Genomic DNA, 57671 nt, shown 5'->3' with positions numbered 1-57671 from the left:
CACGGGTTTGTCTGCATGCGTGGCTAGCCGAGCGTGGCGGCGCCGGAAATTTCGAGGGCGATGCGATTTTGGCGCGACTGAGACAGGTCATTGAGCGCTTTGGAGAAAGTCGCTTTACCCGCTGGGAATCTGCCGCCGCCAAGATCGATGAGCACGGCCCACGCACGATTGATCGGTTGGGCTTTCGCAAGACGATGGAACACGGCATGGGCGATGCCCTGCATACCACCAACACCTACTACGTGCTGCCTGAAGCCTGGAGGGCCGAGATCTTTAAGGGCATGAACATCAGTGCTGTGAACAAGGAGCTGCTGCAACGGGGCGTGCTTGAGCCGGGAAGCGACGGAAAGGCGTACAGCTTGATTCGCCTGCCCGGGTTAGGGCCTCAACGCTGCTACGTGGTTAAGACCGTTCCAGGAACGGATGAAAGCGAGGCCAAGGCCGCGTGACGGCATGCCTACTGTTAGAGGTAGCGTCGGCTCATTTCCGGCCTCGCCAGCCGCTCGACAACCATGCCTATCAACCGCAGTACCCAGAGACAAGACAGATGAACACTATCCAAGAACTGAAAGACCGCCGCGACACACTCACCCTCGAAATGGAGAGCATTCAGCGCGACATGGCGCCCTTCGAAGAAGCGCTGGAAAGCCCAGAGGTTATTCAGCAAGGCCGTCAACGGGCCGTGCAGGATGAAATCAACGATCACAAAAGACGCATCGACTCGCGAAACCTCGAGATCAGCACACTGAACCAGAAGATTGATCGCCTTGAGACATTGGCGAATCGCGAGAGCTTGGTCGCGGGCTATCTCAGCGATATGGCGGACCGGAGAGCCGACGAGATAGAACTCAACGAAAAGCGCAGCAGCATCGAGACCCGGTTGCAGCAGGTACGCCAGTGCGACCAGGAAGACATGGCAAAAGCTAGACAAGCTGAAACGGACGCAGCCACCGCTTATGCGCAGGCTGTTGCCTGGGGCGATGTGGAAGGTGAGAAAGCCGCTAATGCGGAAGCCCAGAAGGCTGCAAAAAATCTCACGACTGCGGTTGAGCATCACCGCCGCCAACAACTGCTCATCACCGCACTGGAGCAGGAGTTGGTGACGATTGATCTGCATATCACAGAGGCACAAAAGGAACGCACCGAGATCGAGAACAAAGCGGCTCACCTGGCGAACACTGTGCTGGAAGAACAGTGGAATGAGGCCGCCAAAACACTGCTGGAGACCGGCGGCAAGCTGTGGGCCGCACGCAACCTGATTAGTCGTGACCCGGTAGCACTGATGAAGCTGGATATCCCTGAACTGGGCGAGCGCTTTGGAAGCTGGACCTGGCAAGAACTCGCAGATCGCTCGCGCCAACACAGCCTGATTGACCTACTGGCAGCCTAATCCAAACCTTTCCCGAAGCAGCCTGAGAAAGGCAAGCTGTTTCGGGCCTACCATCGGTACAACCATGAACAACCCACCACAGAATAGCGTACAGATGCCTGACTACCTGAAGGCCCGAAAGCTGCATTTGAACGGAATAATTGTTGGTATGGCTGGAGTAAAAAAGCTCAACGCGAAGGAAAAAAAATACACTAAAGTTGAGACGCTCACGATTGATGCTATCAAGGCAGAGCTTGATTTCATTGACCTTCAGCTCAAAAGAAAGGGGGAATGATGAGGAAGCTTAAGCAACTGCCGCTTCGCTAAACCCTCCCATTACAAACAAGGCTTCAGACCTTTTGGTCTATTGCGCCCTGGGACTATTGCCGCTTTCGGCCAAGAGCTGCCTGTCGGCACCGCAGGAGTATGACCACAGGGGTGCAGAAATGGCACTGGCCCGCCCTTTCCTCGCTAGTGAAAATCCCCTGATTTGGATGAAAAAAACGCGGCGCAATAACTAACAGAACGTTTGCAGATTTTGAGGGCCTAAAGGTAATCAACAAGGTGATAACAAATGGCCATCGACAAAAATCCTGAAGTCTCGTACATTCTCAAAGACTGTGATCAGGAAGCGCATGGGATGCATTATTTTATAAACTTCAAAAACTACACTAAAGCCTCTATCAATCTGTATTCAAATCTTACGCTATTGATAGGCAAAAATGGCAGTGGCAAATCAAACCTTATTGAAGGTGTAGAATTATTGGCATCTCTTGCAGAGGGCAAGCCTCTGCATGAAATGGCTGATAATAAAAATAACTTCTCTGGTTCGAGTTTTATTCGCGGAGGCATACATAATTGCGTCAAATTCGGGGAGAACACATTCTCCCTCGGCTTTGACGGCAGAATCGGTTTTCTAGGGACAAGTGAAAGATTTGACTATCGAATCACTGTTTCTGTCGATCCATTCCCACGGGTTGTTGCTGAATACTTAATCGTCGGAAAGAGAAAAATTTTCGCAGCGGAAGCAGAAAGCTCAGATGGCATGCTAAGTGTGTTATTCGACAATTTTGCTAAAGGCGGAATTAAACCTAAAAAAAATCTTTACGGCGACAAGTCTGTAATATCTCGATATACAGACCTTACCGAGAGTAACGGCGCAGGAGACCCTGATAAAAAATTAAAGGCCATTAAGCTAGTCGCAGTTATAAGTAGCTACATGCAGTCCTCTTTCATTTTCGACCCCAATCCAAAATTAATGCGTGACTACGTAAGATCGGGTCAAAACACCTTACTGAAAGACGCCTCAAACTTGTCGGCAGTTCTTCAGGGGTTGCAAATAAGAAAAGATTACCCGCTAACTTCCGCACTAAGCAAAACAAAACCCATAAAAAAAGAAGACGAAATCCACCCTATTGACCGCATTCTAGATGTGGTGAGACAAATACCAGAAGAGCCATTTTTGAAGTTCGACTTTATTCCAACTCTTCAGATGGATGTTCTATTTGGAATTATCGTAAACGATCGATTGATTGATGCACGCTTAATGTCCGATGGTACGCTTCGGATTATCGCAGTAATTACGGCACTTGAGTCAATTGATAGCGGATCCAGGGTGGTTATTGAAGAGTTTGACAACGGATTGCATCCAAGTCGCGCCGAAGTGTTAATCAAAGCGATTATGGAGATAGTGCACCGACGCAAACTAAACGTACTCCTTTCCACACACAACCCTGCTAGTTTAAACTCATTAGATGGGGAATGGTTGAAGGATGTGCACGTATGTCACTGGAGCCCTGCTGACCAGTCATCTGTATTAACTAAACTGCTTGACATCCCCAAGGTAGACTATTTATTGGAATCAAAGGCAAGCTTAGGCGACCTAATTACTAAATCTGTCTTTGAAAAGCATCTACAGCCCCAGTTTGAGGAAGTAAAAAAAGCTAAAGCAATGGAATGGCTAAATAGCCTGAAGGGATAAATGATGGCTAAGATAATAATTCTAGACACTAGTTATCTGCTCGAACTTTTTGCAGTACCAATGGATTCAACTGAAGAGAAAAGCTTAGAGGCCATGAGAATTTTCGAGCAAGCGATCACTGCTGGCTACGATATATTCTGTCCGTTAAGCGTTCTTTATGAGGTGGCCAACCATATAGTAGACATAAAAAACCATGTACTACAACGTGAAGTAGCTCAAAAATTTAGAGCAATGGTTGAAGGTGCTTTTTTAGAGAACAACCCTTTCTCAATAATCCCTAATGGTTCTTCAAGGCCAATTCATGAAGAGCTAAGTTCGCTACCTGACTTATGTAGACAATACCAAGACAATATCAGAATGGGGCTTGGCTTAACTGATTGCACAATAATTGATGTAGCCAAAACCCTTAAAGAAAACTACGCATCACGTAAGAAGCAATGGCCAACGCACATTTGGACAAGCCATGTAGCTTTACGAGCGATGTCACCTGATGAATTTCAGCATCAATATTTCTGAACTTATTAGCAGACAAATATAGATTGCCCGTTTTTGAAGACCCGTGTTTCTTTAGGTATTCCGAAATAGGGAAGCTACGGATCAAAAGTAGCCCGCTACAGGTGGCTGCTTTTGGCCCATGGCTTCCGTCGAAAGTTCTGCTAGAAGCTCTCCTTTCTGAGATTGGCGTCTATATCTTCGCGCTTTCCATGGCGCTCGTAGCTTTTAGCAATTCCCTCCAACATTGTTGCTACAACCGGATGAGAGTATTGAACTCGCCTCGCCTGATCACGGAAGTACGTTGCCAATGTCCGCTCTTGTTCGCCCCCATCCCAGGGTGATCGGCTGGTCGCTCCCCGCTTATTCCAGGTGCCAATGCAGAATCCGCTCCTCATTTCCTCTAGATCGGGGCTATCGAGCAGCTCTCTTACGGGAGCAAAAGGCCAAGTACCATCTTCATCTGCGGGGGCATGAGCAAGGATTTGTCCCAGAGTTTGATCACACATGGTTGGTCGATCAGCAAGACCGCACAAGTCACGTGTTTCTTTGATAAACTTGTAAAAAATATCACCATTAATACTTTTATCCGGTTGAATCCCTGGTAGGCGCTCGCAAGAGTGCAGGATGCCCCATGCACGTTCTGCAGCCGCTTTAGACGCTTCAGTCGGCTCTTCTCTATCTCCATGCTCTGGCTTGTACAATAAACAAATTAACTCTTTGAAGAGCTCTGGCTCTGACATGACTCCTTCGTACAAAGCATTGGCCTTTACTTCTCGCCCGTATCGGAGGAGCGGAAACAACCCAAACTCAAGCTGTATTAGTGCCATCCTGTCAATTTCACCAGACTCCTCCAGCCGTCTTAACATTTTCTCTAGGTGCCAAGACTCCAATTGCAAGCCCTCTTCCACCTCTCCATGTAGTAGCTGCTGAAGGGTTGAAAAAAGCTGGGTAGGGTTGGTTTGTTCGAGAGAGTATCGGCAGTATTGAAGCGCGCTTAGTGGTCGTTTAGCCACCAAGAGACGCGCCAATACAAACTCCAGATCCTTGTCGTCACCTCGGTTATACAGTCGCACGCCCTGCCAATAAGCCGCAGAAACTTCCGGGCCACATGCCTCGACCAACTGCCAGATCTCTTGATTTGGTGTCGCCAAAGCCAAGGCCCGTGCCAGCTTTTCAGGTCGTCCTGCGTCCTGTTTACTTATCCCAATAACCGCTTGAAGCAGCCCGTACGAAACTGGTGAAGGGAGTGTCTGAAGGAACCCCGCAATACACAAACACATAGGCATACCAGCAGAGAAGTCCCCGCCCTTTGTGGTAATCCACTCGGGCCAGGAAATATCGTCCCAGACAACCTGGGCCAGTGTGGCACCGACAGTACTGGGCTCAGCGCATACCCTGATTAGGTTCTCAATGCCGACCATGCATTGAGCTTGATAAATTTCGGTCAATGCCGAAATTCTCCTTTGAGTTATGGCATTACCGCGCTCCAAAGAGTCGTCATTACGATCTCGGCTAGGTAGCTCTAGCCAATGGCTGTCGAAAAGCCAGCGATGGCGAGTGACTAAGCCCTGTGGGGCAAGCAGCTCGTAGGATGCCTCTGCGGGCGACAACCGCTCATTCAGCTCGTTAGCTGGTGCATCGCCGTAATTACGATGCCAATGAATAATCTGTCGTAGCGCAATTCGAATTATTTCCCGATCTTCATCTTTCGCAGTTGGCAGGGTGAAGGGCTCAATCAGTACCAGCACCCTGGGTAGCTCCTCTATATCTCTAAGTGTGGTTTTTTGCAGCAAAGAGACGATGCGAGTAGCGTTGCCTTCACTCAGTTGGAGTAGCTTTACCCTGACGAAATCCAACATTTCATGCATTTCATCGTAGGTAACGCCACGGCCGGCCCCAGCATCGTCTTCACGCCACTTTGGTCGGTGGGCAGGGAAGGCCGCCTGTTGGCCGCCTGCTGCAATCTGTCTCAACACACGAAAAGCGGCTTCAGCATCCCTATCAATCAGTAAGTTGAGCACTTTGATACGCTCCGGCAAACTAGCTGCGGTCTGTGGCAGCCAGGAGCGAAAAAGGCCGAACAAACTCCCGCTAGGCTTATTGCCCCAGTTCCCTCTCATGGGAATATGGCTGAGCTGGGCTAGGATGAGGGCCGCTGGGGCCAAACGTCGCGGAGCCCAACTGAGGGTCTCCAATGCCCAAAGCAAGCCGGAGTGCCAGCAGCGTCCCCCAAAACCAGAATCACTGCTTTCGGAAATAAGCCTTGTCACCGGTGCATCCGGCATCCGTAAACTGCTCTGTACGACACGGAGAAATTCATCTGGCGCGGCCTCTGCTAGGGTGGGCAAATAAGACGCCAACGAAAGCCAGCGTTGGCCATCTGCCTTATCGAGCAACTCATGGATCAACCTTGATACGCGCTCTTCTATGTCTAGTGCTTTGAGTCCCACTTGTTCTGAGCCACGCACAGCCAGTTTCATAAGTGAGTCGCAGATCGACTCAAACAACAGTCCCGAATGGGGATGAACCTTGCCATGGACTTGTGCCATCCACCGATCGTCTTCCGGTAATTCCAGCTGAGGATCAGGTGTTGAAAGCATCTCCCGAGCTATGGCAAAAAAACGATCCAGTTGGCCGCTGGTGATTCGGTTTCCACATTGGTCCAGCAGCTCCAATGGCGATTTAGCTTTCCATACCGCGCCGATATTCAGCACTGGGGCATCATCAAGTTGGGCTAGCTGGCGTAAATCGCGCTCGATTTCTTCATAGGGTCGAGCAGCCAGCCGCTCGACTACTTGTCGATCCGCAGCAGTGTCTGCATACCAAGCTCCAAGCAGACAAAGCAGAGGCAGGCTGGCTGATTGTGGGGTAAGCAACCAAGGGGGCTGCTGGATAGCAGGATTTAAGGCTCTTTGCCGGCGAAGTACGGTCCAAGAGCGTCCAGTGCTTAGGGCATAACGTTTGGCATCGGACTCTTCCATACCGATAGCAATGAGGGCTTTCTCGAACTCGTATATGTTCGGTCGCTCCAATACCAGTTCATCACCCTCGGGTTTACCGACCAAATCACCTGTGGCGTGGGGCACAATCACACGTAATTTTTCGCGCAATATCGGATTAAGGGCTGTTTCAGTTCTTACCGCGATGGCAATCCGCAGTTGCGGATTCGCTTCCACATAGCGCCATCCCTGAGGCTCGGTCACGACCATGGCATGGTCTTGCAGGTCACGGTAGGCCATTACCGTCGCCACCGTAAAGGCTACGGCTTCTTCCACGCTGTCAGCACGTACAACCAACGGATAAATCGAGTTCGACGAGGTATTTGTCGTCTGGATTTTTTCTCCCAGAGCTTCAAACACTTGTGTGCGGTCCATGAATAGGGCTTCGGGAGTGATGGGCGGTCTGCATTGCCGTGCCCACGAATCCCAGTAACGGGATAGGCTTACAACACCCCAGCCACTTAAACCCAGCTCTTCGGCAAACTGCAAAGCCACTGCCGGCTTTTGCTCGAGCCACTGCTCCAGGTCGTCTGCATCATAGGCCCGGACACCCGCCCATTCGTCTTTTTTGCACTGTTCCGCTACCCAGTCGAGTTTCTTCGCCCAGCGCCGAGGAGTGACAAAGACAAAGGTGCATGCTGAGCGTTCAGCCTCGCTTATTTGTTCTGTTCGTTTTTGGTAGTCGCCGTTAGCTTTGCCAAGCACATTTTGATCGCATCCGATTTCCCAGCGGGACGCTCCTGACGGCACCCAGGCATTCCCCCTTTCACTGAAAAGAGTACCGTCCCAGCCAGGTACATAAGTGGAGTCACCCGCAGGGAATGAAAGTTGGCGGGTCGTTTCGGGTTCGAAGCAAAGCCGCCTCACCCAGCGCGGCAGATCGGTTTGCGCTTCCTTGGCCTGAGTATTTGCCCAGTTGACGATATGGGAGGCTGTAACCCGCATACTTCACCTCAAAAAATGGAGCTCCTTCATCCCAATCGATTCATGACCGGGGAAAGTCTAATTGACGGCCCATTTATGGAATAAAAACATCGTAAAAAATCACGGCGTCGCCAGGAAAAGCTGCCCTCGGTCACGGGGAGCTGAGAGGGGATATTACGATTCGGATAGCGATTCGCCGTGAGCACCTCTCTGATCTTAAGCATAGAACTCTGATCATGAGGCATGCATTACAGGCTTTCACCGCTGATCGCCTCCGCGGAATAGCATGATCATGGTTAGAGTAGCATGGCTGTTTTTGGCCGGTTAACGGCCTCTCCAAACGAAAGACCCTCGCTCGATGACACCTGCCTTAGCCATCACAAACCGCTCCTCCTAGAACACTCATTGATGTAACACCCTATTTGCCATGTAACACGCATATCGGCAAACCAATGACGCCTGTGTAACACCGTATAAATCATTTAAAATCATATAGTTAAATGAAAATGTAACACGCGTAACGCGCGTAACACGGTTTATTAGGGTATCCCCCCTAGCCCCATTAGTAATGCTCCTCCAGCGAAGAGAGATGGATCATGATCTTGGCTTTGGTTCGATAGTGGGGCTCCTGAAGCATTCTTGAAGGGAGGGGGCATAGAACCCGCGGGATCGTGCTAGCAGCAGTCTTTCCTACGTCGGTTAACAGGTTGACGTGGTTGACGCCTATCACCATGGTTAACGCCGCGCAGGTATTCACTATCAGCAACAGATACAGCCACCTTTACCGATGCTGTAAAGATGGCCCTTTTTTTCAAGATCCTTTCAATTTCAATGATTGAAATTTCAGTAACTTCCAACGCCTCCCACTAACTCGATCCCGCGGGTTTCATGCCCCGTGTGACGCACAAATAGCCAGGGGCCCCAGCAGTTTTCGTCGTTTCAGGGCAGCGCTCCACTCGCCCCATCTCTACCGTCATCCTCGTTCGGTTCATGGACATGTGGGCAAGGGAACCGGTAGTGTCGAATCGGCGCCGTTGAGCGTATCCCTTTTGCTGTGGGAACTGCACGGACGCTAATGAGGGAGTGCTAATACAAACACTGGATCAGTGCTCGCTTTCACCTATAGAAGAAGGAAAGGATCATGAGTCGCGTATCGTACTTCAAGATTTATAAAGACACGGCTGGCGAGTGGCGGTGGAGGTTCACAGCTAAGAACGGAAAGATCATCGCCGTAAGCTCCGAGGGATATAACAACCTCGTTGACTGCGAAGACTCTGTCAGCCTAATCAAATCCGAATCACCGACAGCGCCAGTGATTGGGGACGATGAGTACGACAAGCTCAGAAAATAGTGATTGAGTAATACAGTTCGGGGATGCGTTACCGCAGGTATTTCGGCGTGTATCCCCCTGCTGTATTCCCATCTCCAGAACCTGACGTAAGCCAATCATTGCTGATGATTCTGAGCCAAGTTCAAACGATCCCATCCCTTGGAGAACACTCATGGAAGATGTCTCATTGCTCGCATCATTGCTTAAGCGCATGAATGAAAACCAGCTGGCGCTGGGGGCAGCTATCGAGGAGCTGTCAAACTGGGTTGAGCAAAGAGGATCTACAGAAGTGGCACAGAACATTCGAGGGGCACTGGATACCCTGGATGGAAATGCAGGATTCATCACCCTTGGGCTCGCCTCACTGGCGGCAGAAGGTCGAACCAAAAAGTAACTACTCTGCTGGATGGCAACACATCAGCCAACATTTGGTGTTGCTTTACCCTACGGGGATACCTCGAAAAAGAGGGCAGAAGGAAGCGCCGTGTATGCCCACGTGTATGCCTAACCGAAGAACCACCAAGCACACCCAATGAATGCGGGCCTTTTGCTGACCAGTTCAAACGACGCCGGGGCACCAGATATGAACCGAAAAAGCCTCAGGTCGAGAGATCTAGGGCTTTTTTGTAGGCGAGTTACACGCGCGACTCGATATTGCTACGAGCGGCAGAGCCTCTACATCCCGGTGGGTTGGGCCTTACGCAGGACTCGATGAATTCCTGAAATGCTGCTTATCCAGGCTATAAATTTCATCCCGCAACACCCCCTCCAAAACCCCAAAAAACCCCTGAGTATGCCCCTGCTTCAACGCCTGCGGCCGAGTTACCAAATAAACCTCCATCGCCGGCAGTTCTATCTCCTGAAATACCTCACTCAACCCCGTAGCCAAAATACGCGGCAACACCGCCACCCCCATTCCCCGCCTCACCGATTCAAGCTGCACCGCAAACGAACTCACCCTAATCGGCGCATGGTCCAGCCCGGCAGCTTTCGCGGCGCGCATTTGCGGTAGCAGGTCCAGCGGTGGCAGCAAGGCGATACTGGCGGCAGTGGCGGGAGTTAGCGCGGGAAATCGTTGCAGGTATTCAGCGGTTGCGAACACGCCGTAAGCGAGTTTGCCGAGCCCTCGGTAGATCAGGGAAGGTTCGCCCAGGTGTACGGTGCGTATGGCAATGTCGGCCACGCCTCGTACGATTTTGTGAAAGTCGGTGGTGACCTGCAGTTCTACGGAGCAGCCTGGGTGCTGCGCTGTGAAGCGGCTGGCGGCTTCGAGCACGCTGGCAGAGAAGCCTTCGCCGGCGCTCACCAGCACGGTGCCGCTGAGGGTTGCGGGCGCGCCGTCGACGGGGGCCTGGCGGCGCAGGCCGGATTCGGCTGCCAGGGCGACGTCCACCAGGGCTTGGCCCCGGGAGGTGAGCCGGCAGCCTTCCACGCCGCGTTCCACCAGTGGTTCGCCCAGGGCGGTTTCCAGTTGGGTGAGGCGGCGGGAGACGGTAGAGGCCGCGATACCCAGTAATTGGCCTGCCTGTAAAAAGCTGCCGCGCCGTGAGACTGCCAGCAGCAGTCGAAGATCGTCCCAATTTGCCTGCAATGCCATATCTCCGCGCTTCCCTGGTGTGCAGATGTGCAAAGCCATTATGCCGCAGGCGCTGTTTTTACGGCGCGGGCTGACCGGTATATCTACTGGCCTTCTCAACAAATGGAATGGCCTGTATGAACACGAACCCCAATCGCTTGCGCAGCACCTTTGTGACCGGTGCCACCGGCTTGCTGGGCAATAACCTGGTACGGGAGTTGGTCGCACGGGGTTATGCGGTGAAGGCGCTGGTGCGCTCGGCGGCCAAGGGTGCGCAGCAGTTCGGCGATGTGCCGGGTGTGGAGCAGGTGGTGGGGGACATGGCTGATGTGGATGCCTTCGCGGCGGCGTTGCAAGGCTGCGATACGGTGTTTCACTGCGCGGCGTTTTTTCGGGATAACTACAAGGGCGGCAGCCATTGGGAGGAGCTGGAAAAGATCAATGTCGCCGGTACGCGAGCCCTGCTGCAACAGGCGTATGACGCCGGTGTGCGACGGTTTGTGCATACCTCGTCGATTGCCGTGCTCGACGGTGCCCCCGGTACGCCGATCGACGAGACATGCCTGCGGGCCGAAGCCGATGCGGATGACTACTACCGCAGCAAGATCCTGGCTGAGCGGGAGGTGTTAAGGTTTCTTGAAAGCCACCCGCAGATGCACGCTTGCATGGTGTTGCCCGGTTGGATGTGGGGGCCGGGTGACCGTGGGCCGACGTCGTCGGGGCAGTTGGTGAGGGACGTTATCAACGGCAAGTTGCCGGGGCTGATTCCGGGCACCTTTTCGCTGGTCGATGCCCGCGATGTGGCCTGGGCGCACATTGCTGCCGCCCAAAGCGGGCGACGGGGCGAGCGTTATCTCGCGGCCGGTCGCAACTTGACCATGCGCCAGCTGATGCCCGTGCTGGGGCGTATTGCCGGGGTCAAGGTGCCCTCGCGCCAACTGCCGCTGCCCGCGCTGTATCTGTTGGCAGCGGTGCAAGAGGCCTACGCCTACCTGACCGGCAAGCCTATCTTGCTGAGCATGGCAACGTTACGGCTGTTGATACGCGAGGAGCACCGTACCCGCTTTGACCATCGCAAAAGTGAAGAGGAACTGGGGCTGAGTTTTCGCGGGTTGGAGCAGACGCTAGCGGACACGGTCGCGTGGTACCGGGCTCACGGCGAGGCTTAAAACGCATCCTTAAGTCATATATTCCATAGCCCAACCTCATCGACTGGCGATCAGCACAGGAATGGCGTTGTTCAGTGAGAACGCCACCAGAAATACGGCCAGCCCGACGTCGATCTGCCGGGTGTACTTGAGGAACAGCGCCTTGATCGGACCTTGGCCGAACAGCAGCGCCACCACTGAATACCAGATGACTTCCAGGGTCGAGCACAGCATCACCACCAGCACTTTGTCGATCTCCGAGCGCGGCACCGAGAGAAAGCCGGCATAGATACTGATCATGAAAGCGATGGTTTTCATGTTGCTGATATTGGTGATCACCCCCACGCGGTAGGCCTTGGCGAAGCTGGTCGCGCCCGGTGCGGTGCTTTCGGCCGTGCCGGTGTTCTTGGCCAGCACGCTTTTGATGATGCTGTACGCGATGTACAGCAGGTACGCCGAACCGCATAACGTGGCGACTTTGGAAAACGCCGGGTACTGGTGCAACAAAGCCGCCAGGCCCAGCAACGAAATCGTCGAGAAAAACACACCGACCGTGCAGATGCCCAGGGTCGCGCCTATGCCGGTCGACACCGAGCCCAGCGAGGCGAAGCGGCTGACAATGATGAAGTTGGGGCCCGGGCTTATCACCGCCAGGATGTAGATCAATGCTGCTGTAAACATGGGAACTCCTTGTATGAGGCAGCAGCTCTCCACGCAAACTAGCAGTAATTACACACCCCGCTACTGACTATAAATTCATATGCTTATGACCCGTTGCCGCCAAGCCGGCGATGGTATCGCGCGATACCATCGCCACGGGGTCAGTGCGGCGGCAAGGTTTTGAGGCGTTCTTCCAGGTTTTGCCCAGGGAAGCGCTTTTGCAACTCGGCAAGTTTGGCCGTCGCTGCGGCCTCATCCCCTGCCGCGCGCAGGCGCGCTACTTCCTGCAAGCCAAGCTCAAGAGGTTGCGGCGCAGCGCGCTTGGCCAGCTTGCCTTGGGGCAAGGCATCGCTGCTCATTTCGGCACTGTAGGACTCGGCACGGGGCGGCGCGCTCATCGGCGCAGGCGCGGAGAACGCGGCCGGGGCAGCGAGACGTGTGTTGTGTACCGGGTCCAACTCGGGGGTGCGCGTGATCACGCCCACCAGCAACGCCACACCGGCCAGGCTGGCAAATGCCATTTGCCAGCGCGGTTGCTGGCATGCACGCAGCCAACGCTGCCACAGGTTGGGCGCGGGCTTGGGGGCTTCGCGGCGGGCAGCGTTGAGGATGAAGGCGTCGAGGGACGCGGGCGGTTCGCCCGTGCTGTGTTGACGAAAGTGCTGGAGCATCTCGTCGTCAGGGGTGTGTCGGGAGTCGTTCATGCGAGTATCTCCTCGGCCAGCAGGCGGCGCAGTTTCTGCTGGGCGTAACGCAGGCGGCTTTTTACGGTTTCCAGCGGGGCGCCGGTGAGGGTGGCGATTTGCGGTACTTCGAGTTCGCCGTGCAGGCGTAGCAGGAAGACTTCGCGCTGGTCTTCGGGCAGGTCTTGCAGGGCGGCGTCGAGGCGGGCCTGGTCGCGGCTGAGGGTCAGTTGTTGCTCGGGGCCGGCGCTGTGGTCGGGCTGGGCGTGCAGCTGTTCATCGTAGCTGTCGTGCAAAGGGTTGTGGATGCCGTGCTTGCGCCAGTGGTCGATCAGGCGGTTGCGGGCGATCTGGAACAACCAGGTACGAAAACTCGCCCGGCCTTGTGGCTGGGTGGTGCTGCGGATCAGGCTGAGCCAGGTGTCCTGGTAGATTTCTTCGGCCAGTTCGGCTTTGTTGCACAGGGACACGAGGAAGCGGTACAGGCCCTGGCGATGGCGCGTGTACAAGGCTTCGAAGGCGGCAGCGTCACCGGTTCGGTAGCGGGCCAGCAGCGATTCGTCGCTGGGTGAGTCGTCTGGAACGGCCATGTAATGGGCGAACTCCTTTTGGTCAGCCGAAGCAGGGTTAAGTGTGGGAGCGGGCTTGCTCGCGAAGAAGCCGGGTCAGCAGTATTGGTGTTGACTGACCCACCGCTTTCGCGAGCAAGCCCGCTCCCACAGGGGATCTGCGTTGCTTTGAGTATTGCGTTCGCTTAACCAAAGCCCCCCACATTGGATTGTTGTTGTGGTGGAGATCAGGGTTTGAGGCTTTGGGCCAATTCCACCAGTTGCACGAATTCGTTGCGCAGCCCGAAGGGGTCATCGCCGCGGGCCGAGCGTGCCAATTTGGCGGTGTCTTGCAAACTCATGCTGCCAGTGTAACGGCCATCGCCTTTGAGCTGTTGGGCGAAGGCGGCCACAGCAGCGGCGAAACGCAGGTCGTCGCTGGCCGGGGTGGCCTGATTGGCGATGGGGCGTTCGATCAACTGGCTGTTATCGCCCGCAGCGGGCTTGTAGCGCACCCGCAGCATCGCCAGCTCATCGGATTGGCCTTCGGTCGCAGGCGCGGCGGCGTAACGCAGAGGTTCCAACCAGCCCTTCTCGCCCTTGGGCACGATTTCATACAGCACGGTCACCGTATGCCCTGCGCCAATCTCGCCGGCATCGACCTTGTCGTTGTTGAAATCCTCACGCTTCAAGGCGCGGTTTTCATAGCCCAGCAGGCGGTATTCGCTGACCTGGGCCGGGTTGAATTCCACCTGCAGTTTCACATCCCGCGCCACCACGGCCAGGGTGGAACTGAGTTGCTCTACCAGCACCTTGCGCGCTTCGCGCAGGTTGTCGATGTAGGCGTAGTTGCCGTCGCCCGCGTCGGCCAGTTGTTCCATCAGGTGCTCGTTGTAGTTGTCCACACCAAAGCCGAGGGTGGTCAGTGATACGCCGCTTTTGCGTTGGGCCACGGCCATTTGCTTGAGGCTGTCAAAATCGCTGATACCCACGTTGAAGTCGCCGTCGGTGGCCAGCAGGATGCGGTTGATGCCTTGGTCGATAAAGCCTTCGCGGGCCATTTGGTAGGCCAGTTCGATGCCGGACGCGCCTGCGGTGGAGCCGCCAGCAGTGAGTTGGTCGATGGCGTTGCGGATCTTGGCTTTTTCACTGCCCGAGGTGGGCTTGAGCACCACGCGGGATTCACCGGCGTAGACCACCAGTGACACGCGGTCCTGATCACGCAGTTGATCCACCAGTAACTTCAGCGTGCTTTTGACCAGCGGCAAGCCTTCGCGGCGGTCCATGGAGCCGGACACATCCACCAGGAACACCAGGTTGGCGGGCGCCAGTTCGGCCACGGTTTTATCGGAGGCCTTGATGCCAATGCGCAGCAGTTTTGTGCGCGGGTTCCACGGCGTGGCGGCGACTTCGGTGGTGACGCCAAAGGGCGAGCCGTCGGTGGGCAGTGCGTAATGGTAGGGGAAGTAGTTGACCATTTCCTCCAATCGCACCGCGCCCTCGGGCGGCAGGCGGCCCTGGTTGAGGAAGCGCCGTACGTTGGCGTAGCTGCCCGTGTCGACATCCACGCTGAAGGTGGAGACCGGGGTTTCGGCGACGCGGTGCACGGGGTTGTCGGGCAGGTTGGCGTATTGCTCGCGGGGTTCGCTGCGGTCATTCATCATCGCCATTTCACGCACCGCCATCGGTGCCGGCATGGCCATGCGTTTGGCCATCGCGCCCTCAACTGGCGCGCTGTGCAACTCGGCGGTGGGTTGTGCGGGTTTGGCTACCTCGGGAGAGGAAGACAGCCCACACCCGGCCAGCGCTACCAGCAGGGTAACGGTGAAGCCTTGGGCAGCGGGACGCAGGCAGAGCAGAGGGCGGGACATGGGCTGAACCTCGTGAATGAATAGTCCGTTCACAAGGTCAGACGCGAGGAAGGTTGGGTTCGGGTTAAACCTTGGAAATTCACCCCGATCAATGTGGGAGCTGGCTTGCCTGCGATAGCGGTGTGTCAGGCAGCCTTTCCAGCACTGGCCCACCGCTATCGCAGGCAAGCCAGCTCCCACAGTTGAATGGCGGTGTTCTCTTAGTCTGTGCCGTACTTGGGGTTACGCGGGCCGTACAAGATGCCGGTGCGTTGCCCTGCCGACAGCAACCGTGCACTGGTGATACCGGCAATCGGGTGCGCCGCATCGGTAGAGCTGTTAATCACCTGCTTGACCGCCGCCGTGATCAGCATGCCCACCAGGCCGCCGCCGTTGTTGTTGCCCTCCTCGCTCGACGCACGCGCCGAGCCGGTCCACAAGGTGGTGCCAGTGCGCAGGTCCACCAGTTTGGCCGAGGCCGTCACCGAGGTGTCGCTGGAGATCAGCATGTACTGGGTGCCGTACTCGCTGATGGTGATGTACAGCGCCGCGTCCGCACCAAAGATGTCATGCAGCTTGGCCGGTTGTACGGCCTGGATATCGTTGGCGGTGGTCAGGCCGTTCTGGCGGAAGGTTTCGTCCACCAGGGCAATCGGCAACACGTAGTAGCCGGCTTCGGCCAGCGGGTAGGTGACTTGCGACACCAGGCTGTAGGACGCCTGCACTTCCGGCGATTCATTGATCGGCGGCAGTACCAGGATCGACTTGGGCCGCGCCTGTTTGTACGCCGAATAATCAACCGTCTTGGGCGCGGCGCAACCGACGAGCAACGCCAGGGCCAGCAAGGCGCCGGTGAGTTTTAACAGGCTCATTTAGTGGCGACTCCGGCTTTGGCGTTTTTCAACAGAAAGTCCATGTACGCAGCAGACTCAGGGAATAGCGCCTTCTCGGTGCGAAACTCCTGCACCATCTGGTCATCCTTGCCCATGTTCATGTACAGCATGCCCAGGTGCGCGTGGTAACCCGGCGGCGCCTTGCGGCCACTGGCGTTGATCTTCTGCAGATCGCGCTCCAGTGCTTCCACCTGCGCTTCCTTGGGCTCGCCCTTAAAGTACTCGTAAACCTGCGGCTGGTAGCTCTCCCATTGATACAGGGGCTGGGGCGCCGTCTGGCACCCGGTTACCGTTGCGATTGCTGCCAGCGTCAGCGCCAACTTCACTGCCTTGCTCATCCGTGTACTGCTCCTTGTGGTGTGGCTGATCAGTTACGCGGGTTCCAGGCGCCGGCGTTGATGCCGTCGACCAGGCGGTTGATCGCTTCGCGCATGGCCAGGTCCAGCACCTTGCCGTTGAGGGTGGAGTCATAGCTGGCGGTGCCGCCGAAGCCGATCACTTCACGGTTGGACAGCGCGTACTCACCGGCACCCTGGGTGGAATACACCACTTCGGAGGTGTTGATGTTGACGATATTCAACGCGACTTTGGCGTAGGCCACTTGGGTCTTGCCGCGGCCGAGGATGCCGAACAGCTGGCGGTCGCCGGTTTCTTTGCGGCCGAACTCGGTCACATCGCCGGTCACCACATAGTCAGCGCCCTTGAGCTTCTGCACGGTGCCTTTGATTTTGGCTTCCTGGGAGATCTCGCCCATGTTGTCGCGGTCCAGCACGCTGAAGCGGTTGGTCTGCTGCAAGTGGGTGATAAGGATGGTCTTGGCCTGGCCGCCGAGACGGTCGACACCATCGGAGAAGATGCCGCGCATGTAGCTGGAGCGGTTATCGAACTTACCCACGGCAATCGGCACACGCACGCCGGAATAGGCCACGTGGGCGCTGGCGACTTGCTCCACCGGCATCGCGCGGTTGCTCTCGGTGGCGCAACCGGCCACGGTCAACAGCGCCGCGGCGGTGAGGCCCGACAGCAGGATTTTGGACAGTGTCTTCACAGGGTGCTCCTTGGGTGAGGAAATCAGCGTTGCTGGGTTTTCCAAGGAGAAAGGCAGCCTGAAAACGCACTGGCCTGAATTCTTCCCTGAAAGACGGTGATGCAACGGCTGCGGCATTTTACGGGGTTGAGAGCGGTTCTCAAGTTGTTTCGGCCAGAGATGGGGGGCTTACCCTACTGCCGACCGCAATACTCGAAGCAAAGAAGGTCCAATGTGGGAGCTGGCTTGCCTGCGAAAGCGGTAGTGCAGCAACAGATGCAGCGACTGACACACCGCCCTCGCGGGCAAGCCCAATGCCGATCAATTAAACGAACGCAATGCCCAAAGCAACGAAGGTCCAATGTGGGCTGGCTTGCCTGCGAAAGCGATAGTGCAGCAACAGATGCAGCGACTGACACACCGCCTTCGCGGGCAAGCCCGCTCCCACAGGGGAACTGCGCTTAACCCTGACTGGTATTAGGCCAAGCCTACCCACCAACAACAGCCAGCCTTCGCACAGCCCTACTTGAGCTCCTTCACCAGGTACTGCGCAGAAATCTGCGTAATCCCGGTCAACGCCCGGCGCAAAGCTTCAGGGTCCGTGCGGTAGGTTAACGGTGTATAGCCATAAACGTTCTGACCATTAAACGGCGTGACCGCTTCAAAGGTGCGCCAGATCATCTCATCGCCGCGATCCATCTGAGCTAACACGTTAAGGGTCGGATAAATCACGCTGCTGAAACCCTGGGTCAGGCGAAAGCCCCACTCGGACACGGTCAGCTGAATCTGCGCATCAGCCGGCTCATCATCGCCGACCACCTTGAGCGTCGAAGTCTTGCCCAACTCATCGACAAAGCCCTGCTTGAGCAACACGCCAACATCGAGTTTTTCCGCCTCCATCACCGTCAGAATAGCCACCGGCGTCGGCATCTCGGCCAACTGCCCGAGCTTCATGCCGCCGGCAAACCCGGCACCGCTCAACGCCGCAGTACCCAGCTTGGACGCCCCGCTGGCCATGCCAACACCGGCGCCAACCCCGGCACCCAGGGCCGCGCCCCAGGCCTGTTCGCGGCCGAAGTACACCATGTTCTTTTCCCACTTCACGGGCAGGACTTTGACGGTCTTGATCTGCGCGCGGTTTTCGGGAGTGAGGGGGTGGCTGACGCAGCCGCCGAGGATGAGGGTGGTGAAGAGAATGAGGAGGAGGTTTTTCACATTGGTCCTTTAATGTTTGGGGTGAGGCTTTCAGATTTGCATAGTCGTAGTGCGTTTGTTCGTGAGCAGTATGTCGGCAATGGGTGGCAAGACGTTAGTAGCTGCGTACACGCTCCGAAGCGGCGGCATTTTGATGCCTTGCGCGGGCTTGGTGGTGCGGCTTATAGTCCGGCCGTCACTCAAAAAGCGACCGGGTTTGGCGACCCGAAGAACGAGCCCTCAATAATCCAGAGAGCTTAATGATGAATCGATACATTCCCCTAACCGGCCACGACTGCACCGTCCCAGCCCTGATCATCGACACCCAGGCACCTCTCGACGTCCTTCACGACGCCGCCGTGCACCGCATTCGGGCCGTCACCCAACTGCTGGAAAACCTGGCCTTCCGCGAACAACTCAGCAGCGATGCCGTAGTACTTTCAGACTTCGCCCATTTGCTGGCCATTCCGCTGCGCGATGGGTGTGATTTGCTGGATGTCATCAGTCGCAGGCTTAATGCCGATCCGTCCTGAGTGAAAATCGGGCGGCCTTTGTGTCGCCCGCTTTGCGCTCAATTCCCTTGGCCACTCTCTTTACGATTTTTCAACCAGGACTGTATCCAAACGCCTACCCCAGTAGGTATTGCATAGGCAAAAACACCGGGTAACATATCTACGATTTCAGCCCAACTAAAGTCCCATACACCAATCTTTGAATAATTAACCAGCGCCCCCATGAGCTTTGCGATAACCCCCACCAACAAAAACAATAAAAACAGATAAATCAACAATAACAAAAACGCCTGCCACCTTGATCTAGGCTTAATCACTTTCCCTTCCCATTTCCTTCCCTTTTCTCCCAGAGTCACCTCAACAAACTATAAACAAACAAAGAAAATGTTTCACATAACTTCTTAACACTCATATCTGCAGAGTCTATTTTCACTACAGCCCATTTATCATTTTTATCAAAACCGACGCATCGCCCCTGCATATCATCACCAAAAATCATAACACTTTCGAATTGCGCCGCAGTCTCATCATCAAAAATATCACTTGCCTCTAGGAGGCCGTTATAAAGCATAAATCCGGCTGTTTCAATTTCCCCACTTCCGAACTCCTGCAAAAACTCCAAGTAATCATCAGGAGCATTTTTCTGCCCTACCTTTATTGCATTAAGACTGACATCATCTACAGCAGCCAAGCCATCAAGCAAATGCTCTTCTTTCTTACTCTTCAAAAAAGTTTTAATATCCACCTTCACCCCCTACTTTTTATCTGAAAAAATCTCTCTGGGCACACCTCCAGCACGATGTATTCCACCCTGATGCTGATCCGGAAATCAGAAAAAGGGGACAGATTTTTTTAATAGATTTTTCAACCCTAATTCAAATAAATCTGCTCCCTTTTTTTCCGCTCCCTTTTTTCACTTCTCTAGCAAGATCAAACAAACCGCCTCCTTTTGTTCTCAATTATCTTTTGGAAAATTTATCGAAAAAGCCGAAAGTAAAGTCTCAATAATTTTTCGATCTGCATCATTCTTCGCAAAACGCTTAAGCACTGGGACAAGATGATAAAACAATAACTCGAGCCTGCTAGGATCTTTGGGCAATGCATCGTTAATGCATGCAACCATTAACTTAACTGGCATAATTGACGCGAAGGTTTCATATCCTCTAGCGCTAGAGAACGGAATTTTCTTAAAATAATAATCCGCTAAACGTTTCTGCTCTGGTTTTTTCCAAGATCTATGAGGAAGGAGTAATAAAGCTTCACCCCAATTATCTGAAGTAAGCGGGTACCGGCTCAATATCCAAGCTGCCGCCTGATCAGAAGTCATTTTCGCCAACTCTTTACAGAGTGATATCAATCTTGAATCCATACCAAACTATTTCCTTGGATTAAATGAGTTTTCCGGTAACCCAGAGTTAGCCTTTAGAGTAGCAGGTGGCTGATAATGACCGGAACTATTATCCCATCTTGTTATTTTTCCTCGCTCTGGACCGTCATTATTACCAAAGCGTATAGAGCCGGCATATTTAACTTCCCCCCCACGCTACCCCAGATGGGTTGAAAATTGCTCATTCACATTTGGGCGGCTTACCTTGATAGTCCCATCCGGCAATGTGACAAAATCGTAAGAACCTGAAGGGGTAATTTTCCCCCACCTTGCCCTTGCAACCAATACCGGCCTGATTCGTCCTGGATAAGAGTTCTCACGGGCCGTTGCGAACAAAAGAACAAAAGGAACAAAAGGAACAAAAGGAACAAAAGGGGACAGATTTATTTAATATGCTCTTCAACTCTAATTTAAATAAATCTGCCCCCTTTTCTGCTCTAAAAAAAATATATCCTATATTCGACTCTTCACCGAAACGGCTCCATGCAAATAGATCTGTCCCCTTCGATCGCAGCTCCATTCGAAACAGATTTATTTTTTACTTAGCCATTTAAATAAATCCGCCCCCTTTTCTCTCTTTTCTTTTCCCTTAAAACAACAGTTAAAAGACATAACATCCTTTTACGTTAGAAGTTTCGTATCTCCATGACTTTATTAGCCGATCCGCAGCGACAAAAACCGAATATCGGCAATCTCTAATCCAAGTTATGTAATACCGCCTGCCTCCGTTTTCATCAACAACCTTATCAAAGGTCTTATTTTTATTTACAGGCGACCAATATGAGTCGCCACATCCTCGAGTGCAGTCTTTGTAAAGGTGGGAATCGAAATGAGTACCTACCCATAGATTCATTCCATTTTCCCAATTGGAATGGGAAGGTGCGCAGCCAGCCAAGGCCGACAATAATACTACCAAAAGCCATTTATTAATTTTCACGCTTTTTCTGCGACTCAATTGCTGGGCGGTACTTATCGTACAGTGCTCCATAATTTACAAGCAGAGCAGGCGGCATGCTGCCCAAATTTTCAAAAAACGACATATCAGCTTGTTTGTGAGCTTTCAAGTTAATCATCCAACCATCGTGCAATGTAGCAAACCCATTAAACCCTGGAATTTGGTTTAATATATTGCTGACTGGAGTACCGTGACAAACAGCAGAACAAAGGGGACATATTTATTTAATATGCTTTTCAAGCCTCATTCAAATAAATCTGTACCCTTTTCTCCCTACGCCTTATAGCGCCTATTGTTTCAAATCAGCTATTAGTTTAGCTATCACTAACTCGAAAGCATTCTGCAAAGCGCTACGGAGAGCTTCAGGGTTTGTTGAGTACTCTTGAGGTGTATACGCCTGGACATTTCCATCACTGAACGCTGTGACAGTTTCGAAATTCCTCCAAACTACTGCGTCGCCGAGCTTCATGGTCGCTACAATGCCCACTGTTGGATAAAGCTCTGCACTGTAGTTTTTCAAGGCAAAGCCCCATTCGGACACGACGAATTCTATATGCGCATCGGCCCGGCCGCCCTCCGGTTCAACTTTGAATAAATGCTCAGCACTGATCCGTGCCTCCAACAGTTGTTTGAACAACTGCCCTGGATCTATTTCGTTACGCTGCAAGTTCAACAAAATTGCCTGCCGTGGACTTGAAGCTCCACCATCAGCCACTTTCGCGCCCGCTACCACACCCACGCCAGCCATAGCACTGGTAGCGACTTTGGACGAATCCGATGCCATTCCCACAGCCGCCCCGGCACCGGCACCTAAGCCGGCCCCCCAGGCTTGATCCATGCTGGTGTACTTGAACTGCTGCTCCGGGAATGAGGCAAGCAACACACTGACAGTTTTGATTTGCTGGCGGTTTTCAACGCTCAGATCTTTGGTTACACAGCCACTTAACACAAACAAACCAAAATAATAAATTATTAAATTTTTCATATTTATTAGCCAGACCTTTCAGTCCTCCCCCTCCACGGCTATAAAAACAAGAAATTCACTTTCAACAACATCCGAGGGGATAGACCTGTAAACAAAAATCTCATCTCCCAAATTCAAAATAAAAAGACGTTCTTCACAATCAAATGAAAAACCAACACCCACAACCCTATCCTCCACTGAGGATTTCACCAGAACAGCTGAGGACAGCGTTTTGTTTATAACATTACTAAAGCATGCATCGTCGGACATCGACGCAATTACTTGCGCGCCATACTCTTGCATATCGCACTCGGTTAATGGCTCCACGGACAGTCCTATCGAAGCCCCATCACTATCGCAAAATAAACGACCAGGAATGCTTCCTTCAAAATGGAAACTAATCTCTTGCGGAAAACCATGCGCCACCGAGCCTAACTTATGAATCAGTGCGTCCACCGACAAAAGCTTTTTGCCAATGGCAAGTATAAGCCACGCCTTCAACGAAGACTCTTTCATCATCTAACCTTCCCTTCCAGCGCACTTTTTACTGATGGATTTTGGTTGACGCCATCTTTCAAAATCGTCACAAACGTACCATTCGGCTTGGTCACCACGACATCATTGCCCTTAATTCTAAAATAGACATTGCCTAGCGCACCATTAGCTCCCTGTCCCGCGAAGGTACCAGGGATAACCTTTGTGGCGTTATTCCCAATATCGTTAATCAAATCTGTAACAAATTTACGATCTGCGGCACTGGATGGGTCCCCTCCGAAGTCTTTGACATGTTTACCTAACTTCGTCCCCATTTGCCCAGTATCCGTTTTAAATGCTGCACCTGCCCCAATGCCACTTACCGGCACAGAGGTATATCCCGGCTTGGGCAGCAAGAGAGGCGATTAACAAAAGGGGACAGATTTATTTAATACGCATTCCAACTCCAGCCTAAATAAATTCGCCCTTTTCTTTATATATATCAACCTAAAATAAATAGCAACTTTCTAAATTATTAGTCTCATACTCCCATGAAACTATCCTACTTTCCGGAGACACAAGCACCGAATAGCGGCAACTCCTAATCCAGGTTATGTAGTAACGCGTCCCGCTGCTTTCTTTTACTACCCTATTGAACGTTTTTTCTTTGTTAGCGGGGGACCAAAATGGCTCAGTACATGTATCGGGCGTGCGCGAGCAAATGCTGTATACGTGAGATTCAAAGGTGGTACCTATCCATCCATCTTTACTGGATACCCACGCAGACCGTGACGGCGCGCAACCCGCAATCAGAAATATAACTACCATTACGCTAATTTTTTTCACGTTTTCTCTCCGTGAAAATGTGAAAAACGGGACAGATTTATTTAATATGTTTTTCAACTCTAATTCTAAATAAACCTTTCCCTTTTCTCACTTTTTTATTCTTCTCCGCTCTGGCACCAACTCAACTTTTTCCATTTATATGATTTCGCCACGGCACGAGCAGTCCCTCCAACAAGACTCGATCAACAACACCATCATCAATGGCGCCGACAAAAGTTGTATCCAACAGAAATTCAAAGGAAATATTTTCCTTTTCCGATAACTTTTTAACGGCACAGACTATTTCTTCTACTTCATCTAGATTTTTTGAATCCATATCAACAGACAGTATATTCGGTTGCAGTGCTGAATAAATTTCCAACATTCCACCCACCACTTCCGCGCCCCCTTCGTCTATCGCGTCAGTAAAGGTTGGCGGGGCAATGCTCCATATTCTTGACGCAGCGAGCTCATTCACGAGCTGCTGCACATTAGATCTAATAGACTGATCTAAGTCTTGAACCACGTAGAAAATCAACTTTCGCTTCTCATGCTCTAGGGGTACGGAATGCATTATTCAGCTCCTTTTTTTGGAGGGCATGCGGGGAGAGCCGACCCTGGACCCCCTTTTCTCTTTCCTGATCATTCCCTTAGATCTCAACTATCTACAAATGGAGCGGTGATCAGTATAGCCTCGATTTCATCAGACGCTTTTTTTCCCCACTCCTTATTAATCCTACTAAGTTCCGAGAGGTACTTTTCAAAAATCATTCTTCTGGAGTCTTTTCCGGCAACACGATGGGAGAGCTCGTAATCTACCGCCATATTGAAAGCTACACGACTGATTATCCAAAAGAGAAGTTCATCCAGCGAACGCGTGTATTTTCTGAAAATCTCATAACTCCTTTCTGAGGAAACATATTCAAAACCACCACTTTTGAACTCCACGTGAGGAGTTCCATCCTCGGGTGAGCTCACTCTGACCAACAGCATAGACTTAGGCGCTCCCAACTTATCGCCTATCAAATTCACTGTTTGCTGCAGTTCACCGATATTGGAAACCATGCTAATTCGTTCTCCTCAGATAACCTTATTCGATATAAAGGGGACAAATTTTGTTTATTTAATAGGCTTTCTACCGCGATCTTGAATTAAAATAAATCCGCCCCATTTCGCCGAATGTTTATCCCGCAGGAACCGCACCGATATCAAACTCACCTTGCGCGTCAATTTCGGCGTCTGCTCTCAACACCTCAAAATCGCAGCCCCCTAAATTCAAATGGACATTTATTTCATACGCTCCACTTGAGGAGGGTCTTATAAATTCGACCTGAAGAGAATAATCTCCTTCAGGCAGTTCTAGAGGAACCGTACTCGAAATACTACCAACCTCAATATTTCTATCTATTACCGAGAAGGGAACTTTAAAGGCCCGAACCACGTCTGCGCTTATAGCGGGCACTTGTTCGTTAATGAAAAGGCTAATTATATGGTACCCTTCGTCAACCAAAGCTCTAAAAGAGACACTCCCTAACCTCCACGCAAAATTGCGAATAAGACAAATATATAATTTCTCTAAACCTAGCCATTAGTTCACCACCTTAATTCCGACCTTCTCACCATCGCGAATGAAAAGGGGACAGTTCTATTTAATAACTGGCATTTAGGGAGAAGATCAGCAATTGTGCGATTATGTTGCATGTTCTTGCGCTATTTCTGGCTATCCCGCTGAGGGACGGGTGTGATCTGCTGGATATTACTGGACGAAAATTAAACGCGAAGATCTAAAGCAGAATCTGGGCAGTTAACTCATAACTGCCCGACCGACTTACAAGAAACCATTTTGTTAAAGAACCACCAAAACAGAACCTTTACACCAACTCAACCAAGCCCAATCAAAACTGTAATATATCAACCAATTTGACCAGACAAAAAAATCAAACCACTAAGCTCTTTAGTCGCTCACCCGCACTGAGTAGTTCGTCGGCAGAAAGCGGAGTATAACTAATTACAATCAAAACCCCCTCTTCAAACTCACACACTTCTTCTACATAACCATTCAACAAATCAACAAGTTCAAGCGGCCCTTTTCCGAAGGCGCGAAAACACAATTCCTTATCGAAATAATTCGCCGCATTTATACGGAAAACGCCATCCCTACCGTTAACGTCTTTTTTTGTAGCATCACAAGCTTCCAACACTAAAGGCCAATCGCTCCTCGTAACATTCCAATCATGTAAAGCTGAGCGATAGGAGCCAAACGCCTTTATATAAACAGGAAAAACAATCTTCAACAAATATGAATAGTCGACTTTGGAGGCTGTGAATTCAATAAATAGCGTATCATCAAACTGCGCATCATCCTGGAGATACTTCTGATCTCGCAGAGCATATGAAATTCGACCTTTAACGCCGACTGGAAGTAGCTTATCCAATGACACCGAGGTCACCAACTCGCTTCCAATAGGGGGGACTTCAAAGGCATCGTTCAAATTCCACGGAACGCCCAAATCGCCTATAGCTCTCAAAAAATCTTTATGCCTCTCTTCGATAGACTCTGAAACACTAGGCCTATGTCGAAATTCGAGTTTATATGTGGTAATCACCGTGCCACCCTTACAGAAATATTTCTGATATTTGGCTCATTAAGTATATCTATTAACAAAAGGAGGGCGATATATTTAGTGCACCTTCAAATTTTAATTTAAATAAATCTGTCCCCTTTCCTTTTCAACTTATTCATCATCCCAAAACTGCCCCGGCGGCGCATAGTTGCCATCTTCCAAGATGCTGCACCATCCAAAAAGCCTATAAAACATTTCAAGATCCAATATTTGGTAGATATCAATATCAACTTTTTTTAACGTCACCCGACCGTGTGCATAGTGAGAGTATTGCCCACCTACCCCACCTATCGCTCTTTTTTCAAGTTCTGCACGATCCCACTCCAGAACGGTTCCTGCAGCTTCTGGCAAAGGGTCCAAAAATTCAATTTCAAACTCCGTTGCAATTTTGCAAATGCAAGGAATCAGCCTTTGCTCGAGCATGCTATGGGTTAACAAATTCTCGGGAAACTTAATGCTTAATTTCATTTCAGAGCATCCTTTGGAACAACAACATAACCTGAAAAATTCTTTTCAAAAGTAGTCGCGGGGCTAAAATACTGCTTACCATGAGGATCACGAATTGCTACGACAGAAATGCCATTTCTGGTAGTAATGCCGTCGACCACAACAAAATGGGAAAATCCGGTACCCGCTGCTTTATCCACCACTTGGACAATAACAGGCGTTCCGTTTGCTGTGTATCTTGCCAAATCAGCAACGTTACGGCTTGCATAAACTGCCGTGTTGACGCCCTCAGACTTCATCAAATTCGCAACGTCCTGAGGGAAAATCCCGTCTTTTCCGGGTGGAAGCTTTTCAATCAGATTTCCTATGTCTACTTTATGTCCCATGGTATCCAAAACCATGCCACATGAGTTGTGACCACATGTAGGTACGGGCCCTTGATTCACAACTAAACGATCACCGCTTCGGGGTAGCGAATCACCAAGAAGTGGATTTTTAGGACCTGCTCCTGAAGGTAAGCTCTTTGCTAGCTCTTCTACCAAATCCGCAGACTCAGCAACCTTTCCTTCCAAATACAGCTTTTTAGCCTTACCTAAAACTTTTTGTGCCGCATCCCCAGCGCCCGGGATGAGTCCAATACTCGCCATGGCATAGTCAAACGGATCCTCAGCCTCATAGAAGCCCTTTGCATCGCCGTAAACCGGAATGAAGTCTGAACCAAATTCAGCGAGCTGCTCAGCCAGGCGCTTTGTCTGAGCAAGCGCAATCGGGCTATCTACTTGCTTAATGCTTCGAAGCTCCGCCTCAATGGAATACGCCGCAAGCTCTTTATTCTGCTCAACTTGCTTAGCCTGCTCTTTAGCCTCAGGGCCAAATCTCGCAACCACAAGGCTTCGAGCAGCCTCCGAAGCTTCTCGCCGTAAAGAACGACAGGTAGCACCTGCACCATTCGCACTGCAGGCTGTGGTTAGCGCCAAATCTCGACTTTTATCTAGAGCATCCAGAGCGTCAGCACGCCCACACGCAGCACTATCTCCTCCCTGGCATTTCTTCTTGGCAGCCCAGCGCTCTTGGTTTTCTTCATGGTTGAGGTAGTTGTACTGTGTCGAACTGCCCGCCACCCATGCTCCAGTTTGCAAACTCTCACCGTCAGCATCACTGTCCACCGACGCCGCAAGCACACCAATCAACTGCGAGCTCATCACCAGCAAGCTCTTTCTCTTATCCTCCGGCATGCTGGCGTACTGTTTGGCGAGGCTGTCTACCAGGGCTTCGTTCACACCTGCTGCCAACGCACCAGTACGGAAATCGCCGCCAGCGGCTTCAGCTGCCAGCCCGCCCATCAACGCATGCAGCCCAATCTTGGTGATACCGCCGTCGGCAAACCGATTCTTGGAGACATCACCAATCATGTTGAAGCCATAGGCAGCAAATGCATTGGCAAGGCTGCTTTGCAATGCATCCCCGAAGCTGGCTTCTCCTCCCAGCGCTTTAGTCAGGATGGCCGATGTGCCGTTTTGCAGAACCTGATTCGCAGTAAATTGACCAACACCTTGCCAGGTACTCAATGGGCTCGCGGATGTCACTGCGCCCGAGTTAGGCAGCGCAGTAGTAGTGCCTGTCTGCGTGCTGGTCCAGTCGTCGTAGAACCCTGCGGTCAGCCCCGCGGTAACACCCGAGACAACATAGCCCCGCATCGCATCGCTGGAGGTTACGTCCTTGACCACTGCGCCTAAATTGCCACGGTTATTGATTGTGCTGATAGCACCATTGCTGGCCATACCGGCAAGCACAACGCTGCCCGCAGCATTGGCCCAGCCTGCGGCAGATGTGGCTGTGGCAGCAGCCGTCGCCCCAGCCATCGAGGTACCCGTCCCAGCGGCGGCGATTGCGCCGCTTGCTGCCCCCATCGTGAAGTAGGTAACAATGATCGCTATGACAATCTGCGCGCCGGCGCCCAGGCCGGAATTACTGTATTTGAAGCTGTCGTGCAGCTCTTTGACCTCGCGCCAGTCAACATCGCCACGCTGCTCCATTTGCTTGATCCAGGCGAGGCTTGGGTCCGCCTGGACCATCGCGTCGATGGTCTGGCTTACCGTGTTCTGGTTAACCTGCCTTACATCAATCTTCAGGCCGTCCACGGCCTTGATTGCCAGCTCGCCCTGCGCCACCAACTCACTCTGACGCAACGTCTCGTCGGTATTCCCCTTGCCCTTGGCGCTGGTCCACGCCAGATCACCCTTGCTTTTCTCGTGACTCTCCTGGTGCAGGTCTTTGACCGCCTCGAACGTCACCGCACCGCCACTGGTGATCGCCAGGTCCTTACCACTCTCAAGCTTGGCCCGCTGATACAACTGATCACCGCCACTGACCAGCGACAGATCACCACCAGTCTTGATCTCAGTCCCCACATTCGTGACGTGGGTCACCTCATCACGTTTGGTCTTCTTCGCGCCCCAGCCCCCCTTCTCCTTCATGTCGTAAAGGCTGTAAGTGCTGTTCTGCGCCGCCAGCAGGTTCAACTTATCCCCGCTATACAGATAAGCTTCATTCCCCGCACTGATCCTGCTCGCCACAATCGTGGTATCACGCCCCGCCTGGCTGACAAAATCCCCACCCGCCGTCAGTACGCTCGCCACTTGGGTGGTCTGGTCGTCCGAAGTCTTGATGCGTTTTTTGCCGTCCTTTTCCTTGCCCTCGACGTTGTGCATGTCGCTGACCGAGGCGACGTTGAGGTCGCGGCCGGCGGCGATGTTGAGGTCTTTGCCGGCGGTGGCATTGCTGCCAACGATGTTGACGTCTTGCCCGGCCTGCATGTTGAGGTTGCCGCCCGCCGTGACGCTGGCGGCGAGGTTTTTGACGTCGGTGGTGATGGTGGATTTCTCGCCGCCGTCGCGGGTTTCGTGTTTGACGCGGGTGTCGCTGGCGGCGATGAGGTTGAGGTCGCGGCCGGCGGTTAGGTTGGCGTCGTTGCCAGCGGTGAGTGCGCCTCGGTTGGTGAGATCGCGCCCGGCGTCGATGGCGAGGTTTTCGCGGGCGACGATGGTGCCGGCGCTGGTGTCGGTGAGGGTGCGCATGCCGGCGCCGTCACGCACCTGGATGGCGGTGGTCTCGTTGGTGATGTCGCCTTTGAGGGCCGTAAGGCTGACTTGTTTGCCGCGGATTTCGCCGGCCATGGCGTTGCGGATGCTGTCCTGGGCCAGAAGGTTGAGGTTGTTGCCGGCCTCGACCAGGCCGCCGGTGTAGATGCTGCCGCTGCTGATGGCGGAGAGGTTGTTGCTGGCGCGCAGGGTGCCGACGTTGATCAGGTCGCCGCCGGTGACCAGGTTGAGGTCGCGGCCTTGGATGAGGCTGTTGCCGCGCACGTTGCGCGAGTCGGCCTGGGCCAGGTACAGCACCGGTACGAGGACGGTCTGGCCGTCGATGACGCGGTTTTCCATCCACACGATGTCGTGGGTCAGGGCGCCGACTTGCTGGTCGGTGAGGGCCACGCCCAGGCTCAGGCGCAGGGCGTCTTTGCTGGCGAGGCCGTTGTCCATCAGGTAGCGGAACTGGTCGGCGTCGCTGTACAGGCCGCCGGCGAGGAAGCGTTGGCCGGTTTGCGCGAGCACAGCGTCGCGGATCAGGCGGGTTTCGTACTGGCCGTCACCGAGGCGGCGCCAGGCGTTGTCGGCGGTGAAACCGAGTTTGCCGAGCATGTAGTCGGAGCTGAAGAAGCCCGACACCGAGGTGAATTCGGGGTTGGTCTCGATCAGGTAGTGGCTGGTGGGGTCGGCGTTTTTGACGAACAGGCCGTACTCGCCCTTGGGCAGTTGGAAGGTGGGCGAGGTGGTGGGGTCGACCGGGGCGAAGGCGGTGCCGGTGTAGTCCACGGGCACGAAGCCGCCACCAGGGGCAACGCCTACCACGGGCAATACGCTGCCGGGCGCTTGGGCGCTCGGGTCGTTGGCGTGTTTGCTCAGGTTGATGTTGATGCCGCCGACGGGGATGCCGGTCTGGTCGTCGCCGAGGGTGCCGGTCAACTGCGCCAGGGTGTTGTTGTGCAGCGTGCCGTTTTGCAGGGTACGGGCGACGTTGAGGTTGACCGTGCCGCCCGCTTGCAGGGTGGCGTCGTAGCCGGGGCCGCTGTTGTTGGTCCAGGTGGTGACGTCACTTGCGTAGGCGAACGGCAGGCTATTGGGTGAGCGGCTTTTGAGTTCTTCGAAGCGCGCCTTGTCGAAATTCCCGGCCGCCGTGGCCGCATTGAACGCGGGCACATCGACATATTGCATGCGTTCAAACAAATCGTCGGAGACGTGACCTGGCGTGCCGATGACAAGCTTGCGCTGGCCCGTGCGCGTGGCGGCGCCTTGGTTGAGCAGGTCACCGGCAGTGATGCTCAGGTCGCCATTGGCGGCCATCAGGCTGTAGCGGTTCTGCACCGTGTCGCCTTGCAGCAGCATGTTTTTGCCCGCCACCAGGCGCGCCGCTACCGAGTCCTTGGTCGCCGCCTCAAGGTACGTCTCGTAGATGGTGATCTCGCCACGTTCCCAGTTGTCGCTCTCGCCGCAGTGCTGGCCACAGATCCAGCTCAAGCTGCCGGTGGTCAGCGTTTGCCCGAGTTCGAATTCATCTTTGGCGTTTTCGATAAAGCCCGCATTGATGCCGATCGAGCCTTCGCTTTCCACGGTGCCGGAGCGGTTGCTGAACAGCACGGCACGCCCGCCATCGCGGGCGGCGAAGCTCAGGTTGCCTTTGCTGTAGACATCGCCATAGCTGTTGCTGAAGCCATTGCTGCGCAGGGTCATGTCGCCGCCGCTGAACAGCAGCGTGTTGGCGGCATTGGTGATGCCGTTGACTGCGGTGAGGTTCACTGCACCCTGGGCACCGAGGGTGCCACGGTTGTTGATTTGCGCGGCGGCGATGTCCAGTTGCTGGCGGGCGGTGAAGAAACCAAGGTTGTCGAGGGTGCCGCCCAGGGTCAGGCGCGCATTGGTTGCGGCCAGGCGGCCGCCGTTCTGACTGAGGTTGTTGGCGGCGACGGTGAGTGTTTGCAGGGCCGAGACGCGGCCGCTGTTGGTGATATCGCCGGTGGTGATGCTGATGTCACCGTCGCTGAGCAGTTCGCCGCCGTTGTCCAGGCTGGCCACGTTGAGGATCAAGCCCTTGGCGCTGGCCATGCGGTCACCGGCCTTGAGGGCCAGCCCTTGGGCGCTCTTGTAGGTGAGCACGTCGTTGAGTTGCACGCGGCCCAGGCCATCGACCTTGCCAAACGCCCAGTCGGCGCTGCCCATGCCCTGGATATTGCCCTGGCTGCCTGCGAGGCTGGCGGTGTTGAGGTGGAACAGGCCGGTGCCGGCGTGTTGCAGCATGCCGTTCTGGTTGTTGAGGCTGGCGGCGTCAAGGCTGAAGGCCTGGCTGCCGAATTCGAGGGTGCCGTTCTGGTTGTTCAGCGCGCCGCTGAGGTTGAGTTTGCTGCTGGCGCCGCCCAGTGCACGCAGTTGGCCGTTGGCGCTGTTGTCCAGGTTGCCGCCGGTGAAGGTCAGGCCCTGGTTGGCTTCGATCAGGCCGCCCTGGTTGGTGAGCGTGTTGCGTGAGGTCAGGTTGAGCTGGTTGCCGCTGACCTGGCCGCCCGCGCTGTTGTCGAGGCTGGCGCCGCTGACGGTCACTTGTTCTTTGCCGAACAGCTTGCCGCCACGGTTGGCCAGGGCTTCTACGGTGAGTTGCAGGTTGCCGACCAGGCTGGCCATCAGGCCGCCGCTGGCGTTGTCGACGCTGTTGGCGGTGACGCTCAGGCTGTCGCCCTGCACGGTGCCGCCGTGGTTATCCAGGCGGGTGGTGTTCAGTTCGGTGAGGGCGCCGCCGCTGAGGATCAGGCCCTTGCGGTTGCTCACATCCTGGCCGCTGTAGCTCAGGCCTTCGGCGCCGGCCAGCAGTTGGCCGTTGTCGTTGTTCAGGTGCTGGGCGGCGATGTCCAGGCGCTTGCCGCGCAGGGTGCCGCCGTCGTTGTTAAGGGTGGTGAGCTGCTTGACCAGCACGCTGCGTTCGCCCGCATCGATCTGGCCGCCGACGTTGGTGAGCAGATCGCTGACCTTGAGCACCACGTCGCCGCCATCGCTGACCAGCGCGCCTTTGTTGCTGTTGGTGAAGGTCTGCGCGGTGACGTCGACGGTCTGGCCCAGCAGGATGCCGGCGTTGTTGTCGAAGCGCTCGCCTTGCAGTTGCAGCAGGCCCTCGCTCTGGATGCGGCCCTGGGCGTTGAGCAACTGGCCCGGGCCTTTGAGCAGCAGGCTTACGCCCTGGGCACCACCGGCCAGCAGGCCGGCGTTGCGGTTGTCCAGGCCCGAGGCGCGCACGTCGAGGTGGTCACCCAACACGCGCCCGGCACGGTTGTCGATGTCGCCGCCGGCCACGTCGAGCAGCAGTTGCTTGCCGACGATCGTGCCGCCCTGGTTATCCAGACTGGCGGCGTGCAGTTCGATATCGCCCTGCCCGGCCTGCAAACGGCCCTGGGCGTTGTCGAGCTGTTGTGTGGCGGTGAGGGTGAGTTTGCCGGTGTCGGCGCTCAGTACGCCGCCTGCGTTGCTGCTGAGGGTGCCGGCAGTGACGTTCAGATCGGTGCTGGCCTGGGCGAAACCCTGATTGTTGTTGAAGGTGTTGGTTACGGCGAGGTTGAGTGCGCCACCGTCGGCCTGGATCAGGCCCTTGAGGCTGTTGTCGAGGTTGCTGGCATTGACGGTGGCGGTCTTGGCCACCAGTACGCCGTTCTGGTTGTTCAGGTTGCCGGCGTTGACGGTCAGGTCGTTGGCGATGACTTGCCCGCCGCTGTTGTTCAGGTCGGCACTGGTCAGCACCAGGCTGCCACCGGCCATTTCGATACGGCCCTGGCGGTTGTCCAGGGAGGCGCTGTTGAGCGTGGCGGCCTGGCCTTCGCCGAAGCGGATCAAGCCGCCGAGGTTGACGATGGCCGGTGAGCTGATCGCCAGGGTTTGTTCGCCAAACAGACGTGCGCTGGCGCCCTGGTTGGTGAGTTTGGCGCTGCTGACCTCGACGGTCTTGGCCTGGATGATCGCGCCCTGGTTGGTCAGCGCTTGGGCGGCGGTGATCGCCAGGGCGCGGCTGGCCAACAGGTTGCCGCTGGTGGTGACGGTTTGCGCGTTCACCACCAGGTCGCCCGTGGTGTTGCGGCTGTTATCGGCGGCGACGCCGGCTTCGATGATGCCGGGGTTGTTCACGCTGGCCGCGTTGATCTCGATGCGCTGGCCGGCGGCGATGCTCTTGCGGTTGACCAAGGCCTGGGCGCTGGTGACCTGCACGTTGCCGTTGGCGTAGACCTTGTCGGTGAGGTCGACGTTTTGCGCGGTGACTTTGACGTTACCGGTGGCCGCCGCCTGCGCCATGCTCAGGCGCCCGTTGGCGTCGAGCTGAATATCGCCACCACTGGCGGCCAGGGTGCCGTCGAGCTTCACGCCCACACCGGCTTCGGTGCCCACCAGTTTGATCGCGCCGGCATACATGCCGCCCAGGGCCGACGAGTCGATCGCCAGCTCGGGCTTGGCGCTGCCGTCATCGGCGCGGGCGGTGGTTTTCAGGCTTTGCGCATCGACGTCGTTGCGCCCGGCGATCACGTTGAGTTCGCGGGCGTTGATTTGTGCGTTGATCTTGGCCGAGCGGGTGATGATGTCGAAACGTTCGACGTTGCTGGCGTTCAAGCCTTCGCCGTCGATGGTCACCGCGCCGCCATCCACTTCATAGCGCTGCAATTGACCGCTGGCGTCGAGCACCGGTTTGCCGGTGGTGAGGGTGACGTTGGGGGTGTTGATAAAGCCGCAACCGCTGCACGTCACGCCGTACGGGTTGGCCACGATGACCTTGGCCGACTGCCCCGCCACTTCGGTATAGCCGCGCAACTGGCTGGGGCTGCCGCCGTTGACTTCGTTGAGGATGACGTTCGCCGCGCCGCCCTTGAGGTTGGGGTTGCCGACGATGATCCCGCCCAGCTGGGTGTTGACCATGGCGCCGTTGCCATTGTTGAGAATCACGCCGTTGGGGCCGACGTTGTAGTCCTTGAACTGGTTATGGGACAAGCCCGCGCCATTGGGGGTGGCAATGTTTACCACCGGCACGCCATTGCCTGCCGCGCCCACGGTGGTGCCCGGCGCACTGACCACAATGCCCTCGGCCTGGGCCAGCAGCGGCTGCCAGAACAGTGCGTTGGCAAGGATCAAGGCCAGCCCGCGCTTGGGCAGGCCGAAGAACGCGTCCCGGCGCTTCAGGGCGGCAGAAGGTTGGCGGGCCAGGAAGGCGAATTGGCGAACATCCATTGTCAGGCTCTCATGCAGCGGGGCGTTGAATTACAGGAAAAAATCCATGCGGAAATAGATCGGCGCTTCGCGCTCGGTCACCACACCGGGTCTTTCTAAGGAATGGGCAAAGGTCACGCTGGTGCTGACATGTTTGCCACGGGCGAACAGCTCCAGGGAGTTGCTGGACACCCGGCCATGCACGTTGCCGTTGTAGCGGTCGTTGCGGATCACGCCTTGGTCGTAGCCGACGCTGGCGCCGTACTCGGCGAAGGCCGGGCGCATCCAGTCGAGGGTCACCGGGCGCGCCCAGCGCACTTCGTTGCGCCAGTAGCCACCGCTGTCGCCGGTCAGCAACTGATCCTTGAAGCCACGCACCGAGGCCGAGCCGCCGAGGCTCATGCGCTGCGGCGAAAACAGTGGGTCTTCACTGCGCTGCCCGGTGGCCAAACTGCTGAAGCTGAACGACTCGCCCCACAGGCTGAAGGGTTGCAGGTAGCTGACGGTGGCGGTGTATTTGCGGTAGCGCGCGTTCGGCTGGCGACGGCCTGCTGGGTCACGCTCGTCCTGGGCCTGGGCGTCGAGCAGGCCGATGCCGCTTTGCATGCCCAGGTCCAGGTTGACGAAGGCACTGCCGATGCGCCGACCGTGGTTGACGCCCAGTTGCAGTTCGCTGAGGCGGTTGCTGCTGGGCGCGGTGCGCACGTCGAGGATGTAGTTGTTGGTGCGCAGGTGCGCCAGGCCGACGTTGACCGAGGTCTTGCTCACGTCATCGCGGTGGATCACCCGCTCGGCGCGCAGTTGGTGGTTCTGGTTGTCGCCGTCCTGCTTGTATTTGAAGCCGTCGGTCACGCCGTAGGTGCGGTAGTCGCTTTCGCTGTAGGTGTAGCTGAAGTTCCACCAGCCCCAGGGCAGGTTGTAGTAGAGCATGGTGTTTTTCGAAGTTTTCTGGTGGTCGCTGATGGCGTCGTGGCCGCCGCGCAGCATCAGTTGGTCGCCCAGGCCCAGTGGGCTGTCCCACTCCAGACCAGCGCCCCATTGCTGTTCGCCGGTGCTTTTCTGCCCGTCGTTGTTGCGCGACAGGCTGGCGCGCCAGGGCTTTTGCGCGGTGTTCTTGACCACCACGTCGCTGCCGCCGATTTGCTTGCCGGGGGTGAGTTCCATCTGCGCTTGTTTGGACGGCAGGCGGTTGAGCTGGTCCACCAGTTGCTCGATCTCGCGCAGGTTCAGTGCTTCACCGACTTTGCCGGGAAAGGCCATGGCCAGTTCGCGGTCGGTCACCGTGCCGCCTTCGGCGCTGCGCAACGCTTCGAGTTTGCCTTCCACCACCAGCACTTGCAGATGGCCGGTGGAGAGGTCTTGCTGTGGCAGGTAGGCACGGCTGGTAACGCGGCCTTTGCCCAAGTAGTAGTCGGTGATGACCTTGAGCAGCTCGTTGAGCTGGGACACGCCCAGGCATTGGCCGATATAGGGCTTGAACAGGCGCTCGCGGTCGGGCGCCGGCAGGCTGTCGGCGCCTTTGAGTTCGATGGTTTTGATCGGGAAGCAACGGGTGTCAGCCGGGGTTGCCGGGGCTTGGGGCGTGTCCGCTTTGCCGGGCAGGTCCTGAAGCTCCTGGAGGCGCCGCTGCTGCTCTTCGAGCAGGCGGTTCTGCCGGTCGCGGATCAAGTCCTGATCGCCAGGCGTGGGGGCGGCGGATGCACTGTTCAGGCCCACGCAGGTGAGCAGGAAGGTGCAGAGCAATAACCGGGTCCATGGCAATAACGAAGACATGTTCGATCCATCGAAAATCAAGGGCCGCGAAACTAACATCGAACTTCCAGCTCGCCTAGAAACGGGCGAAGTGGGGCCGTTCGACTGATTAGTTTTCTAACCTGTTGATTATTAATAATAATTTTTCATCAAAAGAGTTTAAGTCGGGCACTTACAGTGATTATTCCGACAAGCGGCAACTGTTTTGATGGCGATTCGACGAATGACTTTCCGACTGCCATTACTTAGCCATCAGGTGTTCGTCGAGTTAGGTTAGTACCGGAGAAGGGGGAAAAGTTCGCGGGGGTTTTGTGAATTGGATCCCATTTATCGGAATTCCAACAAGAGGAGTGAACCACTGCACGCTATGGGTGGAAATACTACCTGTGGGAGCGGGCTTGCCCGCGAAGGCGGTGTGTCAGTCACTGCAACTCTTGCTGCACTACCGCTTTCGCAGGCAAGCCAGCTCCCACATTGGATCTTCATTGCTTTGGGCATTGCGTTCGCTGAACTGAGCTGGAGTCTAGCCAATGCCCTTGTCTTTGTCGGGTACCAGGGTCAGGCCGGGGCGTTCGACGTCGCGGGAGACGTGGGATTTCACTTCTTCGACGCCGCCTTCTTCGTCGTTGTGGATCACCAGCACGCCAGGGCGGCGCAGTTGTTCGAGGTCGCCATCGCCCAGGTTGAAACTTTCACTCAGGTGCTGGTCGCTCAGTGCATTGGCTTCGGCGCGGCGCTGGGCGAATTTGCGCCCGCGATGCTGCTGATAGCGCGCCCAACTGATCAGGATCACCGCATTGAACAGCGCGATCCACAGGTAAACCTGCAAGGTGTTGAGCGCAGCAAAGATCGGCGCCTCGATGCGTGGGCCGCCGTGGGTTTCAAGCATGGCGCTGATGCCTCGCGCCAGCAACCAAATCAACCCACCCCAGGCCAGCAGGGTCAGCAGCACATCGACGATCCACATCAGTGTGTTTTGGCGAGTTCTGACCAGTTTCATAGTCACGCCTCCTCTTGTGCAGGTTTGATACCGCGGTCCGGGCTGACCCAGCGGGCGCGTTTCTGGTGTTGGTTGAACAACACCTTGGGAAAGCTGACCAGGGTGGTGAGCAGGCTCACCAGCCAGAACACCATCGGGTACCACACGGTCCAGAACAGGGTTTTCCACAGGTCTTTTTCGTAGCGCCGGTCGATCAGGATGCTCACCGCAAACTGCAGCAGGCACACCATCGCCAGTACCAGGCCGGTAAACGCAGGTGGCACCAACGAGTCCACGGTGATCGCCGCCGGCAGCGTGACGAATTTACCCACGGCCCAGAAGATCACCGACAGCAGGAAGGTGAAGGCCCAACCGGTGGACAGGCAGTATTCGAACAGCAGCGGCCACAGGTAGCGGTGGCGCCATTGCCAGATGCCACGGATATTCTTGAACAGCACTTCGGCGCCGCCCTGGGCCCAGCGCAGACGCTGTTTCCACAGGCCGCCGACGGTTTCGGGCATGAGGATCCAGCACAGCGCGCGCGGCTCGTAGAAGATCGCCCAGTGATCGAGTTGCAGCTTCCAACTGACATCGATGTCCTCGGTGATCATGTCGGTGCTCCAGTAGTCGATGCGGTCCAGGGCCTTCTTGCGAAACGCCACCACCACACCGGAGACCGTGAAGATCCGGCCAAACACCCGCTGGGTACGCTTGATCAAACCGATGATCGAGGAGAACTCGCCCACCTGCACCCGGCCGATCAGGGTCGAACGCGTACGAATGCGCGGGTTGCCGGTGACGGCACCCAGGCGCGGGTTGTCGAGCATCGGCGCGACCATGTAGGCGGCCGCGTTTTTGTCGAGCAAGGCATCGCCGTCGATGCAGACCAGGTATTCGCTGCGGGCAGCCACGGCGCCCATGCGCAGGGCCACAGCCTTGCCCTGGTTCTGTGCCAGATGCAGCACGCGCAAGCGCGGGTGTTGCAGCGCCAGGGCATCGAGTACTGCGGCGGTGTCGTCGCTGGAGCCATCGTTGACCGCGATCACTTCGATGTTCGGGTACAACTGGCCGAGGGCCGCGCCAATGGTGTCAGCGACGTTATCGCCCTCGTTGTAGCAAGGGATGATGATCGAGATCAGCGGCTCGCCGGCCAGGGTCGGCGCCGGCGTGTCTTCTTCCCAGGGCCAGTGGCGTTCCCAGTGCAGCCAGAAGTACAGGCCACCGGCGATCCACAGCGCCGACATGAACAACGGGTAGAAGAACACGAAGTCCATCAGGAACTGCCCGGTCACCAGGAAGATCAGGCCCAGGGGCAAGCCCAGTACCAGTGCCAACACGAATAGAGCCAGGATTCTGTCAACCATGATCAAGGGTTCCATTGGTTGGAGAGGGCCGGACGAATGGTCTTCAAGTCCGGGGAGTTTTCCAGGAAGTTGTCCGGGTAGTAGCCGAAACTGGTGACGCCCTGGCGTTTGAGTACACCCATCCACTCTGCCAATTGCTCAGCGCTGATATCCGGCGCGGCTTGGGTGCGCCAGTCTTTGGCTTGCAATTCGAAGATGGTTTTTTCCATGGCGCCAGGGCGCGTCTTGACCGTGGCGATGAGTTTTTCCAGCCAGGCGTTGGAGGTTTTCACTTCCTGGCCTTCCATCAACGGCATGGCCATCGGCGCGGTCCAGTCGTAGGCCTGGAGGAAGTCATCGAGGTTCTGCGCGAACCAGGTTTCGCTGCCAGGGTTGAGCATGGGCTCGGCGAAGATATTGCGCGCCGTCAGCACCTGCGGGCCACGGATGGCGCGGACCTTGGCGGTGAGCTCATGGGTAAAGTCGATCAGGTAGCGGCTTTTGAAGCGGGTCCAGCGCTGCATCACGGCAGGGTCAGCCCGCAGGGCGGCGATGCTGTCCGGCAAACCTTGGGCCGCATAGGCCTTGAGCGCTGCGGGGCTGGCGTCTTCGAAGTCGTTGAACACCGCGTCATCGTGGTAAAGGATGCCGTCAATCGGCCCTACACGCGCCAGGTCTTGGTAGATCTCACCGATGATCTGCCGCACCTTGGGATCAAACGGCGACAGGCGTTTGTATTGATCCGGGTCGGGGCCGACCTGGCCGGTTTTCGGGTCCCAGCGGGTGACACGCGGCAACTTGGGGTCCAGGGCAAAACTCAGCACCGGCATCCAGGCGTACACACTGGCATGGGCACGGGTGTGCAACTGCCAGGCGACACGGTTGAACAGATCGGCCCGCATCGGCAGGTGACGGTTGGGGAAGTACAGCGAATGCACCAGGCCGTCGCCCTTGGGGTCGGCGAAGGCTTGCAGGAACACAGTACCGGCGCCCATGTCCACTACGCGCTGCACCAGCACGTCGAGATTGCGCGCCTGTTGGGCCGGGTCGGGGTCGTACACGTTGTCCAGGTCTACGTGCAGCACGCGCATCGGCGCCTTGGCCTGCACGGCCACCATGCTGTTGGCAAAATGCTCGCCGTCCGGGTCGGAGGCCACCAGAAAGCGTGGGCTGTTCATCAGGTTGCCGAGGTCGTCGAGGCCATCCTCCAGGGTCAGCGCCATTTCATAGCCGTGCTCGCCGACCACCGCCAACGAGGTGCCATCGGCTGCCCCGTACGGCCACACCCATACACGCGGCGCCTTGCCGGTGACGGTGCGGATTTTGTTGGAAATCGCGGCGACGTCAGCCCGCATACGTGCCTGGAACTGCGCTTCGCTTTCGTAGCCGTTGGTCTTGGGGTCAAAGCTTCGCGTGGTGGCGGCCGGTTCCAGGTTGCCCTGGGGGTTGGCGAGGATGCCCTTGTGGTTGGCATCGGTGTGGGCGGCAATTTCCACCAGGCCCGACTGGGACACTTCGCGAATCTGCTGCCACGTCAGGAATTCTCCGCGTGGTCGTGGTGTACCGGCAAAATCCACCGGTTGGTTCAGCGGCGTGTCGATCCAGGAGCCCACCGGAGCCAACAGAGCCGGCCAGTGATAAGCACGCAGAATCGGCATCACGCGGGTGTAGAAGCTGGAGTAACCGTCATCGAAGCTGAGCATCACCGCCTTGGGTGGCAATGCCGGGCCGCCGCGCCGGGCCGCCAGGATCTGATCGACGCTGACCGCCTGGTAGCCATTCTCCCGCAGCCACGCCAGCTGCTCGATCAAACGCTCTGTGCGCACCGCCACCACGGCTTGATCGGGGTCGCGATCTTCCACGTCGTGATAGGCAATGCCCAAAAAGTGGTTCTTCGGCCACGGCGCTTCGTTGGGCGCTATCGGCCGTTCGGCGGGTGGGGTGTAGGGCGCGGGTTGTTGGGCGCAGGCGGCGGCCAGCATTACACCCAGGACCAACAAGCAACGGCTGAGGACGGTCATGGTCAGGCTCTTTTAGAAACGGTAAGTGAGGTCGACGAGCAGGCGCAGATCGCGTTCGCGATCACCGTCATAAGGTCGGCTGATCAGGCTGAGGTTGGCGCCCATTTCCAGTACGTCGTTCCAGCGATAGCGTTGGCCGTAGCCAATCAGGCCGATACCGCCGGTGGAATAGTCACGCTGGCTGTAGGTACCCGCGCCGATTTGGAACTGCTGACTCCACTGGGTTTCGTAGCGGTGATAGAGCACGTGATTGACGTTGATCATGGGCAACACCGTGAAGTCCGACTTCGGGTTGAAGTACACGGTGTCTTCCTTGCTGTTGCGGCTGGCACCCACTTCCAGGCCCAGGTCCACTTGTACATGGGGCGAGCTGTAGAGGCCCTCGCGGCCGGTGAGCAAGGCTTCGAAGCGGTCGTTGCCATCGCTGAAATGGGACGGGCTGAGGGTCAGCTTCCACTCGCGGCTTTCGTTGGCGCGCCAGCGGATAAAACCGCTGCCGCCGTTGGCTGTGACGCCGTCATTCAAGGCCCGCAACGGCGTGGTGCTGAGCAAATAGCCGAGGCTGCCGCCGTATTGCCAGTGGTCGTTGATGTCGCGGGCAATCGACACGCTGGCGCCTTGCTTGGAGCCGTCGCCATAGGAGTGGTTGGACACTTCGGCTTCGATAGTCATGTCGCGGGTGCGACGCTCCACGCCCACGCGCTGCCAGCGATGTTGGCCAGTGCCTTCCTGGAAGTCGGCGGTGGCATAGCCGGCGCCGGCGAACAGGCGCCAGTCTTCGTCGATGGGCGGCGTGTAGATCACGCTTTCGATGCCCCAGTCTCGGCTGCCGGAGACGGCGCCGGCGTCGTTGTTATTGCCGCCACCGTAGCTTTTGCCGGTGTAGGCCTCGACACGCAGCTCGGCCATGTCGTGCACATCGCGCAGGCGGCTCAGGCGCTGCACCTGACGGTTGTCCGGGTTGCGGGCGAGCACGTCGTCGGTGAGCGTGTCCATCTGCCGCCACTCTTGCAAGTCCATGGCGGTATAGGCTTGGGAGACTTCCAGGCCGATGTCGCGGGGGGCCTGGGTTTCGGTTTCCTTGAGCGTGCCTTCGGCGCGGCGCGGCCAGTCGCGGGCCCGGTACATGTCGGCCTGCGCCAGGCGCAGGCCCACGTTGCCCGGTGCTTTGGCCACCAGGGCTTCCAGGCTGGCTTCGCTGCCGGGCAGGTCACCACCATAGGTACCGGCCTGGGCGGATAATTGTTGGGCGTCCATCCAGTTGTCATTGGGGTTGCCAATGGGCAAGCCCTTGAGTTCAACGCGGGGGTTTTGCTCCTTGGCCAGGTTGTTGGCGACCTGGCGAGCCTCGTCGACCTTGTCGCTTTCCAACAAGGCGTAGAACAGCGCCGTGCTGTCATCGACCCGATAGCTGGCGTCGGTGTCTGGGGCGGTGAGTACCTGGCGATACAACGGCTCGGCCTTTTCCGGCTGGCGCTGTTCCAGGTAAGAGCCGGCGACCCAACGCAAGGCGTAGGTGGGCAGTTGCACCCCTTCGCTGGTGAGGGTTTGGTAATCGCGGATCACCTCGGCATGCCGTGCTCGCGCCTTGAGCGCGCCCAGGCGGTCGATGCGCCAGCGGATGACATCGTCCTTGGCTGTGGCGTCGGGGGCCCAGCGGCTGATCAGTTTGTCGTAGTCCTGCAGGGCACGGTCAGCGATAACGTAGCGTTCCTTTTCGCTGCGCGTGGCGAACTCGGCCATGCGCACACGCTCGGCGGCAAGGTCACCTTCGAGGCGGCGCTGGGTGACGGCGTCCACCAACCCCGGGCGCTTGGCTGAGAGGCGCAGTGCCGGCTCCGGCAGCCGCGCCTTTTGCAGGGCGACGATGTATTCACGGGCCACTTCGGGTTTGTCACCGGCGCGGATAAAGGCTTGGTCAAATTCGAACAGCGCGTCGTAGTTCAAACCGGCACGTGTCAGCGCATAGCCCAGGGCCATGCGGCGGTTGGGGTCATTGGGTTGGGCCGCCACCAGCGTACGCAGGCGTTGCACCGCCTCGTTGGCTTTGCCGCCATCGGCCTGGGTGAGGGCCTGGCCCAGTTGCAGGTCGACGTTATTGGGTTCACGCAGCAACGCCTGGCGATAGACCGCTTCGGCCTGAGCCCACTGCTTTTGATTGCGATAAGTGCGCGCCACCGTGGCGAGTGCCTGGGTGGTGAGGTTGCGATGCTTGCCTTGCGCTTCGTACACCTTGAGCACTTCGGCGTCTTGCCCGGCCCAGCCGGCGATCACCAGGTGGTCACTGACCTGGCCTGGGGTCTGGCGTTCGGCGGAGAGTTGGCGCAGTTGGGTCAGCGCCGGCGTGAAGTGGCCGTTGCGGGCCTGGATGATCAGGGCGTCGTAGGCTGGGTCGGCAAACGCAAGGCCTGGAACCAACAATTGGCTGCACAGGGCGGCCCCGATAAGCAGACGCAACCGGCCGGAGGCACTGTAGGGGTGGTTTCGCAGCATATCGTGAGCTTCCTTACACACGGAAAGCCTTAACGATAGGTGATCCTGAGCGAAACGCATCAGGGTGTCGGCGTCTCGTGACCCGACCTAGCTTTCCTGGATGCACTATCACCGAGCGCGGTTCAGAAAAGCTCAAATCAGAACAATTGTTCAGAATTGTGCGAGCGCGGTGTTTTGCCCCTCACAAAAAACAAATGTGGCAGCAAGATTTGGGTGGGAGCCGGGCTTGCCCGCGATGCAGGCACCTCGGTTATTCAGCCAGACCGAGGCGATGCTATCGCAGGCAAGCCAGCTCCCACACAAGCCCGCACACATTTTTTACTGCATTTCAGGTTTATTGCGCGCCGCTGACCGCACCGGCTTTGGACATCACGAAGCTGAGGAACTGCTCAACGGTCATCTTCTGGCCGTTGAAGGTCACTTCGTTGTTGGCGTAGTGCAGCTTGGAAACCACGTCGGTGCCCACCAGGGTCGCCATTTGGGTGCCAACCGCCATGCTGCTGACCATCTCGGCCGCCATCTGCGATTGCTGTTCGATGGCTTGCGGGTCGGTCACGCCGCCCACCTGGGCTTGCAGGGCCGCCACGTCGCTGATCATCGGCTTGGACAGGGTGAGGTTGGCATCCAGCAGCGAGACCATTTGCTTGCCCAGTTCAACCGGCGGCAGTTCCATGGACGTTGGCTTGGTCAGGTCCACCACCAGGTTGAACTTGCTTTCGCCACGGGTGGTTTTGAGCGACAGGTTTTCGACGGCCAGTTGCGGCTTGGCGGCCAGCACCTGGTTGACGTTGGCTTCGGCCAGGGCTTGCTCGGCCTCGGTCATTTGCAGCTCCGGCACCGGTTGACCGGCAGCGGCGGCGGCTTGCACCGGTTGCATTTTGTCCTGGTAGAGCTTGGTCAGCACCAGCATCGCCGGGATGTCGACGTTCTTCATGCTCACGGCCATGGCGGCCGAACCGACGGCTTTGCCCTGGTAGCCGATCTCGTCGATCTTGTAGTCGACGCGGCCAGCCAGGTTGTTGTCCTTGGTCTCGCTGGAGTCTTTCTGCTCGAAACCCTTGAGGGTCAGCACGGCTTTCTGCGGGCCGAAGGTGACCTTGGTGTCGGTCAGCTCCACGGTGTTCTGGCCGGTGTAGAAACCGAAGGTGGTTTTTTCCAGGTTGCTGGCCACGGTCAAGCCGGCCAGTTCCGCTTCGAACGGTGCGCCTTCGGCGTCCACTGCAGCGACCTTGAGGCTGTTCATGAAGCCTTCGGCCTTGACCTTCTGGCCTTCGGCGCTGCTGTCGAAGTTGAGGTTGGCACCGGAGAAGCTCACCGAGGAGGTGGCCTCTTTGAATTCCAGGGGCAGCAATTCGATGTTGCCGCTGACCGAACGGCTATAGCCGATATTCGCCACGCCTTTGAGCGGCGATACGTCTTTGCTGGCGGCGAACCATTTTTCGGTGGTGGGGTTCTTTTCCAGTTCGTAGTGACTGGTGGCCATGACCGGCAACCACTTGAGGGTCACCAGGCGCGAAAACGGCAGCGGGCCGTGTTCGATATGGTCGACGAACAGCAATTCAGGGTTCGGGTTGTCTTCGCCGAACACGCTGCCTTGCCCTTTGAGGCGATAGTGCGCGGTGCTGCTGAACACGCCACGGTCCAGGGACACCAGCTCCAGGGTCACGCTGCCATCGACGCCGGCCATGGAGGTCTGCAGTTCTTTATTGGCACTCTGGATAGCGGTTTGCAGGACCGGCTCCAGTTGTTTACCGGTGTACCAGGCACCGCCCGCACTGACGGCGCCGACGGCGACAACAAAACCCAAGAAAACAACGGCTGGCTTATTCATGAAGTGACCTGATCAAATCCTGTGAGAAGTGGGCTGTCTTCCTTGAACCCTATAGGGGTTCCTGTAGGAGCGAGCTTGCTCGCGAACAACGCATGGGCACCGCGTTCATTCAGAATGCGCGCGTTATCGTTGGCGTCTTTCGCGAGCAAGCTCGCTCCTACAGTCGTGGCCCGAGAGGCCAAAGGCTGGGGAAGATTAGCACTGGCGGGCGTAAACGGCCCAGCCTTTCAGAGGGATCAGTTCAGCAGGAGTTCAGGAGTACTCTTGTTCGACTTCATCCAATTGGTGATCAAAACTCTTCAAGCGCGCGGTCCAGGTGTACACCAGCACCTCGAACTCGCGGTGGATCACGGCATTGCCGGGGGTGTCGGCCTTGGGGTCGCAAAAATCCAGCTGGTAGCGCTCGCGGGCCATTTGCGTGGCCACGTCGGACAATTCCCGCGCGTTATCCAGCCAGTGCCTACCGTCGGCAACCTGCCGATCCAGCAGCACACATTGTTTTTTCAGGACTTCGAGGCTTTTTTCCAGCGGCGTGCCGGTGAGGTCGCCCATGACTTCCTGGAACGTGCGCCCCGGCTGCCAATAGCTGCCCCAGAAATAGCGATCGAACACGGTTTCGACACGGCGCAGGGCGACCTTGGTGTCCCAGATCGCAACGCGGGTCTTGCCCTGTTCGAGGAGTTTTTTCTTCACCCGCTGGTTTTGATACGACGCCCAGGCCACCACGCCGATGGACAAGGTGCCAATCACCAGGCAGGCGCTGTCTAAGAACACCATGGCCTTGTCGAGTTGATGGGCGAGCATGACGCCGTAAAAATACGCGGCCGATAACAACACCAGTGCAAAGAGCACGCACCAGAAAGCGGGAGCATAAGGGTTTTTCATTCTTGGAATCCCCATGAGCAAACGCGAGCTTTGTCGGGCGAGGCGTCAGCGGGCCTCACCCAAGAAAGCATAGCAATCACCTCACGGTTTGCCGGGTTTTTCCCCTTGCGTTCGTCCGCTTTCCCAACCGCCGCCCAGGGCCAGGAACAGGTCGATCTGGCTCATGGCAACCTGGGTGTTGGCGGCCGCCAGTTGCGCACGCATGTCGGTGTAGGTGCGAGTGGCTTGCAGGTCGGCCAGGAAGGATTCGCGGCCGGCCTGGAAGAAGCGGTGGGTCTGGCCTGCCGCTTCTCGGGCCGACTGTTCGGCGTCGGCCAGGGCGTCGCGGCGTTGCAACACGGCGGTGTATTGGGCCAGGCCGGTCTGGGTTTCGCGGATGGCGTTGAGCACCACGCCGTCGAAGTGGGCCAGCGCGCCCTGGGTCGCGGCTTCGGCTTCATGCACGCGGGCGCGGGCGCCGTTGGTCGGTACGGTCCAGCTGATCATCGGGCCAAAGCCCCAGCGGTTGGTGGCAGGCGTGCCGAGGTTTTCCAGCAAGCCGACGGTGCCGACCGTGGCGCCGATGCTGATATCCGGATACAGCGCGCCGGTCGCTACGCCGATACGCGCCGTGGCGGCAGCCAACTGGCGTTCGGCCTGGCGCACGTCCGGGCGGCGCTTGAGCAGCGTGGCGCCGTCGCCTACCGGCAGCAGTTGAGCGATATGCGGCAGCTCAGCGCAGGTACCGGTGCCGGCGGGCAGTTGGTCGACAGGTTTGGCCAGCAACATCGACAGCCGGAACAGTGCGGCCTGGCGCGAGGCTTCATAGCGCGGGATGTCGGCGCGCAGGGATTTGTATTGGGTTTGCGAGCGAGTCACCTGGGTCTCATCGCCACGCCCGGCATCGCGCAGGCGCTGGGTCAGTTTGGTGCTCTGGGCTTGCAGGTCGAGGGACTCGTTGGCAATTGCCAGTTCTTCGTTGGCCGCGCACACCTGGGTATACGAGCGCACCACATCGGCCACCAGCGTAATGCGGGCGATATCCGCCGCAGCCTGGGTGGCGTCGGCGCTGGCCTGGGCGCTTTCGATGCCACGCTGCAAGGTGCCGAACAGATCGAATTGATAAGACGTGGTAATCCCGACGCTACCGATATTGCCGACCGGGACTTTGTCCGGCAGCAAGAAGGCCTCGCCAGACTCCTGCAAGCGCTGGGCCTCGGCCTTGACGCCGGCACTCCAGCCGCCAGCGGATTCAGCCTGCTGCACCTGGTAACGCGAGCGCTGCAGGTTGGCGGCGGCCACGCGCAGGTCGGTGTTGGAGGCCATGGCCTGACGTACCAGTTCGTCCAGGCGCGGGTCTTTGTACAGCTTCCACCAATCGGCCGGCACCGGTGCCGAGACGACGTTGCTGCCCTCGCCCATGATCGGCCCTTGCAGGTCGCCACGGTTGACGGCGGCCTGTTCCGGCAGTTTGTAATCGGGCCCCACCACTTGGCAGGCCGACAGCAACAACCCCAGGGAAGCGGTTGCCAGAAGCCGCTTCATGGTTTGTCCCCGTCTTTAACCTTGTCGTCGATAATCGACACCGTCGCGGTGCGCCCGGCGATCATGCGAAAGTCCGCCGGCACGTCATCAAAGGCGATACGCACCGGGATCCGCTGGGCCAGGCGCACCCAGCTGAACGCCGGGTTGACGTTGGGCAGCAGGTTGGAGCCGCTGCTGCGGTCGCGGTCTTCGATACCGGCGACGATGCTCTGCACGTGGCCATGCAGGCGCGCATTGTCGCCGATCACCCGTATGTCCACGCCCATGCCGACGTGGATGCCGTCGAGTTTGGTCTCTTCGAAGTAACCGTCGATGTGGAAAGAATTGCTGTCCACCACCGACAGCACCGGGCGCCCGGCGGTGACGAATTCCTGGGTACGCGGTGCGCGGTCGTTGACGTAGCCGTCCACGGGGCTGCGAATCACCGAGCGGTCGAGGTTGAGTTGGGCGGAGTCCACCGTCACTTGCGCTTCGGCCAGGGCCGATTGGGCGCGGGCGACGCGGGACTGGCTTTCTTCCAGTTGCTCGCTGGGCACCAGGTTGCCCAGGCCACGGTTACGCTTGTACTCGCGCTGGGCCTGGGCCAGGGTTTCCTGGCGGTCGGCCACGGCGGCCTGGGCTTGGCGCAGGGCCAGCTTGAAGCGGTCCTGGTCAACGGCGAAGAGCACCTGGCCCTTGGTCACCAACTGGTTGTCGCGCACGTCCACGCGTTGGATCAGCCCGGACACGTCCGGAGCGATCTGCACGATGTCGGCACGGATGTGGCCGTCACGGGTCCAGGGCGCAAACATGTAGTACATGACCATGCGCCACACAACGACGACCGCGAAACTCACGACCAACAACGTCAGGACGACACGGCCGATAGTCAAAAAAGGTTTTTTCATGTCATCAAATATCGACTGAGTGAGTCCACAGCGCCCAGCAACAGCGCGTAGAGCCCCACATTGAACAATGCCCGGTGCCAGACCAGGCGATAGAAGTGCATGCGCGTCAACAGCCCGTGCACCACCAGAAACAACACATAAGTAATGCCCATCAGCACCAACAGCGTGGGCAGGAACACCCCGCTGATATCCAGGTCACCGATCATAAAGGCGCTCCATCAGGTAACGGCGCTTGCATCTCTGTACCGCCAATGAACTCCACACCGGGTAACAGCGCCAGGCGCAGGCCGGCCAAGGCGTGCAGCAGATGCAGGCGCGTGTCGTCTTCGTCTTGCAGGCCCTGGCCGTTGAGGGCACGGCGCGTGCGGTCCAGGGTCATCAGCAGACCGCTGGGCGCGGGCAAGCGTTCACCCGCCTTCAGGCACGCCTTGAAGTAACCGCCCACGCCTTCCACCACCTGGTTGAGCAACACCCGTGGCACACCGAGGATGCGTGGCGAGTAGGCCAGCAAGTCGAGCAGGTTCAGCGCCACGCGCAGGTCGCGCAGGGCGATGCCGGTGTCCTGGCCGGTGAGGGCCAGGCGCGGCAGGTGCTGCATCAGGCGGTCGAGCATTTGTGCGGCCATGTGCCGATGCTCGGCCAGGGTGGCGGGCTCGGTGAGGCTGACGATGTCACGCCAGCTGAAACGGGTGAGGCGCTTGGCCGCCAGTTCAGCGCCGAAGGGTCGGGCGATCAGCGTCCACACAAAGGCGAACAGCAGGCCTACGGGCCCGGCCAGGTTGACGTTGGCGAAGTTGAGAAAGTCCGCGTCATAGGCGCCCTGGATGCTGATGAAGGATGACGTATTGACCAGCGTCAGCAACATGCCCAGATAGAAGCGTGGCTGCACGGTGAGGGTGCCGATGCAGATAAAGGGCACGGCGAAGGCCAGCACCAGCATGGGGAAGTCATGCAGGTTGGGCAGTACCAGAAACAGATACAGGCTGGCGAACAGCACCGACATGGCGGTCCAGAAAAAGAACCGATAGATCTGCGGTGCCGGGTCGTCCATCGAGGCGAAGAAGCTGCACGCCACGGCGGCGAGGATGACGGCGCTGCCGCCGTCGGTCCAGCCCAACAGAATCCACAATACCGAGGCGACGATGATTGCGGTGACGGTGGAAAACGCCGAGTAGAACATCAGCCCACGGTCGAGGAATGGCGTGAGCCGGCCCAGGCGCCAGTGGCGGTAGACGGCGCGCCAGGTGTCCTGGCTTTCGCATTGGATGGCGGCTTGCAGGCTGCGGCAGTCTTGCCACAGGTCTACCCATTCGCCCAGGCGGTACAGGGCGTTGGAGAACAGCAAGGTGTGACGGTCATCCAGCGCTTCGCCTTGGGGTTGGGCGGCGTCGATCTGGTCACGCAGCACGCGCCAGCGATCCAGGGGCGCTTGTTCGGTGGTGCTTTGCAGCCAGGCATTGGCCTCTTCCAACAGCGGCGTGAGCTGATCGAGAAACTCCGGCGCACGGTGCTCAATGGCGTACACCGCATCATCCAATGCGTCGATCACCGGTAGCAGGTGAATCATGCGCCCGCGCAGTTCCTTGGTGTTGCGTACTGTCTGCGGGCGCGCGCCTTCGTGGGGCAGTTGGCCGATCATCAATTCGAGGGTATTGAAAGTGGCAACCATGCCGCCGCGCAGGTTGCTGACTTCTTCGGGGTCGACCTTACGGCTGAGAAAGCGCTGGCTGTAGACCTGGGCGTCGCTGAACCACTTGGCCACCGAGCCATCGAACACCGGCATCAGTCGCCGGGGCCAGAACATCGCGCCCACCACCGCCGCGACCGCAATGCCGAGGAAGATTTCTTCGGTACGCGCCTCCGCTACATCCCAGACGGCCAAGGGGTTATCCACCACCGGCAGGGCAATCAGCGGCAAGGTGTAGCCGGCCAGCATCAGGGCGTAGTTATTCGCGGTGCGCAGGTGCATGGACAAGAACAGCAAAGTGCCGGTCCACAGCGCAATCACCACCACCAGAATGTAGGGTGACTGCACGAACATCGGCACAAACAGCACCGCCGCCGCCGCGCCCATCAAGGTGCCGATGGCGCGGTACAGGGCTTTGGAACTGGTAGGGCCGACAAACGGACTGGAGACGATATACACCGTGGCCATCGCCCAGTACGGACGCGGCATTTGCATGAGCATGGCGATGTACAGCGCGATCATCGACGCGGCGAAGGTACGCACCCCGTAGAACCAGTCGCGGGCAGGCGGGAAGCCGGTAAAAAATCCGTTCAAGGCGACACAGCCTCAGCCGCTTCGAAGGCGCGCAGTACGCGCAGTGCGGCTTGCAGATCGTCAGGGGCGATATCTGCCAACACGTCTTTGCGCAGGCGCACCAGTTGCGCCTCCACCGCCTGCACCAGCTCACGGCCACGCGCGGTAAGGCTCAGGGCCTTGGCGCGGCGGTCGTGGATGTCTTCGGTGCGGCAGACGTAGCCGTCACCGCACAGCCGGTCGAGCAGGCGCACCAGTGATGGGCTTTCCATACCGGAAGCCTGGGCTACTTTGACCTGGTGTACCCCGTCGCCCAAGCGACCGATCATCAACAACGGCACGGCGCAGGCTTCGGAGATGCCATAGCTGACCAGCGTGGTCTGGCAGATTTTGCGCCAATTACGGGCGCCCACCACCATGCTGCTGCTGAGGCTCATCTGGAGTTGTTCGAGGGATTGAGGCACTGGATAGTTCGCATACAGTTAGTTTGCTAACTATCAATATGGTTGAGGAAGGGTGTGCCGTCAAGTTTTGAAACAATTTCGCAGATGAGTGGTGGGATGTGGCTTGAGTAAAGCGGGTTTTAGGGTAGGCATCAGCAAATCGCTGATATTCGCCATACGACAAACAAAATGTGGGAGCTGGCTTGCCTGCGAAAGCGGTGGATCAGTTGAATATTCAGTGACTGACACGCCGCCTTCGCGGGCAAGCCCGCTCCCACATTAGGTCAGCGTCAGCATTTTTTGCCCCATCGCCACACGCTCCAGACTTTTAAAATCTCCGACGCACCGATCAATCCAGCCATTGCCAGGACGTTGTACTGCGGCAAAACTCGAGCGCCAATCAACAGGAGCGAAACGGAGGGAATGACGAGCACAAGTCGTAAGGGGGTTTGAAAAAAGACAAGCCACACGACTGATTTTTTCTGAAGAAAAAACATCGCGCAGGATGCAAAAATTGAGGCCTGTAAAACCAACGCCCCCACAAACATAACTATTTGCACATCACCGTGCGCTCGCAAAACATTTGAAGCGCTTATCACATCACTTAGATACGGAATTCTATTGTTTAAAAAACTATTGGACGCATACCAAATGAGATAAATCGCATCCATCGCTCCCCAAAACAGCCAAATTCTGCGACGGCTCATTTTGCACCCTCCTTTTTTTCATACGCCTCATCTGGCGTGACTGGATGACCTCTTACTCACCCATCAACCTCAGGCTCTCGTCCTCAATAAACCCAAACACCTCCTCCGCCACGCTGTACTGAAACTGCTTACGCCGATGCTTGGAAAGCTTCCCACCGTTATCCAGGCACATCATCACCAGCTTTGACAGATCGCTGCCGCGCACATCGTAGCGTTGGTTCACCGCTTTGATCACACGGTCGTAGCGGTCGAGGAATTGGGTTTCTTCGCGCAGTTCCACTTCCAGGGCGCGGCGGGCCATTTGCAGGGTGAATTCGACGCAACGGGTCGCATCCCAGTAGCGATAGATCGAGGGGTGGCCGACGAAGTCGAACGCCATGTGGTCGGCGTCCAGCCAGGTGACGTTCCAGAATTCCCGAGTCGGCTGGGAGAAGGTCTTGAGTGCCTCCAGATAGGCTTGTTCCTCGTGCTTCATGGCGACAGAGACCGGTAGCAGCAAGCCATTTTCCAGTGCGCCGTAGTGGCAGAGCGTCTGGTGAATCAGGAAGCGAGACAGGCGCCCATTACCGTCCATGAACGGGTGCAGGAAGACGAAACCGAAAGCGGTGACCGCGGCCGCCACTAAAGGATCGACGTCTCGCACGGGCTGGTTGGCGAAGGCCATCAGCTCTTCCATCAATTCCTGGCAAAGCGCGGGGGCTGGCGGTACGTAGCTCACACCGGCTGCGCCACGCAGCCCGTTATGCAGATGGTTCTGTTCGTGGCGAAAGGCAACGGCTTTGTCGAAGGGGTTGGAGACGGTGCTGTTTTGCAACTCGACCAAGTAGTCCTCGGTGAGCAAACGGCCTTCGTGGGCCTGGCGCAGGAGTTGAACGAAGCGGCGGGATTTTTCTTCGCTGGGTTGTTCTTTTTCGATGGCAAATGAATCACGGGTTTCGTGCAGGTACGCCCATTGGATGGCGCGATCCATCATTTCGGGTGGGAGGGTGGCCATGAAGGATTTGGCGCGGCCCAGTATGTCTAGACTCAGTAATGCGTCAATTTCAGACGTACGCTCGACTGTCGCGCAATAGGCCAATGAGCCCAAACCGTTGAAGTCGATACGCCAGCGGGAATTGCGTGTAGACGGCCCCGTTACGTAGCGCTGCGGATCAAACAGGGGGGAAACTCGGCTATTGATAGGCTTGCTGTAATCGAGCCGTTGCAGCGTCAGGCCCTCCCATAAATAGCAGGCCTTGCGGATGAATACGCCGTTAGGTGCTTTATCCAGCTCTTGCAGCAATTGATCGGCGCTGACCGCGTCAAGTGCCTGAGCGAGAATGGCGAGATTTATGCCTTCGTGCTTGAGGGCAAAAAGAATATGGTCGAGCACCGAATCGGCTGCAGGCGCAACCGTTTGGGGAACAGCAAGGCAATCGCCAATCAACGAGATGCGAGTGACGGGCTTGACCATCGCTGAACGAGCAGGCGCAATGGCTTTCAACCCGAGGAGTTGGTGAAGATGGGCATAACCGACCAAAGACATCGCGCAACCTCAGAAAAAGTTCACTTGCGCGATTAAAGCCTAGATTTTTTCAAGCCTCATCAATTTTTTTCAAGTTTTGGCCTTTCTGCTCAGTTTTTTACACCCCTCGCCCACCCCGCAACATCAAGTTCAACTCATCCACCACCACCGCCCAGTCCGCATCGTCCAGAATCTCTTCACGCAAAAATGCCTTCTGGGCGTCGCTCCAAAAAAACGCATCCGCCAGTTTCAACTCCGGCTTGAGCGGCGAATGAGAGGCGACAAATTGCTCAATACTGACCGGGTCATCCGGCAGGCCAAGCTGTTTGAACAAAGCCGGCAAGGTGTGCAGTGGCGATTCCATGAAAGGCTCCTCATCAGTAGGTTCAAGTGAGTCTAGCGGCAGCCTTCGGGTTGCGGCGCCAGTGCGTTGCATAGCACGAACAGCCGCGCCCTGGCGCCACCGCCGTCCTGGCGACTGAGTTCGCGCCAGCCGTTGGGCAGTGGCGCGAATTCATCTGGGGCTTCGTTGCTGCTGATCAACCATACCCGCCGCGTTTGAGCTGGCAGTGCCGAGAGGCGGTCCAGATAGATGCGGCCACCGTCCTGGTCCACCAGCGTGCCGAAGCCATAAGCATTCGGGTGGGTCGCGGTGCCGTCGGGTTTGGGCGGCGTGAAGAGCTGCAGTTGGGCGTCGGTCTGGTCGTAATACACGTAGCTGAGGTACCACAGCATGTCGCTGAGGACGATGAGGTCGCCTTCCTGGTAGTTGCGATTGACGAACTCAACGGGCACGTTGAACTGGTCGTGTTCATCCACCTCGAAATTGTTCTTTAACCCCAGCAGTTCTACGCCCACAAACAGCGCGAACAGCGCCACGCCCAGCCAGGACAAACGGGACGGCAAACGGTCGATGGCAAGCGCCAGGACAATCGGCAGGCCCAACGCATACACCGTGAGGTAGCGCTCGATAAACACCGGCGAGATAAAAGACACGCCATAGACCAGCAGCAGCGGCAGCAGGCAAAACAGTGCCGGCAGGCGCGCCGCGGGGTTGCGCCAGGCCGCCAGTACAACCACCACGGCCAGCAGCAGGGGGAACAGCCAGAACAGCGGCGGCCACAGGCCGAGACCGTCATCCTGCAGCAGGAACTGCCAGACCATCGACGGCAGGGACAGCAGGTTGACCGGCTCTTCCCAACCAATGTCGCCGCCGACTTTGAGCTGTTCGACGTGCTGCACCAAATCCAGCAGGCTGGGCAGCCAGGGCAGATACAACAACACTATCGCCACGTTGGCCGCCCACCAGGCAGGCCGGGTGATCAAGCGCTGACCTGGCGCCTGCAACCCCAGGTACACCCAATGCACCAGCACGCACAGCGCGGTGAAGTAGTGGGTATAGAACCCGGCGCTCATCAACAGCACATACACGGCCAAATAGCGCGTGCGTTCGGGCTGCCTCACCCAGTACACCAGCGCCAGCGTGGCGCCCAGCAGCCACACGCCGAGCAGCGAATACATACGCACTTCCTGGCTGTAGCGCACCGCCGTGGGCAGTAGAGCCAGCAGGATCCCCGCCAGCACGGCTGCGCGTCGGGTGGACAGTTGCCGTGTCAGCCAGATGCCCAGGCCCACGACGGCCACGCCGGGGATCGCACTCAGGCTGCGAATCGAGCCGATGCTGTCGCCGAACACCTCGATCCAACCGCGCAGCAGCAAGAAGTACAGCGGTGGGTGCACATCATGGGCCGCGTGAAACCACAGGTCGGCCAGGGCGTATTCGCTGAGCAACAGGCTGGAACCTTCGTCGCCCCAGATCGCCGCCGAGGTGAGGTGGTAAAACCGCAGGGCCATGGCCAGCGCCAGGATCGGCACCCACCACAGGCGGCTGAGCCAGCCGGCACCTTCCCAGCTCAAGCGATGGACGGTCGGCAATGCTCCCACTTTTTCGTTTTGCTCTACCACAGACCGACGCACCTCAATTCCCCCAGCATGACCCTGCTTGCCTATGCGCAAACACCGCCACTCTAGGCCAAAAGCCCTGGCCTCGCCGCTGGAATCGGACAAATCAGCAATTTGTGTAGGCCTTCACCGAAGCGCTCGTCGGATCAGGCTATTATTGCCCCTTCTCCAAGGACTCAGGATCAAGGAAACGTTATGCGTATCGGTTTGCTGTCACCTCTGGCCCTGGCCCTGCTGGCCGGTTTTTCCCTACCGGCCCAGGCCAGTTCTGACGACTCGTGCTACCCCGACTGGCGGGTATCGCGTGACGGCTACGAGCCGTGCAGCAACCAAACGTTTCTCAGCCCTGGCAACGACAGCCGGGTGAACCTGCGCCTGTTGCTGGCCGACAAAAAAGCCGCGCCCCTGGCCCCCAATGCCTTGGGCGAAGACGACTTGGCGCAAGGCTTCGGCCCGGTGCCGTTTCCGGTGTATCGCCTGGTGCCGGTTCCGGCTACGGCTGAGGAGCCGGATAACAAGGCTGACGATTCGCGCACAGCCGAACTCGACACCCTGCTCCAGCCCCTGGGTATCAAGCGCGAGGAGTACACGACCGCAGGCCAGGCCTTCCTGAATGGCGAAGGCAGCCGTTGCCGCAGCAATGACGATGACAGCGCCACAGCGTTTATCAGCCAGGTGATCAAAGCCCAGATGCCGCCCGCCGAGCGCGATGTGTTGGTCAAAGCACGCCTGCAGTTGCTGACCACCTGTGACTGGAGCCGCCAGGTGGTGGACGCGCAACTGACCCCGTCGGCCAATGCTCAGTTGTTTCGTACCTATTTGCAGGCCGCCGGCGATTTCTACAGCGGGCGCTTCGATTACGCCGAGCGCGGGTTCGCCGCTGCCTCCACCAGCGATGTGCCATGGCTGAAGGAAACGGCGCTGTACATGACTGCGCGTACTTCACTGAATCAGGCCCAGGCCGAAGCCTTCGACGAATACGGCATGCCGCAACGCGAGCATGTGGATAAGTCGGCCTTGAGCGATGCCGAAGAAGGTTTTCTCAGTTACCTGAAACATTATCCACAGGGCGATTACGTCGCCTCCGCCCGTGGCCTGTTACGCCGTGTGCACTGGTTGGCGAACGACGACGCCAAGCTTGCCGAAGACTTCACCTGGCAATTTACCGAGGCCACCGACGCCCAGCGCAATGTGAGCGTGGACGAACTGGTGGAAGAGGCCGACCTCAAGTTACTGATGGTCGGCAACAAAGCGGCGAACAGCCCCATGCTGCAAGTAGTCAGCGACCTGATGGCGATGCGCGCCCACACCCCGCCGCTGTTGAGCCGCGAAGACCTGGATAAGCAAAAGGGTACCTTCGCCAATGAGCCAGCGCTGTTTGACTTCCTGCAAGCCAGCTACGCCCTGTACGTCGAACACCAACCCGACGCGGCCTTGAAACACCTGCCGGCGGATGTGCCGTCGAGCCTGGATTACTTCGCCTTCAGCCAACAGACCCTGCGCGCCCTGGCCCTGGAAGCCAAGCAGGACTGGAAAGGCGCCGAAGCCCTCTGGTTGCAACTGCTACCGCTGGCCAAGCAACCGCTGCAACGCGACCAACTGGAGCTGGCCCTGGCCATGAATTACGAGCGCAGCGGCCAATTGGCCAAGGTGTTCGCCGCCGACTCGCCGATCAGCGCCAAGCAAGTGCGCTACATCCTGCTGCGCAACGTCGCCGGCCCCGACCTGCTGCGCCAGCAGATCGCCAACGCCAGCGACCCGACCGAGCGCCAGAGTGCGCAATTCGTGCTGCTCTACAAAGATCTGCTGCGCGGCCAATACGCCACCTTCGCCGATGACCTCAAGCAGGCCTCGCTCTCTGACGACAAACTCGGCACCAGCCTGGGCTACACCTATACCAGCGGCCAGACCTTGAAGCTGTTCCAGTGGAATG

48 protein-coding genes (2 of these 48 running past the window's edge) are annotated in these 57671 nt (G+C 57.1%); 10 read left to right on the top strand and 38 right to left on the bottom strand.

Features of this window, described 5'->3' with window-relative positions; translation table 11 throughout:
- The 5 genes from N2A98_RS00960 to N2A98_RS00940 form a co-directional block, all read left to right on the top strand.
- A protein-coding gene (locus N2A98_RS00960) for a DUF927 domain-containing protein (RefSeq protein ID WP_275622901.1) crosses the window boundary here: on the top strand, nucleotides 1–449 show its end. The gene continues 2440 nt to the left of window position 1, outside the view; the window shows 449 of its 2889 coding nt (coding positions 2441–2889); its start codon lies off the left edge, out of view; the stop codon is at nucleotides 447–449.
- A 98-nt stretch (nucleotides 450–547) separates the two neighbouring features.
- Nucleotides 548–1390: a chromosome segregation protein SMC gene (locus N2A98_RS00955; RefSeq protein ID WP_275622900.1), complete on the top strand. Its 843-nt coding sequence runs from the start codon at nucleotides 548–550 to the stop codon at nucleotides 1388–1390.
- Between the two features lie 94 nt (nucleotides 1391–1484).
- Nucleotides 1485–1664 (top strand): hypothetical protein, encoded by a 180-nt coding sequence (locus tag N2A98_RS00950; protein WP_275622899.1) that lies wholly within the window; start codon nucleotides 1485–1487, stop codon nucleotides 1662–1664.
- A 279-nt stretch (nucleotides 1665–1943) separates the two neighbouring features.
- Nucleotides 1944–3350 (top strand): ATP-binding protein, encoded by a 1407-nt coding sequence (locus N2A98_RS00945; RefSeq protein ID WP_275622898.1) that lies wholly within the window; start codon nucleotides 1944–1946, stop codon nucleotides 3348–3350.
- A gap of 3 nt (nucleotides 3351–3353) precedes the next feature.
- Nucleotides 3354–3866, top strand: a complete 513-nt coding sequence (locus N2A98_RS00940) for a PIN domain-containing protein (RefSeq protein ID WP_275622897.1) — start codon at nucleotides 3354–3356, stop codon at nucleotides 3864–3866.
- Between the two features lie 140 nt (nucleotides 3867–4006).
- On the opposite strand, the gene N2A98_RS00935 is transcribed toward N2A98_RS00940, so the two are convergent.
- Entirely contained in the window at nucleotides 4007–7789 is a 3783-nt protein-coding gene (locus N2A98_RS00935; RefSeq protein WP_275622896.1) for a hypothetical protein, read from the bottom strand.
- A 1120-nt stretch (nucleotides 7790–8909) separates the two neighbouring features.
- On the opposite strand from N2A98_RS00935, the gene N2A98_RS00930 reads away from it, so the two are divergent.
- The gene (locus N2A98_RS00930) at nucleotides 8910–9119 is read left to right on the top strand and encodes a DUF1508 domain-containing protein (protein ID WP_056847258.1); all 210 of its coding nucleotides are present in this window, start codon (nucleotides 8910–8912) and stop codon (nucleotides 9117–9119) included.
- Between the two features lie 151 nt (nucleotides 9120–9270).
- Entirely contained in the window at nucleotides 9271–9492 is a 222-nt protein-coding gene (locus N2A98_RS00925) for a hypothetical protein (RefSeq protein ID WP_248090709.1), read from the top strand.
- Between the two features lie 303 nt (nucleotides 9493–9795).
- Here N2A98_RS00925 and N2A98_RS00920 read toward each other — a convergent pair whose 3' ends face one another.
- The gene (locus N2A98_RS00920; RefSeq protein WP_275622895.1) at nucleotides 9796–10695 is read right to left on the bottom strand and encodes a LysR family transcriptional regulator; all 900 of its coding nucleotides are present in this window, start codon (nucleotides 10693–10695) and stop codon (nucleotides 9796–9798) included.
- Between the two features lie 116 nt (nucleotides 10696–10811).
- Here N2A98_RS00920 and N2A98_RS00915 point away from each other — a divergent pair, with 116 nt between their 5' ends.
- Nucleotides 10812–11843 (top strand): SDR family oxidoreductase, encoded by a 1032-nt coding sequence (locus N2A98_RS00915; protein WP_275622894.1) that lies wholly within the window; start codon nucleotides 10812–10814, stop codon nucleotides 11841–11843.
- A gap of 36 nt (nucleotides 11844–11879) precedes the next feature.
- Here N2A98_RS00915 and N2A98_RS00910 read toward each other — a convergent pair whose 3' ends face one another.
- The 8 genes from N2A98_RS00910 to N2A98_RS00875 all read right to left on the bottom strand — a co-directional run bounded on the left by N2A98_RS00910 (nucleotide 11880) and on the right by N2A98_RS00875 (nucleotide 18698).
- Entirely contained in the window at nucleotides 11880–12503 is a 624-nt protein-coding gene (locus N2A98_RS00910; protein ID WP_034134590.1) for a LysE family translocator, read from the bottom strand.
- Nucleotides 12504–12643: 140 nt separating this feature from the next.
- Entirely contained in the window at nucleotides 12644–13186 is a 543-nt protein-coding gene (locus N2A98_RS00905) for a hypothetical protein (protein ID WP_169856408.1), read from the bottom strand.
- Nucleotides 13183–13755 (bottom strand): RNA polymerase sigma factor, encoded by a 573-nt coding sequence (locus tag N2A98_RS00900; protein WP_275622893.1) that lies wholly within the window; start codon nucleotides 13753–13755, stop codon nucleotides 13183–13185. The genes N2A98_RS00905 and N2A98_RS00900 overlap by 4 nt, the downstream gene beginning before the upstream one ends.
- A gap of 206 nt (nucleotides 13756–13961) precedes the next feature.
- Nucleotides 13962–15584: a VWA domain-containing protein gene (locus N2A98_RS00895; RefSeq protein WP_275622892.1), complete on the bottom strand. Its 1623-nt coding sequence runs from the start codon at nucleotides 15582–15584 to the stop codon at nucleotides 13962–13964.
- 200 nt (nucleotides 15585–15784) lie between these two features.
- Nucleotides 15785–16435 carry a DUF799 domain-containing protein gene (locus N2A98_RS00890; RefSeq protein ID WP_275622891.1) on the bottom strand — a complete coding sequence of 217 codons (651 nt, stop codon included), beginning with the start codon at nucleotides 16433–16435 and terminating at the stop codon, nucleotides 15785–15787.
- On the bottom strand, nucleotides 16432–16794 hold the full coding sequence (locus tag N2A98_RS00885; RefSeq protein WP_032878483.1) for a DUF4810 domain-containing protein: 363 nt from the start codon (nucleotides 16792–16794) through the stop codon (nucleotides 16432–16434). Before N2A98_RS00885 ends, N2A98_RS00890 begins: the two co-directional genes overlap by 4 nt.
- 29 nt (nucleotides 16795–16823) lie before the next feature.
- The gene (locus N2A98_RS00880; RefSeq protein WP_005783620.1) at nucleotides 16824–17504 is read right to left on the bottom strand and encodes a CsgG/HfaB family protein; all 681 of its coding nucleotides are present in this window, start codon (nucleotides 17502–17504) and stop codon (nucleotides 16824–16826) included.
- Nucleotides 17505–18005: 501 nt separating this feature from the next.
- Entirely contained in the window at nucleotides 18006–18698 is a 693-nt protein-coding gene (locus tag N2A98_RS00875) for a hypothetical protein (RefSeq protein WP_098949882.1), read from the bottom strand.
- Nucleotides 18699–18952: 254 nt separating this feature from the next.
- Here N2A98_RS00875 and N2A98_RS00870 point away from each other — a divergent pair, with 254 nt between their 5' ends.
- On the top strand, nucleotides 18953–19210 hold the full coding sequence (locus tag N2A98_RS00870; protein WP_005783616.1) for a hypothetical protein: 258 nt from the start codon (nucleotides 18953–18955) through the stop codon (nucleotides 19208–19210).
- Between the two features lie 38 nt (nucleotides 19211–19248).
- Here the strand turns inward: N2A98_RS00870 and N2A98_RS00865 are convergent, their stop codons facing one another.
- The 28 genes from N2A98_RS00865 to N2A98_RS00730 all read right to left on the bottom strand — a co-directional run bounded on the left by N2A98_RS00865 (nucleotide 19249) and on the right by N2A98_RS00730 (nucleotide 55753).
- On the bottom strand, nucleotides 19249–19545 hold the full coding sequence (locus N2A98_RS00865; RefSeq protein WP_146135763.1) for a hypothetical protein: 297 nt from the start codon (nucleotides 19543–19545) through the stop codon (nucleotides 19249–19251).
- Nucleotides 19542–19934 (bottom strand): SMI1/KNR4 family protein, encoded by a 393-nt coding sequence (locus N2A98_RS00860; protein WP_106117644.1) that lies wholly within the window; start codon nucleotides 19932–19934, stop codon nucleotides 19542–19544. The genes N2A98_RS00865 and N2A98_RS00860 overlap by 4 nt, the downstream gene beginning before the upstream one ends.
- 210 nt (nucleotides 19935–20144) lie before the next feature.
- A complete protein-coding gene (locus tag N2A98_RS00855; protein ID WP_232289401.1) occupies nucleotides 20145–20516 on the bottom strand; it encodes a hypothetical protein in 372 nt (123 codons plus the stop codon).
- Between the two features lie 1304 nt (nucleotides 20517–21820).
- Entirely contained in the window at nucleotides 21821–22516 is a 696-nt protein-coding gene (locus tag N2A98_RS00850) for a hypothetical protein (protein ID WP_057709502.1), read from the bottom strand.
- A gap of 18 nt (nucleotides 22517–22534) precedes the next feature.
- Nucleotides 22535–23014 carry a hypothetical protein gene (locus N2A98_RS00845; protein ID WP_275622890.1) on the bottom strand — a complete coding sequence of 160 codons (480 nt, stop codon included), beginning with the start codon at nucleotides 23012–23014 and terminating at the stop codon, nucleotides 22535–22537.
- The gene (locus tag N2A98_RS00840; protein WP_186607952.1) at nucleotides 23011–23304 is read right to left on the bottom strand and encodes a hypothetical protein; all 294 of its coding nucleotides are present in this window, start codon (nucleotides 23302–23304) and stop codon (nucleotides 23011–23013) included. The genes N2A98_RS00845 and N2A98_RS00840 overlap by 4 nt, the downstream gene beginning before the upstream one ends.
- A 632-nt stretch (nucleotides 23305–23936) precedes the next feature.
- Nucleotides 23937–24368, bottom strand: coding sequence for a hypothetical protein (locus N2A98_RS00835; protein ID WP_275622889.1), 432 nt, complete (start codon nucleotides 24366–24368; stop codon nucleotides 23937–23939).
- Nucleotides 24369–24451: 83 nt separating this feature from the next.
- Entirely contained in the window at nucleotides 24452–24859 is a 408-nt protein-coding gene (locus tag N2A98_RS00830) for an Imm63 family immunity protein (RefSeq protein ID WP_186607951.1), read from the bottom strand.
- 118 nt (nucleotides 24860–24977) lie between these two features.
- On the bottom strand, nucleotides 24978–25304 hold the full coding sequence (comJ, locus tag N2A98_RS00825; RefSeq protein ID WP_275622888.1) for a competence protein ComJ: 327 nt from the start codon (nucleotides 25302–25304) through the stop codon (nucleotides 24978–24980).
- Nucleotides 25305–25731: 427 nt separating this feature from the next.
- Nucleotides 25732–26400 carry a hypothetical protein gene (locus N2A98_RS00820; RefSeq protein ID WP_233453529.1) on the bottom strand — a complete coding sequence of 223 codons (669 nt, stop codon included), beginning with the start codon at nucleotides 26398–26400 and terminating at the stop codon, nucleotides 25732–25734.
- A gap of 129 nt (nucleotides 26401–26529) precedes the next feature.
- The gene (locus N2A98_RS00815; RefSeq protein ID WP_275622887.1) at nucleotides 26530–26886 is read right to left on the bottom strand and encodes a hypothetical protein; all 357 of its coding nucleotides are present in this window, start codon (nucleotides 26884–26886) and stop codon (nucleotides 26530–26532) included.
- On the bottom strand, nucleotides 26883–35168 hold the full coding sequence (locus N2A98_RS00810) for a DUF637 domain-containing protein (protein WP_275622886.1): 8286 nt from the start codon (nucleotides 35166–35168) through the stop codon (nucleotides 26883–26885). Before N2A98_RS00810 ends, N2A98_RS00815 begins: the two co-directional genes overlap by 4 nt.
- Before the next feature lie 30 nt (nucleotides 35169–35198).
- Nucleotides 35199–36920 carry a ShlB/FhaC/HecB family hemolysin secretion/activation protein gene (locus N2A98_RS00805; protein WP_275622885.1) on the bottom strand — a complete coding sequence of 574 codons (1722 nt, stop codon included), beginning with the start codon at nucleotides 36918–36920 and terminating at the stop codon, nucleotides 35199–35201.
- A gap of 502 nt (nucleotides 36921–37422) precedes the next feature.
- Nucleotides 37423–37899, bottom strand: coding sequence for a poly-beta-1,6-N-acetyl-D-glucosamine biosynthesis protein PgaD (gene pgaD, locus N2A98_RS00800; protein ID WP_003187480.1), 477 nt, complete (start codon nucleotides 37897–37899; stop codon nucleotides 37423–37425).
- 2 nt (nucleotides 37900–37901) lie between these two features.
- Nucleotides 37902–39242, bottom strand: coding sequence for a poly-beta-1,6-N-acetyl-D-glucosamine synthase (pgaC, locus tag N2A98_RS00795; protein ID WP_275622884.1), 1341 nt, complete (start codon nucleotides 39240–39242; stop codon nucleotides 37902–37904).
- Nucleotides 39243–39244: 2 nt separating this feature from the next.
- A complete protein-coding gene (gene pgaB, locus N2A98_RS00790; RefSeq protein WP_047712293.1) occupies nucleotides 39245–41242 on the bottom strand; it encodes a poly-beta-1,6-N-acetyl-D-glucosamine N-deacetylase PgaB in 1998 nt (665 codons plus the stop codon).
- 12 nt (nucleotides 41243–41254) lie between these two features.
- Nucleotides 41255–43735: a poly-beta-1,6 N-acetyl-D-glucosamine export porin PgaA gene (gene pgaA / locus N2A98_RS00785; RefSeq protein WP_069557435.1), complete on the bottom strand. Its 2481-nt coding sequence runs from the start codon at nucleotides 43733–43735 to the stop codon at nucleotides 41255–41257.
- A gap of 334 nt (nucleotides 43736–44069) precedes the next feature.
- The gene (locus tag N2A98_RS00780; RefSeq protein ID WP_047712291.1) at nucleotides 44070–45566 is read right to left on the bottom strand and encodes a YdgA family protein; all 1497 of its coding nucleotides are present in this window, start codon (nucleotides 45564–45566) and stop codon (nucleotides 44070–44072) included.
- 252 nt (nucleotides 45567–45818) lie between these two features.
- Nucleotides 45819–46451, bottom strand: a complete 633-nt coding sequence (locus N2A98_RS00775; RefSeq protein ID WP_019819550.1) for a hypothetical protein — start codon at nucleotides 46449–46451, stop codon at nucleotides 45819–45821.
- Between the two features lie 81 nt (nucleotides 46452–46532).
- Complete coding sequence (locus tag N2A98_RS00770; protein WP_032894227.1) at nucleotides 46533–47975, bottom strand: efflux transporter outer membrane subunit; 1443 nt, start codon at nucleotides 47973–47975, stop codon at nucleotides 46533–46535.
- A complete protein-coding gene (locus N2A98_RS00765; protein ID WP_032894228.1) occupies nucleotides 47972–48862 on the bottom strand; it encodes an HlyD family secretion protein in 891 nt (296 codons plus the stop codon). The genes N2A98_RS00770 and N2A98_RS00765 overlap by 4 nt, the downstream gene beginning before the upstream one ends.
- Complete coding sequence (locus N2A98_RS00760) at nucleotides 48859–49068, bottom strand: DUF1656 domain-containing protein (protein WP_003187469.1); 210 nt, start codon at nucleotides 49066–49068, stop codon at nucleotides 48859–48861. The genes N2A98_RS00765 and N2A98_RS00760 overlap by 4 nt, the downstream gene beginning before the upstream one ends.
- Nucleotides 49065–51143 carry an FUSC family protein gene (locus N2A98_RS00755; protein WP_069557437.1) on the bottom strand — a complete coding sequence of 693 codons (2079 nt, stop codon included), beginning with the start codon at nucleotides 51141–51143 and terminating at the stop codon, nucleotides 49065–49067. Before N2A98_RS00755 ends, N2A98_RS00760 begins: the two co-directional genes overlap by 4 nt.
- Nucleotides 51140–51559, bottom strand: a complete 420-nt coding sequence (locus N2A98_RS00750) for a MarR family transcriptional regulator (protein WP_047712289.1) — start codon at nucleotides 51557–51559, stop codon at nucleotides 51140–51142. Before N2A98_RS00750 ends, N2A98_RS00755 begins: the two co-directional genes overlap by 4 nt.
- 296 nt (nucleotides 51560–51855) lie before the next feature.
- Nucleotides 51856–52272, bottom strand: a complete 417-nt coding sequence (locus tag N2A98_RS00745; protein WP_003187464.1) for a hypothetical protein — start codon at nucleotides 52270–52272, stop codon at nucleotides 51856–51858.
- 52 nt (nucleotides 52273–52324) lie between these two features.
- The gene (locus N2A98_RS00740) at nucleotides 52325–53797 is read right to left on the bottom strand and encodes a Fic family protein (RefSeq protein ID WP_078802256.1); all 1473 of its coding nucleotides are present in this window, start codon (nucleotides 53795–53797) and stop codon (nucleotides 52325–52327) included.
- A 97-nt stretch (nucleotides 53798–53894) separates the two neighbouring features.
- On the bottom strand, nucleotides 53895–54140 hold the full coding sequence (locus N2A98_RS00735) for a DUF2789 domain-containing protein (RefSeq protein ID WP_153475426.1): 246 nt from the start codon (nucleotides 54138–54140) through the stop codon (nucleotides 53895–53897).
- A gap of 32 nt (nucleotides 54141–54172) precedes the next feature.
- Complete coding sequence (locus N2A98_RS00730) at nucleotides 54173–55753, bottom strand: glycosyltransferase family 39 protein (RefSeq protein ID WP_275622883.1); 1581 nt, start codon at nucleotides 55751–55753, stop codon at nucleotides 54173–54175.
- A 180-nt stretch (nucleotides 55754–55933) separates the two neighbouring features.
- On the opposite strand from N2A98_RS00730, the gene N2A98_RS00725 reads away from it, so the two are divergent.
- Nucleotides 55934–57671, top strand: partial view of an outer membrane assembly lipoprotein YfiO gene (locus N2A98_RS00725; protein WP_275622882.1) — the 5' portion only. Its footprint extends 425 nt past the window's final position; 1738 of the gene's 2163 nt are visible here — the first part of the coding sequence; the start codon lies at nucleotides 55934–55936; its stop codon lies off the right edge, out of view.

The sequence above is a fragment of the Pseudomonas sp. FJ2-5-13 genome (genome assembly GCF_029201605.1).
Classification (GTDB): Bacteria; Pseudomonadota; Gammaproteobacteria; order Pseudomonadales; family Pseudomonadaceae; genus Aquipseudomonas; species Aquipseudomonas lactis.
The sequence above is the reverse complement of the archived record's forward strand: the minus strand, read 5'-3'. Positions and strand labels throughout refer to the sequence as shown.

What these genes read in the sequence shown, in the direction of transcription:
- N2A98_RS00955 (WP_275622900.1), top strand. Translation starts at nt 548, where the DNA reads ATGAACACTATCCAAGAACTGAAAGACCGCCGCGACACACTCACCCTC.
- N2A98_RS00950 (WP_275622899.1), top strand. Translation starts at nt 1,485, where the DNA reads ATGCCTGACTACCTGAAGGCCCGAAAGCTGCATTTGAACGGAATAATT.
- N2A98_RS00945 (WP_275622898.1), top strand. Translation starts at nt 1,944, where the DNA reads ATGGCCATCGACAAAAATCCTGAAGTCTCGTACATTCTCAAAGACTGT.
- N2A98_RS00940 (WP_275622897.1), top strand. Translation starts at nt 3,354, where the DNA reads ATGGCTAAGATAATAATTCTAGACACTAGTTATCTGCTCGAACTTTTT.
- N2A98_RS00935 (WP_275622896.1), bottom strand. Translation starts at nt 7,789, where the DNA reads ATGCGGGTTACAGCCTCCCATATCGTCAACTGGGCAAATACTCAGGCC.
- N2A98_RS00930 (WP_056847258.1), top strand. Translation starts at nt 8,910, where the DNA reads ATGAGTCGCGTATCGTACTTCAAGATTTATAAAGACACGGCTGGCGAG.
- N2A98_RS00925 (WP_248090709.1), top strand. Translation starts at nt 9,271, where the DNA reads ATGGAAGATGTCTCATTGCTCGCATCATTGCTTAAGCGCATGAATGAA.
- N2A98_RS00920 (WP_275622895.1), bottom strand. Translation starts at nt 10,695, where the DNA reads ATGGCATTGCAGGCAAATTGGGACGATCTTCGACTGCTGCTGGCAGTC.
- N2A98_RS00915 (WP_275622894.1), top strand. Translation starts at nt 10,812, where the DNA reads ATGAACACGAACCCCAATCGCTTGCGCAGCACCTTTGTGACCGGTGCC.
- N2A98_RS00910 (WP_034134590.1), bottom strand. Translation starts at nt 12,503, where the DNA reads ATGTTTACAGCAGCATTGATCTACATCCTGGCGGTGATAAGCCCGGGC.
- N2A98_RS00905 (WP_169856408.1), bottom strand. Translation starts at nt 13,186, where the DNA reads ATGAACGACTCCCGACACACCCCTGACGACGAGATGCTCCAGCACTTT.
- N2A98_RS00900 (WP_275622893.1), bottom strand. Translation starts at nt 13,755, where the DNA reads ATGGCCGTTCCAGACGACTCACCCAGCGACGAATCGCTGCTGGCCCGC.
- N2A98_RS00895 (WP_275622892.1), bottom strand. Translation starts at nt 15,584, where the DNA reads ATGTCCCGCCCTCTGCTCTGCCTGCGTCCCGCTGCCCAAGGCTTCACC.
- N2A98_RS00890 (WP_275622891.1), bottom strand. Translation starts at nt 16,435, where the DNA reads ATGAGCCTGTTAAAACTCACCGGCGCCTTGCTGGCCCTGGCGTTGCTC.
- N2A98_RS00885 (WP_032878483.1), bottom strand. Translation starts at nt 16,794, where the DNA reads ATGAGCAAGGCAGTGAAGTTGGCGCTGACGCTGGCAGCAATCGCAACG.
- N2A98_RS00855 (WP_232289401.1), bottom strand. Translation starts at nt 20,516, where the DNA reads ATGACTTCTGATCAGGCGGCAGCTTGGATATTGAGCCGGTACCCGCTT.
- N2A98_RS00850 (WP_057709502.1), bottom strand. Translation starts at nt 22,516, where the DNA reads ATGAAAAATTTAATAATTTATTATTTTGGTTTGTTTGTGTTAAGTGGC.
- N2A98_RS00845 (WP_275622890.1), bottom strand. Translation starts at nt 23,014, where the DNA reads ATGATGAAAGAGTCTTCGTTGAAGGCGTGGCTTATACTTGCCATTGGC.
- N2A98_RS00840 (WP_186607952.1), bottom strand. Translation starts at nt 23,304, where the DNA reads ATGGGGACGAAGTTAGGTAAACATGTCAAAGACTTCGGAGGGGACCCA.
- N2A98_RS00835 (WP_275622889.1), bottom strand. Translation starts at nt 24,368, where the DNA reads ATGCATTCCGTACCCCTAGAGCATGAGAAGCGAAAGTTGATTTTCTAC.
- N2A98_RS00830 (WP_186607951.1), bottom strand. Translation starts at nt 24,859, where the DNA reads ATGGTTTCCAATATCGGTGAACTGCAGCAAACAGTGAATTTGATAGGC.
- N2A98_RS00815 (WP_275622887.1), bottom strand. Translation starts at nt 26,886, where the DNA reads ATGAAATTAAGCATTAAGTTTCCCGAGAATTTGTTAACCCATAGCATG.
- N2A98_RS00810 (WP_275622886.1), bottom strand. Translation starts at nt 35,168, where the DNA reads ATGGATGTTCGCCAATTCGCCTTCCTGGCCCGCCAACCTTCTGCCGCC.
- N2A98_RS00805 (WP_275622885.1), bottom strand. Translation starts at nt 36,920, where the DNA reads ATGTCTTCGTTATTGCCATGGACCCGGTTATTGCTCTGCACCTTCCTG.
- pgaD (WP_003187480.1), bottom strand. Translation starts at nt 37,899, where the DNA reads ATGAAACTGGTCAGAACTCGCCAAAACACACTGATGTGGATCGTCGAT.
- pgaC (WP_275622884.1), bottom strand. Translation starts at nt 39,242, where the DNA reads ATGGTTGACAGAATCCTGGCTCTATTCGTGTTGGCACTGGTACTGGGC.
- pgaB (WP_047712293.1), bottom strand. Translation starts at nt 41,242, where the DNA reads ATGACCGTCCTCAGCCGTTGCTTGTTGGTCCTGGGTGTAATGCTGGCC.
- pgaA (WP_069557435.1), bottom strand. Translation starts at nt 43,735, where the DNA reads ATGCTGCGAAACCACCCCTACAGTGCCTCCGGCCGGTTGCGTCTGCTT.
- N2A98_RS00780 (WP_047712291.1), bottom strand. Translation starts at nt 45,566, where the DNA reads ATGAATAAGCCAGCCGTTGTTTTCTTGGGTTTTGTTGTCGCCGTCGGC.
- N2A98_RS00775 (WP_019819550.1), bottom strand. Translation starts at nt 46,451, where the DNA reads ATGAAAAACCCTTATGCTCCCGCTTTCTGGTGCGTGCTCTTTGCACTG.
- N2A98_RS00770 (WP_032894227.1), bottom strand. Translation starts at nt 47,975, where the DNA reads ATGAAGCGGCTTCTGGCAACCGCTTCCCTGGGGTTGTTGCTGTCGGCC.
- N2A98_RS00765 (WP_032894228.1), bottom strand. Translation starts at nt 48,862, where the DNA reads ATGAAAAAACCTTTTTTGACTATCGGCCGTGTCGTCCTGACGTTGTTG.
- N2A98_RS00760 (WP_003187469.1), bottom strand. Translation starts at nt 49,068, where the DNA reads ATGATCGGTGACCTGGATATCAGCGGGGTGTTCCTGCCCACGCTGTTG.
- N2A98_RS00750 (WP_047712289.1), bottom strand. Translation starts at nt 51,559, where the DNA reads ATGAGCCTCAGCAGCAGCATGGTGGTGGGCGCCCGTAATTGGCGCAAA.
- N2A98_RS00745 (WP_003187464.1), bottom strand. Translation starts at nt 52,272, where the DNA reads ATGAGCCGTCGCAGAATTTGGCTGTTTTGGGGAGCGATGGATGCGATT.
- N2A98_RS00740 (WP_078802256.1), bottom strand. Translation starts at nt 53,797, where the DNA reads ATGTCTTTGGTCGGTTATGCCCATCTTCACCAACTCCTCGGGTTGAAA.
- N2A98_RS00735 (WP_153475426.1), bottom strand. Translation starts at nt 54,140, where the DNA reads ATGGAATCGCCACTGCACACCTTGCCGGCTTTGTTCAAACAGCTTGGC.